General features: G+C 41.3%; 65 protein-coding genes, 1 tRNA gene, 1 pseudogene, 2 riboswitches and 1 other annotated feature (2 of these 70 cut by a window edge). Of the genes and pseudogenes, 18 read left to right on the top strand and 49 right to left on the bottom strand.

The window, feature by feature from the left end; all coding sequences use genetic code 11:
• The 3 genes from AKG37_RS15555 to AKG37_RS15545 form a co-directional block, all read right to left on the bottom strand.
• Positions 1-5 (bottom strand) — tRNA-Val (locus AKG37_RS15555) (it extends 68 nt beyond the left edge of the window).
• A gap of 129 nt (positions 6-134) precedes the next feature.
• Positions 135-1,313 carry a cystathionine beta-lyase gene (metC, locus tag AKG37_RS15550; RefSeq protein ID WP_060699631.1) on the bottom strand — a complete coding sequence of 393 codons (1,179 nt, stop codon included), beginning with the start codon at positions 1,311-1,313 and terminating at the stop codon, positions 135-137.
• Positions 1,310-2,428 carry a methionine biosynthesis PLP-dependent protein gene (locus AKG37_RS15545; RefSeq protein ID WP_060699630.1) on the bottom strand — a complete coding sequence of 373 codons (1,119 nt, stop codon included), beginning with the start codon at positions 2,426-2,428 and terminating at the stop codon, positions 1,310-1,312. The genes metC and AKG37_RS15545 overlap by 4 nt, the downstream gene beginning before the upstream one ends.
• Before the next feature lie 77 nt (positions 2,429-2,505).
• Positions 2,506-2,627: riboswitch (SAM riboswitch) on the bottom strand.
• A gap of 221 nt (positions 2,628-2,848) precedes the next feature.
• Here AKG37_RS15545 and AKG37_RS15540 point away from each other — a divergent pair.
• Genes AKG37_RS15540 through AKG37_RS15530 form a run of 3 tightly spaced genes read left to right on the top strand, consistent with a single transcriptional unit; the run spans position 2,849 to position 4,598 of the window.
• On the top strand, positions 2,849-3,589 hold the full coding sequence (locus AKG37_RS15540) for an alpha/beta hydrolase (RefSeq protein ID WP_060699629.1): 741 nt from the start codon (positions 2,849-2,851) through the stop codon (positions 3,587-3,589).
• A 52-nt stretch (positions 3,590-3,641) separates the two neighbouring features.
• Entirely contained in the window at positions 3,642-4,157 is a 516-nt protein-coding gene (locus tag AKG37_RS15535) for a YjcG family protein (RefSeq protein WP_060699628.1), read from the top strand.
• 6 nt (positions 4,158-4,163) lie between these two features.
• Positions 4,164-4,598, top strand: coding sequence for a GNAT family N-acetyltransferase (locus AKG37_RS15530; RefSeq protein ID WP_060699627.1), 435 nt, complete (start codon positions 4,164-4,166; stop codon positions 4,596-4,598).
• 82 nt (positions 4,599-4,680) lie between these two features.
• On the opposite strand, the gene AKG37_RS15525 is transcribed toward AKG37_RS15530, so the two are convergent.
• Positions 4,681-4,938 carry a hypothetical protein gene (locus AKG37_RS15525; protein ID WP_060699626.1) on the bottom strand — a complete coding sequence of 86 codons (258 nt, stop codon included), beginning with the start codon at positions 4,936-4,938 and terminating at the stop codon, positions 4,681-4,683.
• A 127-nt stretch (positions 4,939-5,065) separates the two neighbouring features.
• On the opposite strand from AKG37_RS15525, the gene AKG37_RS15520 reads away from it, so the two are divergent.
• A complete protein-coding gene (locus AKG37_RS15520; protein WP_060699625.1) occupies positions 5,066-7,378 on the top strand; it encodes a UvrD-helicase domain-containing protein in 2,313 nt (770 codons plus the stop codon).
• A gap of 16 nt (positions 7,379-7,394) precedes the next feature.
• On the opposite strand, the gene spoVIF is transcribed toward AKG37_RS15520, so the two are convergent.
• The 5 genes from spoVIF to AKG37_RS15505 form a co-directional block, all read right to left on the bottom strand.
• Complete coding sequence (gene spoVIF / locus AKG37_RS15515; protein WP_060699624.1) at positions 7,395-7,652, bottom strand: sporulation-specific transcription regulator SpoVIF; 258 nt, start codon at positions 7,650-7,652, stop codon at positions 7,395-7,397.
• Positions 7,653-7,790: 138 nt separating this feature from the next.
• Positions 7,791-7,928 (bottom strand): YjcZ family sporulation protein, encoded by a 138-nt coding sequence (locus AKG37_RS18645; RefSeq protein WP_077233732.1) that lies wholly within the window; start codon positions 7,926-7,928, stop codon positions 7,791-7,793.
• A gap of 84 nt (positions 7,929-8,012) precedes the next feature.
• Positions 8,013-8,234, bottom strand: a complete 222-nt coding sequence (locus AKG37_RS15510; protein ID WP_060699623.1) for a hypothetical protein — start codon at positions 8,232-8,234, stop codon at positions 8,013-8,015.
• A gap of 86 nt (positions 8,235-8,320) precedes the next feature.
• Positions 8,321-8,449: a hypothetical protein gene (locus tag AKG37_RS19330; protein WP_273700898.1), complete on the bottom strand. Its 129-nt coding sequence runs from the start codon at positions 8,447-8,449 to the stop codon at positions 8,321-8,323.
• 71 nt (positions 8,450-8,520) lie between these two features.
• The gene (locus AKG37_RS15505; protein ID WP_060699622.1) at positions 8,521-8,847 is read right to left on the bottom strand and encodes a DUF1360 domain-containing protein; all 327 of its coding nucleotides are present in this window, start codon (positions 8,845-8,847) and stop codon (positions 8,521-8,523) included.
• Positions 8,848-9,047: 200 nt separating this feature from the next.
• Between AKG37_RS15505 and AKG37_RS15500 the strand changes: the two genes are divergently transcribed.
• From AKG37_RS15500 to AKG37_RS15480, 5 genes are all read left to right on the top strand, one after another.
• Entirely contained in the window at positions 9,048-9,434 is a 387-nt protein-coding gene (locus tag AKG37_RS15500; RefSeq protein WP_060699621.1) for a spore coat protein, read from the top strand.
• 44 nt (positions 9,435-9,478) lie between these two features.
• Positions 9,479-9,814, top strand: coding sequence for a hypothetical protein (locus AKG37_RS15495; protein ID WP_060699676.1), 336 nt, complete (start codon positions 9,479-9,481; stop codon positions 9,812-9,814).
• Between the two features lie 88 nt (positions 9,815-9,902).
• Positions 9,903-10,400, top strand: coding sequence for a spore coat protein (locus AKG37_RS15490; RefSeq protein WP_060699620.1), 498 nt, complete (start codon positions 9,903-9,905; stop codon positions 10,398-10,400).
• Positions 10,401-10,546: 146 nt separating this feature from the next.
• The gene (locus tag AKG37_RS15485; RefSeq protein WP_060699619.1) at positions 10,547-11,038 is read left to right on the top strand and encodes a CotY/CotZ family spore coat protein; all 492 of its coding nucleotides are present in this window, start codon (positions 10,547-10,549) and stop codon (positions 11,036-11,038) included.
• A 212-nt stretch (positions 11,039-11,250) separates the two neighbouring features.
• On the top strand, positions 11,251-11,694 hold the full coding sequence (locus tag AKG37_RS15480; protein WP_060699618.1) for a CotY/CotZ family spore coat protein: 444 nt from the start codon (positions 11,251-11,253) through the stop codon (positions 11,692-11,694).
• Between the two features lie 35 nt (positions 11,695-11,729).
• On the opposite strand, the gene AKG37_RS15475 is transcribed toward AKG37_RS15480, so the two are convergent.
• The 10 genes from AKG37_RS15475 to AKG37_RS15430 form a co-directional block, all read right to left on the bottom strand.
• A complete protein-coding gene (locus AKG37_RS15475) occupies positions 11,730-12,380 on the bottom strand; it encodes a CotO family spore coat protein (RefSeq protein WP_060699617.1) in 651 nt (216 codons plus the stop codon).
• A gap of 113 nt (positions 12,381-12,493) precedes the next feature.
• The gene (gene fabI, locus AKG37_RS15470) at positions 12,494-13,270 is read right to left on the bottom strand and encodes an enoyl-ACP reductase FabI (protein WP_060699616.1); all 777 of its coding nucleotides are present in this window, start codon (positions 13,268-13,270) and stop codon (positions 12,494-12,496) included.
• A 151-nt stretch (positions 13,271-13,421) separates the two neighbouring features.
• On the bottom strand, positions 13,422-14,228 hold the full coding sequence (gene thiD, locus AKG37_RS15465) for a bifunctional hydroxymethylpyrimidine kinase/phosphomethylpyrimidine kinase (RefSeq protein ID WP_060699615.1): 807 nt from the start codon (positions 14,226-14,228) through the stop codon (positions 13,422-13,424).
• Between the two features lie 16 nt (positions 14,229-14,244).
• Entirely contained in the window at positions 14,245-15,255 is a 1,011-nt protein-coding gene (locus tag AKG37_RS15460; protein ID WP_060699614.1) for a thiazole biosynthesis adenylyltransferase ThiF, read from the bottom strand.
• Entirely contained in the window at positions 15,252-16,019 is a 768-nt protein-coding gene (locus AKG37_RS15455) for a thiazole synthase (protein ID WP_060699613.1), read from the bottom strand. The genes AKG37_RS15460 and AKG37_RS15455 overlap by 4 nt, the downstream gene beginning before the upstream one ends.
• A 4-nt stretch (positions 16,020-16,023) precedes the next feature.
• On the bottom strand, positions 16,024-16,227 hold the full coding sequence (gene thiS, locus AKG37_RS15450; RefSeq protein ID WP_060699612.1) for a sulfur carrier protein ThiS: 204 nt from the start codon (positions 16,225-16,227) through the stop codon (positions 16,024-16,026).
• Positions 16,224-17,336, bottom strand: coding sequence for a glycine oxidase ThiO (gene thiO / locus AKG37_RS15445; RefSeq protein ID WP_060699611.1), 1,113 nt, complete (start codon positions 17,334-17,336; stop codon positions 16,224-16,226). The genes thiS and thiO overlap by 4 nt, the downstream gene beginning before the upstream one ends.
• On the bottom strand, positions 17,320-17,937 hold the full coding sequence (tenI, locus tag AKG37_RS15440) for a thiazole tautomerase TenI (RefSeq protein ID WP_060699675.1): 618 nt from the start codon (positions 17,935-17,937) through the stop codon (positions 17,320-17,322). The genes thiO and tenI overlap by 17 nt, the downstream gene beginning before the upstream one ends.
• A complete protein-coding gene (gene tenA / locus AKG37_RS15435; RefSeq protein WP_060699610.1) occupies positions 17,912-18,622 on the bottom strand; it encodes a thiaminase II in 711 nt (236 codons plus the stop codon). The genes tenI and tenA overlap by 26 nt, the downstream gene beginning before the upstream one ends.
• A 78-nt stretch (positions 18,623-18,700) precedes the next feature.
• Positions 18,701-18,810: riboswitch (TPP riboswitch) on the bottom strand.
• A 59-nt stretch (positions 18,811-18,869) separates the two neighbouring features.
• Positions 18,870-20,711: a monovalent cation:proton antiporter family protein gene (locus AKG37_RS15430; RefSeq protein ID WP_060699609.1), complete on the bottom strand. Its 1,842-nt coding sequence runs from the start codon at positions 20,709-20,711 to the stop codon at positions 18,870-18,872.
• Positions 20,712-20,871: 160 nt separating this feature from the next.
• On the opposite strand from AKG37_RS15430, the gene prpE reads away from it, so the two are divergent.
• Positions 20,872-21,615: a bis(5'-nucleosyl)-tetraphosphatase PrpE gene (prpE, locus tag AKG37_RS15425; protein WP_060699608.1), complete on the top strand. Its 744-nt coding sequence runs from the start codon at positions 20,872-20,874 to the stop codon at positions 21,613-21,615.
• A 41-nt stretch (positions 21,616-21,656) separates the two neighbouring features.
• Here prpE and AKG37_RS15420 read toward each other — a convergent pair whose 3' ends face one another.
• The 4 genes from AKG37_RS15420 to AKG37_RS15405 form a co-directional block, all read right to left on the bottom strand.
• Entirely contained in the window at positions 21,657-22,550 is an 894-nt protein-coding gene (locus AKG37_RS15420; RefSeq protein WP_193391721.1) for an RluA family pseudouridine synthase, read from the bottom strand.
• 17 nt (positions 22,551-22,567) lie between these two features.
• On the bottom strand, positions 22,568-23,368 hold the full coding sequence (locus AKG37_RS15415; protein ID WP_060596013.1) for an NAD kinase: 801 nt from the start codon (positions 23,366-23,368) through the stop codon (positions 22,568-22,570).
• Positions 23,369-23,431: 63 nt separating this feature from the next.
• On the bottom strand, positions 23,432-24,061 hold the full coding sequence (yjbM, locus tag AKG37_RS15410; RefSeq protein WP_039177834.1) for a GTP diphosphokinase: 630 nt from the start codon (positions 24,059-24,061) through the stop codon (positions 23,432-23,434).
• 33 nt (positions 24,062-24,094) lie between these two features.
• Positions 24,095-24,460 (bottom strand): UPF0738 family protein, encoded by a 366-nt coding sequence (locus AKG37_RS15405; protein WP_060699607.1) that lies wholly within the window; start codon positions 24,458-24,460, stop codon positions 24,095-24,097.
• Between the two features lie 236 nt (positions 24,461-24,696).
• Between AKG37_RS15405 and AKG37_RS15400 the strand changes: the two genes are divergently transcribed.
• The 5 genes from AKG37_RS15400 (at position 24,697) to AKG37_RS19055 (ending at position 28,121) form a co-directional block, all read left to right on the top strand.
• On the top strand, positions 24,697-25,275 hold the full coding sequence (locus AKG37_RS15400; RefSeq protein ID WP_060699606.1) for a CYTH domain-containing protein: 579 nt from the start codon (positions 24,697-24,699) through the stop codon (positions 25,273-25,275).
• Positions 25,276-25,296: 21 nt separating this feature from the next.
• Positions 25,297-26,064, top strand: coding sequence for a lytic transglycosylase domain-containing protein (locus AKG37_RS15395; RefSeq protein WP_060699605.1), 768 nt, complete (start codon positions 25,297-25,299; stop codon positions 26,062-26,064).
• Between the two features lie 281 nt (positions 26,065-26,345).
• A complete protein-coding gene (locus tag AKG37_RS15390; RefSeq protein ID WP_060699604.1) occupies positions 26,346-26,744 on the top strand; it encodes a globin domain-containing protein in 399 nt (132 codons plus the stop codon).
• Positions 26,741-27,652: a ClpXP adapter SpxH family protein gene (locus AKG37_RS15385; protein WP_060699603.1), complete on the top strand. Its 912-nt coding sequence runs from the start codon at positions 26,741-26,743 to the stop codon at positions 27,650-27,652. The genes AKG37_RS15390 and AKG37_RS15385 overlap by 4 nt, the downstream gene beginning before the upstream one ends.
• A gap of 295 nt (positions 27,653-27,947) precedes the next feature.
• Positions 27,948-28,121, top strand: coding sequence for a hypothetical protein (locus AKG37_RS19055; RefSeq protein WP_162838487.1), 174 nt, complete (start codon positions 27,948-27,950; stop codon positions 28,119-28,121).
• A gap of 107 nt (positions 28,122-28,228) precedes the next feature.
• On the opposite strand, the gene pepF is transcribed toward AKG37_RS19055, so the two are convergent.
• The 5 genes and pseudogenes from pepF to AKG37_RS19420 form a co-directional block, all read right to left on the bottom strand.
• Positions 28,229-30,055: an oligoendopeptidase F gene (pepF, locus tag AKG37_RS15380; RefSeq protein WP_338021072.1), complete on the bottom strand. Its 1,827-nt coding sequence runs from the start codon at positions 30,053-30,055 to the stop codon at positions 28,229-28,231.
• 214 nt (positions 30,056-30,269) lie between these two features.
• Positions 30,270-31,430 (bottom strand): competence protein CoiA family protein, encoded by a 1,161-nt coding sequence (locus tag AKG37_RS15375; protein WP_060699601.1) that lies wholly within the window; start codon positions 31,428-31,430, stop codon positions 30,270-30,272.
• Between the two features lie 162 nt (positions 31,431-31,592).
• The gene (gene cls, locus AKG37_RS15370) at positions 31,593-33,113 is read right to left on the bottom strand and encodes a cardiolipin synthase (protein WP_060699600.1); all 1,521 of its coding nucleotides are present in this window, start codon (positions 33,111-33,113) and stop codon (positions 31,593-31,595) included.
• A gap of 86 nt (positions 33,114-33,199) precedes the next feature.
• A complete protein-coding gene (gene mecA / locus AKG37_RS15365; protein ID WP_060699599.1) occupies positions 33,200-33,865 on the bottom strand; it encodes an adaptor protein MecA in 666 nt (221 codons plus the stop codon).
• Positions 33,835-33,952: pseudogene (locus AKG37_RS19420) on the bottom strand (hypothetical protein); the annotation flags it as partial. The gene mecA and the pseudogene AKG37_RS19420, both read right to left, overlap by 31 nt.
• Positions 33,953-34,128: 176 nt before the next feature.
• On the opposite strand from AKG37_RS19420, the gene AKG37_RS15360 reads away from it, so the two are divergent.
• Positions 34,129-34,794, top strand: coding sequence for a TerC family protein (locus AKG37_RS15360; protein WP_060699598.1), 666 nt, complete (start codon positions 34,129-34,131; stop codon positions 34,792-34,794).
• Between the two features lie 39 nt (positions 34,795-34,833).
• Here AKG37_RS15360 and spxA read toward each other — a convergent pair whose 3' ends face one another.
• The 8 genes from spxA to AKG37_RS15320 all read right to left on the bottom strand — a co-directional run bounded on the left by spxA (position 34,834) and on the right by AKG37_RS15320 (position 42,162).
• Positions 34,834-35,229 (bottom strand): transcriptional regulator SpxA, encoded by a 396-nt coding sequence (spxA, locus tag AKG37_RS15355; RefSeq protein ID WP_003211421.1) that lies wholly within the window; start codon positions 35,227-35,229, stop codon positions 34,834-34,836.
• Positions 35,230-35,422: 193 nt separating this feature from the next.
• Positions 35,423-36,001, bottom strand: a complete 579-nt coding sequence (locus tag AKG37_RS15350) for a GNAT family N-acetyltransferase (RefSeq protein ID WP_060699597.1) — start codon at positions 35,999-36,001, stop codon at positions 35,423-35,425.
• Between the two features lie 136 nt (positions 36,002-36,137).
• Positions 36,138-36,425, bottom strand: coding sequence for a hypothetical protein (locus AKG37_RS15345; RefSeq protein ID WP_060699596.1), 288 nt, complete (start codon positions 36,423-36,425; stop codon positions 36,138-36,140).
• 103 nt (positions 36,426-36,528) lie between these two features.
• Positions 36,529-37,449: an ABC transporter ATP-binding protein gene (locus AKG37_RS15340; protein WP_060699595.1), complete on the bottom strand. Its 921-nt coding sequence runs from the start codon at positions 37,447-37,449 to the stop codon at positions 36,529-36,531.
• A gap of 1 nt (position 37,450) precedes the next feature.
• The gene (locus AKG37_RS15335) at positions 37,451-38,530 is read right to left on the bottom strand and encodes an ABC transporter ATP-binding protein (RefSeq protein WP_060699594.1); all 1,080 of its coding nucleotides are present in this window, start codon (positions 38,528-38,530) and stop codon (positions 37,451-37,453) included.
• 12 nt (positions 38,531-38,542) lie between these two features.
• On the bottom strand, positions 38,543-39,460 hold the full coding sequence (locus AKG37_RS15330; protein WP_060699593.1) for an ABC transporter permease: 918 nt from the start codon (positions 39,458-39,460) through the stop codon (positions 38,543-38,545).
• A gap of 3 nt (positions 39,461-39,463) precedes the next feature.
• Complete coding sequence (locus tag AKG37_RS15325; RefSeq protein ID WP_060699592.1) at positions 39,464-40,408, bottom strand: ABC transporter permease; 945 nt, start codon at positions 40,406-40,408, stop codon at positions 39,464-39,466.
• Positions 40,409-40,524: 116 nt separating this feature from the next.
• A complete protein-coding gene (locus tag AKG37_RS15320) occupies positions 40,525-42,162 on the bottom strand; it encodes a peptide ABC transporter substrate-binding protein (RefSeq protein ID WP_060699591.1) in 1,638 nt (545 codons plus the stop codon).
• A 482-nt stretch (positions 42,163-42,644) separates the two neighbouring features.
• Positions 42,645-42,864 (top strand) — a binding site (T-box leader).
• Positions 42,865-42,917: 53 nt separating this feature from the next.
• Between AKG37_RS15320 and trpS the strand changes: the two genes are divergently transcribed.
• Positions 42,918-43,913, top strand: coding sequence for a tryptophan--tRNA ligase (gene trpS, locus AKG37_RS15315; RefSeq protein ID WP_060699590.1), 996 nt, complete (start codon positions 42,918-42,920; stop codon positions 43,911-43,913).
• Between the two features lie 37 nt (positions 43,914-43,950).
• Here trpS and AKG37_RS15310 read toward each other — a convergent pair whose 3' ends face one another.
• The 9 genes from AKG37_RS15310 to AKG37_RS15270 all read right to left on the bottom strand — a co-directional run bounded on the left by AKG37_RS15310 (position 43,951) and on the right by AKG37_RS15270 (position 53,905).
• A complete protein-coding gene (locus tag AKG37_RS15310) occupies positions 43,951-44,703 on the bottom strand; it encodes a YjbA family protein (protein ID WP_060699589.1) in 753 nt (250 codons plus the stop codon).
• Between the two features lie 154 nt (positions 44,704-44,857).
• Entirely contained in the window at positions 44,858-45,757 is a 900-nt protein-coding gene (gene opp4C, locus AKG37_RS15305; RefSeq protein WP_078061033.1) for an oligopeptide ABC transporter permease, read from the bottom strand.
• 33 nt (positions 45,758-45,790) lie between these two features.
• The gene (locus tag AKG37_RS15300) at positions 45,791-46,744 is read right to left on the bottom strand and encodes an ABC transporter permease (protein WP_060699587.1); all 954 of its coding nucleotides are present in this window, start codon (positions 46,742-46,744) and stop codon (positions 45,791-45,793) included.
• Positions 46,745-46,955: 211 nt separating this feature from the next.
• Entirely contained in the window at positions 46,956-48,590 is a 1,635-nt protein-coding gene (locus tag AKG37_RS15295) for a peptide-binding protein (RefSeq protein ID WP_060699586.1), read from the bottom strand.
• 83 nt (positions 48,591-48,673) lie between these two features.
• The gene (locus AKG37_RS15290) at positions 48,674-49,696 is read right to left on the bottom strand and encodes an ABC transporter ATP-binding protein (RefSeq protein ID WP_060699585.1); all 1,023 of its coding nucleotides are present in this window, start codon (positions 49,694-49,696) and stop codon (positions 48,674-48,676) included.
• Positions 49,693-50,673 (bottom strand): ABC transporter ATP-binding protein, encoded by a 981-nt coding sequence (locus tag AKG37_RS15285; RefSeq protein ID WP_060699584.1) that lies wholly within the window; start codon positions 50,671-50,673, stop codon positions 49,693-49,695. Before AKG37_RS15285 ends, AKG37_RS15290 begins: the two co-directional genes overlap by 4 nt.
• Before the next feature lie 158 nt (positions 50,674-50,831).
• Positions 50,832-51,626, bottom strand: a complete 795-nt coding sequence (locus tag AKG37_RS15280) for a DUF2268 domain-containing putative Zn-dependent protease (RefSeq protein WP_060699583.1) — start codon at positions 51,624-51,626, stop codon at positions 50,832-50,834.
• A gap of 77 nt (positions 51,627-51,703) precedes the next feature.
• Positions 51,704-52,945, bottom strand: a complete 1,242-nt coding sequence (gene fabF / locus AKG37_RS15275) for a beta-ketoacyl-ACP synthase II (RefSeq protein ID WP_060699582.1) — start codon at positions 52,943-52,945, stop codon at positions 51,704-51,706.
• Positions 52,946-52,966: 21 nt separating this feature from the next.
• Positions 52,967-53,905, bottom strand: coding sequence for a beta-ketoacyl-ACP synthase III (locus AKG37_RS15270; RefSeq protein WP_060699581.1), 939 nt, complete (start codon positions 53,903-53,905; stop codon positions 52,967-52,969).
• A 169-nt stretch (positions 53,906-54,074) separates the two neighbouring features.
• Here AKG37_RS15270 and AKG37_RS15265 point away from each other — a divergent pair, with 169 nt between their 5' ends.
• Complete coding sequence (locus tag AKG37_RS15265; protein ID WP_047201785.1) at positions 54,075-54,308, top strand: hypothetical protein; 234 nt, start codon at positions 54,075-54,077, stop codon at positions 54,306-54,308.
• Between the two features lie 10 nt (positions 54,309-54,318).
• On the opposite strand, the gene AKG37_RS15260 is transcribed toward AKG37_RS15265, so the two are convergent.
• The 4 genes from AKG37_RS15260 to AKG37_RS15245 all read right to left on the bottom strand — a co-directional run.
• Positions 54,319-54,510 carry a ComZ family protein gene (locus AKG37_RS15260; RefSeq protein ID WP_060699580.1) on the bottom strand — a complete coding sequence of 64 codons (192 nt, stop codon included), beginning with the start codon at positions 54,508-54,510 and terminating at the stop codon, positions 54,319-54,321.
• Positions 54,511-54,520: 10 nt separating this feature from the next.
• On the bottom strand, positions 54,521-55,483 hold the full coding sequence (locus AKG37_RS15255; protein WP_060699579.1) for a BMP family ABC transporter substrate-binding protein: 963 nt from the start codon (positions 55,481-55,483) through the stop codon (positions 54,521-54,523).
• 91 nt (positions 55,484-55,574) lie between these two features.
• Complete coding sequence (locus tag AKG37_RS15250) at positions 55,575-56,150, bottom strand: hypothetical protein (protein WP_060699578.1); 576 nt, start codon at positions 56,148-56,150, stop codon at positions 55,575-55,577.
• Positions 56,151-56,223: 73 nt separating this feature from the next.
• Positions 56,224-56,305, bottom strand: the 3' end of a protein-coding gene (locus AKG37_RS15245; protein ID WP_060699577.1) for a hypothetical protein. It continues 659 nt past the right edge of the window; only the last 82 of its 741 coding nucleotides appear in the window; its start codon lies off the right edge, out of view; the stop codon is at positions 56,224-56,226.

Genomic DNA, 56,305 nt, shown 5'->3' with positions numbered 1-56,305 from the left:
GAATCGGGTTATGTATCAGTTCTGGGCTTTCTGTTACTGACAGTCTCTATTATATAACCATCATATTAATGCGTCAATGGTTTTGTTTAAAAAAGGTCAAAAAGCCGGCGGCGATGCCGGCTTTTTTCTCTCTTTTATGATTGGTTGACAAGGACGGGCTTTAGTTGATCGAGTGCTTGTTTGAAGTCGCGTTTAAGGTCTTCTCCGTTTTCGACTCCAACACTTAATCGAAGCAGCCCATCTGTAATTCCTCTTTTTTCTCTTTCTTCTTTCGGCATAGCGGCATGTGACATTTTGGCTGGATAGGACAAAATGGATTCGACGGCCCCGAGGCTGACGGCGAATACAGGTAATGTGACGGCATCCACCAATTCTTTGACAGCCGCTTGGTTTTCTAGTTCAAATGAAAGAACAGCCCCTGCTCCGCTTGCCTGCTTTCGCTGAATGTCTGCACCTGGATGGTCCTCTAAGCCTGGGTAGTATACTTTTTTCACCACAGGATGTTCTTTAAGAAATGAAGCCAGTTCGAATGCCGTTTGGCTTGCTTTTTCTAATCTGACTTGAAGGGTTTTTAACCCTCTTAACACAAGCCAGCAATCCTGCACGCCAAGGACTGCACCGAAGGAGTTTTGGAGCGAATAGAGTTCCTCTCCAAGCTTCTCATCTTTCACCACGGCTAAGCCTGACAGCACATCACTGTGGCCGCTTAAAAACTTCGTAGCACTGTGCAGGACAACGTCAACGCCAAGGTCCAGCGGACGCTGAAGCGCAGGTGTTAAGAACGTATTATCTAAGAAAGTCAGACAGTCATGCTCTTTCGCAAGCTGGACGACGCCCTCAATATCCGTAATACCTAGAGTAGGGTTTGACGGTGTTTCCATGTATATGACCTTCGTATTCGATTGAATGCCTTTTTTGACTTCACTTAAATCCGTCATATCCACAAAGGTATGCTCAATCCCAAATCTCGAAAGAACTTGAGTGATCATTCGAAATGTACCGCCGTACACATCTCTTGTCACAAGGACATGATCTCCCTTAGATAATAGAAGAAAAGCAGTCGAAATGGCTGCCATGCCTGATGCAAAGGCAAGCCCTCTCGTTCCTCCTTCCAGCGCCGCAATCGTATCCTCTAATGCTTGGCGTGTAGGAGTCCCTGATCTGGAGTAGTCATATTGACCAAACTCATCAAAGCTGCTTTGGTGAAACGTGGACGCATGCTGAATCGGTACACTGACTGCACCTGTGGAACGGTCTGTTTTAAACGCATTATGAACGAGTTGTGTTTCAAGGGTCCATTCGTGTGTGGTCATTTGGCGTGTACCTCCTCTTTCACTTGTGATAGTGCCTGTTTCAGATCTGCTTTCAGGTCATCGACATGCTCAATACCAACAGAGAAACGGAGCAGCTTGTTACACACGCCGTTTGCAATCCGAATCTCTTCTGGGATGTCCATGTGTGTTTGCGTCGCAGGATACGTAATAAAGCTTTCGACTCCGCCAAGGCTTTCAGCAAAACAAATTGTTTTCAGCTGCTTTAAAAATGGATTGACCCAATCCTCTTCGGCTACACGGAATGAGAGCATTCCTCCCTTTCCTGGGTAAAGCACATCTTGAATTTCTGGCTGCTCCTCTAAAAACTGTGCCAGTTCCTTCGCATTTGCCTCGTGCTGGCGCATTCTAAGAGCCAGCGTTTTCATTCCTCTCATTAAAAGCCATGAGTCAAATGGCGCTAAAACCGCTCCTATTGCGTTTTGATGCTGGAACATGTCTTCAGACAGCTGCTCTCCCTTTGTCACGACAAGCCCGGCAAGGACATCATTGTGTCCGCCCAAATATTTGGTTGCGCTATGAATGACAATGTCCGCACCAAGTGTAATCGGCTTTTGCAAAACTGGTGTGTAGAAGGTGTTATCAACAATGACCAAAGCGCCATATTCTTTTGCAATCTTCGCTATTTTTTGAATATCTGCTTCCTGCATCAGTGGATTTGTTGGCGTTTCAATAAAGACCGCTTTTGTGTTTGGCGTGATTTTAGAGCGTAAACAGTCTTCATCTGAGAAATCATCATAAAGAAAACGTAAGCCGTACTTTTTCCATTCGTTTTCAAACAAACGGTATGTACCGCCATATAGGTCTGATGAGACGATGAGTTCATCTCCACTTTCAAATAGAGCCATAATCGTTTGGATTGCAGCCATTCCCGAACTGAAGGCAAAACCGGCCGTCCCTTCTTCGAGTGAAGCAATTGCATCCTCTACAAGCTGTCTAGTTGGATTTTTCGTTCGAATGTAATCAAATCCTGTTGATTCTCCTATGCCCCTATGTCTATATGCTGTCGAAAGATAAATGGGCGGACTGACAGTGCCAGTCACCTCTTCACTACGGTTTCCAATTTGCGCTAATTTCGTTTCCACATGTTCTGTCATTTGACACCATCCTAATTAAAATCTGATTTCAAAACAGAAAACCCCTTCTTCATAAGAAGAAGGGGTTTAATCGCTTCCTCTTATCTTCCAAGCAAAAAAGCTGCTTGCTGGATTTAGCACCTTGGTACATCACATGAAGTGATGCATACCGGTTGCTGAGGTTTCAAAGGGCCAGTCCCTCCACCTCTCACGATAAGAATGTGTTGTCTGTCTGTTCTAATTCTTAATACTGTAACCCATTAAATCTCATTTTTCAAGGGGCAATGTCATGATTAATTAAAAATTTCTGTATTTTATACCAGATTCGATGTCAGACAGTGTGATTGCATGTTAGCATATAGGAACAACGCTGTTTTTCATGTTACAATGAATGGAAACGTTTCACTTTGTGATGAATTCGGTTAGCTGGAGGAATGGATTATGGTGAAGAAAACAGGAATCATTCAAGAAGAAACCATACAGTCAAAAGAACTTGGGGCGGACATGAACATTTTGATCTATTTGCCAGTCAATTACTCCCCCCTTTATACATATCATGTCATCATTGCCCAAGATGGTCATGATTATTTCCGCCTAGGCAGAATCGGCAGACAGGCAGAAGAATTGATGCAAAACAAAGAAATGGAACGCACGATTATCATTGGTGTCCCTTATGAAAATGTCACGGAAAGGCGGAACACGTATCATCCAGACGGCACAAAGTTTGAAGCGTATAAACGCTTTTTAGCAAATGAACTTGTCCCTTATATTGATGAACACTACCCAACCTATCAAATAGGATCAGGACGTACGTTTATTGGTGATTCGCTGGGTGCGACGATTTCCCTGATGACAGCCATTGACTATCCTTCTTTATTTGGCGGGCTGATTTTGCAGTCTCCTTACGTTGACGAGTCGGTCCTTGAAGCCGTCAAACAGTCGACAGCCCTTTCTCATTATGCCATTATCCATCAAATTGGGCTGGAAGAAACAGCTGTAAAAACAACAGATGGCCAAGTGCTTGATTTTGTTCAGCCGAACGAAGATTTAAAGGTCCTTCTTGAACAATCTGGGGCTGATTATTTATTTGAAACATTCGAAGGGGATCATAAATGGACGTTTTGGCAGCCGCTCATTGCGCCTTCGTTAAAAAGAATGCTCCCATATTCGTTAATCAACTGAATTTTGTTATAATAAACAATAATAAATACTTTCTTATTCAGGAGGGAACATGATGAAATACGGAGTTGTTTTATTTCCATCAAAAAAATTGCAAGATATTGCGAACTCTTATCGGAAGCGTTATGATCCGAACTATGCACTCATACCGCCGCATTTAACATTAAGAACACCTTTTGAATTAACGGATCTAGAAGCGGCTGAGGTCGTCTCAACATTAAGAGAGTATGCAAAAAATGCTTCTCCTATTACGTTACGTATTAAAAAATTCAGTTCATTCGCTCCTGTAAACAACGTCATTTATATGAAAGTAGAACCGAACAAGGACATCATGGCGCTCAATGAAAGATTGTACGCAGATCCACTTGCTGGTACCCCTGAATATGCCTTTGTTCCACATGTGACAGTGGCCCAAAAACTATCAGATGATGAGCATTCAGACGTACTTGGCACATTAAAGCTGAGAAAGATTGACCATGAAGAAACAGTGGATCGCTTCCACCTTTTATATCAATTAGAGAACGGATCTTGGACCGTCTATGAAACATTTATTTTAGGAGAAGAGGGTTAAAGACATTTGAAAACAGTCATCGTAACAGAACAAACACAACGAGAAGATGCATATTACGTTCGAAAAGAAGTATTTGTCAAAGAACAAGAAGTTCCAATGGAGATCGAAATAGATGAACTAGAAGACAAAGCCATCCACTTTGTTATCTATAATGATGACAAGAAACCTCAGGCAGCCGCTCGACTTCGGATCATTGAGGATTCAAAGGCAAAGCTGGAAAGAATTTGCGTGTTAAAAGAGGCGCGCTCTTTCGGCCTTGGCCACAAACTATTAGAAGCGCTAGAAAAAGAAGCGATAGTGAATGGAGCAAAAGAAGCGGTGATGCATGCACAAGTTCAGGCGCTTCCTTTCTACGAAAAGAAAGGCTACAAAGCCGTGTCTGAACCGTTTGAAGAAGCAGGAATCACACATGTCAAAATGACAAAAATGCTGTCTGTTTAACCAAAAGAAAAGCCAGAGCATTCAAGATGCCCTGGCTTTTTCTTTTTCATTATCGTTCGCCAATGGAAGAAAGCGCAATCATTTATACATACGTATTGATATGAACACCCTTTCCTTCCTCCATAAACATATCTCGTACAAAGCGTTCCCGCTTTTTTTGCTGTACTTTCGTTTCCGCTTCTGTCACTAAGTCCTCTTTTTTCTCCAGCTCTCTGTAAATCTTGTCATGAAAGGTGCGGGTAACCTTAGTTACTTTCGCATAGTCTTCTTTATCCTGAGGAGCTGGACGATTGATATACTGAAAATACAGATCCGGCTGAATCGGGGCTATATATCCCATCAAGAACGCCTCCTTTTGCTTCTCTCTTACTCTACTATTCCCTAATTATGACTGTTTGAAACACGCCTCATTTGATATGATTAGATGTGTTTCGATTTAAGATTGATTGACTATTGGAGGACTAGCTTTGAAATGCGCACGACGACATGATCGAACGATCTCATTACATACGTATTCGAGAGAACATTATCAATTCCTCCATGATGAGGGAAAAAAAGGACAACTAATCTGCCCATATTGCGGACAACCAGTCTTTTTTAGATTAAATATACATGAAGAACCTGCCTTTATCCATAAGGATATATCTCAGCAAATGCTCTGTGAAAAAGCTGAAGAACAAGCAGATCACAATAAAACGGCAGAACAAGAGGAAAGGGCTTCCTACAAAGAACTTGGCGGCTTCCGTTTTCCAACTGGGAAACAAATCATCTCGCAGACAAATGAATCGTACGACTGGCAGGAACCGAGATCCATTGAATTCAGTGATGCCTTACATTTAGAAGAGAACGAACAAGTACATACGATCGACCTCTTCCCGCATATCACCTTTAGCACACCGCAGCTTCAAGCTGTCACACATCAAGATGGTCCGATGCTTGTGCTGGCTGGTGCCGGGAGCGGGAAAACAAGAGTCCTAACGGCTAGAGCAGCTTATCTTATGTCACAACATCACATTCCTGCCCATCATATTTTACTTGTGACCTTCACGACCAAAGCGAGCAGTGAGATGAAAGAAAGACTCAGGAAGCAATACCAGCTTCATCCTTCACAAGCCAGCCAAGTGGTGACGGGCACCTTCCATAGTCTTTTTTATAAAATGCTGCTTCATGATGACGCGAGCAAATGGAACGGCCAGCATCTAATCAAGTTTGATTGGCAAAAGGAGCAATACATTCGGAAAGCCATTATAAATGAAGGACTTGATGAGAAAGACTACCCTACCGATCAAGTGCTGCAGTCGATCGGGTATTGGAAAAATGCCTTTTTACCAGGCGAACTACCTGAGCTGAAGGATGAAAAGGAAAAACACATATGGACGATCTATCAATCATATGAGCAGCAAAAACAAGATAATCAGCAATTTGACTTTGATGACATGGCGATTGCCTGCTTACATATGCTGACGGAACAGCCTGAACTGCTGAAACGATATCAAGAACGATTCCAGTATATTTTGGTGGATGAATTTCAGGATATTAATCCAGTTCAATATCAATTGATTCAGCTTTTAGCCGGAGAGTCCGAGCAACTATTTTGTGTAGGTGATGATGATCAAGCCATTTATGCCTTCAGAGGGAGCAATCCTGCTTTCATTCTTGAATTCAAACGAGATTATCCTTCGGCTCAAATCGTTCATTTACATGCAAATTACCGCTCTCACCATACGATTGTCGCAAGTGCAGATGCCATTATTAAGAAGAATCAGCATCGTTATGAGAAAACATTAAAAGCAGTTCGTGCGGAAAAAATTCCTCCAACGCTCTTTTATCCATATGACGAGGAAGAGGAAGCGACCATGATTGTCGCAGATATTCAAGAGAAAATTAAAAACGGCGCAAAACCGAATGACTTCTGCGTGCTGTTTCGAACCAATACAGGCGGCCGCGCAATTTATGAACGGCTTCACCAATCAGCAATTCCGTATGAGACAGATGCTGGTGTTAAAGCCTTCTACAGCAGACGAATTGTTCGGGTTCTCCTCGCCTTTCTTTCTCTCAGTCAAGATGCAGACGATGTGGCCGCCATGAAACAGCTGCTGCCCGTTTTCTTTTTAAAACAGCAAACCTTGAACACACTGAAGGCCCTGACCATCACAGAAGATTGTTCCATGATAGACGCGCTTGGAAAGCTAACAGATATTCAGCCGTTTCAGCGAAAAAAACTGCAATCGATCGTTCCTATGTTCCGAACGTTACGAACGTTAAAGCCATCTGACGCTGTGGCGTTTATTGAACAAAAGATGGGACTCGGTGATTACTTAAAAAAACGAGTGAACGATACGAATGTACTTGAAAAAGGGGCGGATGATGTACGTGATGTGAAAACCGCCGCAAAACGCTTTGAAACAATTGAAGCTTTTCTCGCACATGCAGAACATATGAAGTCTGCCGAAAAGGAAAAAACAGATGAACCAGGTGTTCAGCTCATGACGATCCACCGCGCAAAGGGACTTGAATTCCAAACCGTGTACATCACTTGTGTGGTTGACGGAGCACTGCCTCATGATTTTTCACTTGATGAACTCAGAAATGGTGATGAACAAGCCTTGGAAGAAGAGCGCCGTTTATTATACGTTGCCATGACTAGAGCTGAACAATCTCTTTATCTGTCTGTTCCATCATTTAGACGAGGAAAAACAGCTCATCGCTCTCGCTTTTTGTATCCTCTTCTCAAGAAAAATCGTGAATTATTCACGCAAAAACAACAGGCTCCCCTTTAAGCGGAGAGCCTGTTGTTTATTTTTTGTTGTTCATCATTTTAGCGATTGTATTGAAATCAAGCTTTTCTTTTCCACTTGTAATCGATTGAACGATTTTGTCTTCCATTTCTTTAGGTACGCGTTTGTTTGCAAGCTGCGCTACTTTTTTAATGACACCTCGAACGGTATCCTCATCTTTAAAGTTTGCATTTTGCAACGAACCAGCAAGCTTGAAGACATCATTCATATTCACACCGGTTTTGTTTTCTACACTTTTAAAGAATTTATTATCCATTCATTTGCCTCCTCTTTGTGGAGTAGTCACCTTACTATATGAAAATAGGCGGGATATGTGCCTATCCTAAAGCCTTCTTTGACCAAAGAGAAAGGAAAGCAAAAGGATCCCCCATTGCTTCCCTCACCTTCTTACTGTTTAGTAGTTAAAGAAAGAAGCACCAACGATGATTAGAAGGATGAACAACACGACAACAAGAACAAAAGTTGAACCATAACCGCCGCCGTAGCCGCCGCCATAACCTCCGCAATAACCGCCACCGTAACCGTAACTCATATTTAAGCACCTCCTCTTCTCCCTTACAAAGTATGAAAAACGAAAGAAATGGTTTGGACGATCACATAAAAAAGTGCGGAATTTTTATTTCTGCTGTTTAAAGACGTAATCTGCCTCTCCATGACGTATCATGAATGCTTCTGTTTCTTTCGCAAAAGCGTCCATCTTCACGCCAAAAGCTTTTAAGTGCTCCTCAAGATCATTCGCTTTATCCGCTAGATCCATTTCAGCCTTTTCGTGCGCTTGTTCTTTCCCATCATGGGGTTTTGTGAACAAGGAACCGATTAATTGTTCGAATGCATCCATTCTGGTCACCCCTTCTCTCTTACATATGCATCACTCAAAAAAAGGGCAACAAAAAAACCGGATAAATCCGGCTTTTGTTTTCTCTTCTATTGAGGTTTCTTTTTCTTTCCACATCCGCAGCCTGTTTTCTTGATTTTTTTCGTATAAACAGATTGTTGGTTTGACTGCGCTGGATAACCTTGAAGCGTATGTGCCGGCGTTTCATTTGGTTTCATCGCAACCCTTCCTTTCCTATTCCATGATAGTATATGCATTTTTTGAAAGCGTGTCTGATCAGAATGCCTGTTTATTTCACAAGCTTTGAGATGACCGCTTCAATAATGCCTGCTGCTGCGGCAATCGCTAAAAGTAAATTAAGCCACATACTGATAACAGGAAAAAGTATGTATATCAAAAGTAAAGCAGCAGTGCACCACATACCAGTACACCAATAACAGCTTAACAGCTCTCCAATCCAAGACCGCAGTCCTTTTCCTTTAATGATGATGTATGTTTCGACTTCACCTTGTTCGTTTACCTCTTCCTGTTCCTCATGAAATAAACGGCGGAAAGGGGCAGTAATCGTATCAAACACAATCAGCCTCGTCAGTCTAAAGGATGCGAGGGCAAACATGACAAATGACAAAGCACCGCTCAGAAGCCTCCACCTCCTTCTTTCTTCTTTTTCCGTCCTTTCTTTATATATGCAAGAAAAAAGACCGTCATGATGAATCGAGCGGAAATAAAATTGGGTTGTACTTTTTCACACTTTCCGATTCCAACTTGAGTCCTTGCTGCATTAAATAATGTATAGATAAGAAAGGAGTGAAAGTATTGTCTATTGAAGAAAGTGCTGAAATATTATATACACAACTGTTAAACGAATTAATCAGCAATTATGATGATTTCATTGAGATCAAAGATTCCGAAAATGTCACAATTCATAAAACAGATGTAACAGCTGCACTCTCCCTTCAAGCGACCGTAACGACAATCATTACTCTTTTAATCCAACTTCTTGTACCAGACGATGAATTAGCTGCTGACATCACAGATCAGCTTTTAGCTACACAACAAGTGACAGTTCAAAAGAAAACTGTGATTCAAATCATCAACTGCTATAACATTACGATTACATTATCAGATGCATCCATTATGAACTCCGTCCAAATTCTCACTCAAACATTGAATGTGCTCTTAGTTGAAGCCGGCATTCTTTGACCCTTTCTTTTTCTAACATGACGTATGAAAGAGGTGAAATCATCGTGGCTGAAGAGAACGAAAAAAAGGAGTTTCAAATCAATACTGATATTGATCCATTAACAAGTCTTCTTGTCAGTGATGTGTTAAACAAAAACAATATCACTGATGATCAGAAAGCAAATATCTCAGATGATCAAAGAAGAATGATCTTGAAATTAGTGGAGGACTTACAAAAGAAAGCAAATGATTTCGTAGAACAGCAGCAGGAGAAAAAAAGGCAGGCTGAGGCAGCAAAACATCAGGAACAAGTAGAACCTGAACCACAAGTACGTCCAAAACGAAATTCACTTCGAAATCGTATTCAGCAGCGCCGTGATGCGCAGCGTAATAACGATTAAATAAAAATGGGTTGCCTGCTAGGGTAAATGCCCGAGACAAAACCACGCATTCCAGCATTTAATAAAGTAAACGGAAGGAGGAATAGAAATGGATTCTAAACCATATTCTTGGGTCGCTCTAGATCGTAACTGTACACACCACGGACACCACAGACACCACGACGATTACAACTATGAAAGAAAAGCACTTTGTGACGATTATTATGATGATGATGTAAATGCCTTACAAGAATTAGATCAAGTAAGCTTCACAAAGCAGACATCTGAAGAAGTCATTATCGTAAGAGACTCTTGTGACATTAACGTATCTTCTGTTGATGCACAGGTCGCAGCATCTATCCAAGTAGCGATTCAAACAGCGATTATTACCATTACAAATATCTCGATCGCTGACGGTGATTTGGCAGACCGCGTCACGCAAGATCTCTTACAAGCCGCTACTCACAAACAAACAAACCGCCAAAAACTTGTTATCGAAAATTCAAGAAATGTTACAGTATCTACAATCGATGCGGACATCTCGATCGCCATCCAAACGCTTACACAAACACTTGTTGCGACAATCGTTGCAATCGGTATCCTCTAATGTACAAAAGCAGAGCGAAAAGCTCTGCTTTTCCTTTTATCAAAATACAACAAATATAAATGGTCATTTACCCACACCAACTAGAGGGCGCATACATATGTTGTTAAGGACTAAAGTCAAATACCTTGTTAAAGGAGCTGAAATCCATGAGCTGCGGAAAACACCATGGCCGACATGATGAAAACTGTGTATGCGATGCGGTTGATAAGATTTTAGCAGAGCAGGAAGCTGTAGAAGATAAATGTCCTACGAGCTGCTACAGTAATTTATTAAGCCCAACCGTTTCTGGAAAAGATACGATTCCGTTTTTACTTTTTGATAAAAAGGGCGGATTGTTCTCTACTTTCGGAAACATCGGAGGATTTGTTGACGATTGCCAATGCTTCGAATCCATTTTCTTCCGGGTTGAAAAATTACACGACTGCTGTGCTACGTTATCTGTATTAAGACCTGTTGATGTACACGGACATACGCTGAGCGTGTGTCACCCTTGTGATCCTGACTTCTTTGGTCTAGAAAAAACGGACTTTTGTATTGAGGTTGATCTAAACTGCTTCTGCGCAATCCAATGCTTAAACCCAGAGCTTGTCGACCGAGTCCTGCCATCAAAAGATAAAAAGCATCATCACCACGGCTAACTCAACAGGCCGCTCGTCTAACTTGTCATGAGTCAGAGCATCCCCTTCCTCACGAATGACAGTCAATCATGCGGAGCAGTCAGTGTAAAACAGCGGCTGCTTCCGCATTGATTGATAGTAGATGCATCAACCGGCTAAACGACAAAGACAGCTTGTAGATGATGACAGTGCTCAAACACTCAAACAAATTTCCTAGTATAGGAGGGTTGAATATGAGCCGCAAACATTCATGGAACTGTGTAGCAGAGGCTGTTGAAAACATTAACGACTTGCAAAATGCCGTCGAAGAAGATTGCCCGACCAGCTGTTACAGCAATCTCCTTTCTCCATCACATTCATTAGGTGACACTGTACCGTTTGTTCTCTTTACATCCAAATCAAAACCATTTGTCGCATTCGGTAACGTCGGAGAAGTAGATGCAGGCCCTTGCTTCAGCACTGCATTTTTCAGAGTCGAACACATCTCTGATCACTGCGCAACACTCAGCTTGCTTATCGCATTTGACAAAGACCGTCATCTTTTAGATTTTACAGATAAAGATTCCGTATGTGATGTGTTCCGATTAGAAAAATCGAAGTATTGCATTGAAGTAGACCTTGACTGCTTCTGCGCAATCGAGTGCCTAAATCCACGACTCATCAACCGTAACTGCTAACAAAAAAAGTCCCTATATGGGACTTTTTTCTTTTATTAAAAACCTAACGGGTGGATGGAAGTAATCTCAGCAATTGCTAACTCGACTGGATTTCCCCCACCTGCTGTACGAATGACCACTATATCATCTTTTCGATCCATGATGATTCCTCTATATGTTTTCCCATCAGCTTCAATCAGACAAAGAGCTCTTGGCATATTATGAGGCAGTCTTGTGAGAAAATCGACTTTTTCATCAATACTCATCTGACTTAAAGGCTTTTTCACTCGTTTTCTTTTAGGTTCTTCTTTTGTTTCATGAAAGACACCTTCTGGCTGGTTTCCCTCTTCTTGCTGAGGCTCTCGCTTTTGTATGAGCTCTGGTTCTTGTGTGATCTCTTGTTCCTGTGTACGCTCGGCTTCTTGCGTAATCTCTGGTTCTTTTATAAACTCAGCTTCTTGTGTGATATCTCTTTCTTGCTGAAGTGCAGGCGGCTCTGATTCTTTCTTCTGCTCTATTTCTTGAGCCGCAGGCTCATGCTGCGTACTTTCTTCGATCTCGTCTTTTGCATTGTGATCACTTTCTGGCTGTTTTTCTGATTTCTTTCGCTTTCTCACAATATGTTGCATAGCCGGCTTTGATTCGTGATAACTCGGCTGAACAATATACATCAGCGGCTTTTGATTCTCATCACCTTTATTTGACATACTAATCCCTCCCGAATGATTCATTCCTTATATATATGAACGGAAGCCTCAAATCAGAAGAAAAATAAAAAAACAGCATACCCTTCTCGGTATGCTGCAAGTCACGTATTCATTTAGCGGGCAATGATATGGAAGCCAGAATCAACGTGCAGAGTCTCACCTGTCATGCCGCGAGATAAATCACTGAATAAGAATAGAGCTGTATCGCCAACTTCTTCAGGAGTCGTTGTACGACGAAGCGGTGCACGCTCTTCAATATCCTTCAGAATTGTATTAAAGCCGCTGATGCCTTTTGCAGATAACGTACGAATTGGACCAGCAGAAATACTGTTCACACGGATGCCTTCTGCGCCTAAATCAGCTGCTAAATATTTCACACTTGCTTCAAGTGATGCTTTCGCTACACCCATTACGTTGTAGTTAGATACAACACGCTCTCCGCCTAGGTATGTAAGCGTCACAATGCTTCCACCCTCTGTCATCAATGGGCGTGCTGCTTTTGCTACGGCTGTTAAGGAGTATGCACTGATGTTGTGAGCCAACAGGAAACCTTCACGGTTCGTGTTCAAGTATTCACCGACAAGCTCTTCCTTGTTTGCAAATGCAATCGCATGCGCAACACCATGAATAACTTGTACTTCTTCTTTGATTGTAGCAAAACATTTTTCGATTTCTTCATCACTTGTCACATCACATGGAAGAATGATTGAATCATCACGTTCAAGTGTGCTTGCAAGCTCTTTTACAGATTCAGCAAGACGATCTCCAACATAAGTAAAAATCAAACGAGCTCCAGCTTCGTGAAGTGAGCGGGCAATTCCCCAAGCGATGCTTCGTTTATTGGCAACACCCATCACCACGATATTACGACCTTCTAAAGAAAAGTTCATATGTAATAAAGCCTCCTATTTTTTCAAGACATAGTATTAGTACCTGATCATAATATTATCACAGATCATAAGAGAATGACAATTTCCGCTTGAAAGAAAGTTTCTTTTTCATGAAAAAACCGCCCTCGCAAGTGAAGACGGTTCCATTTCCTTATCGTTTCATCCTGTTTTGCTGATAAGCAAAATGGTTAGTAGGCCCGTGGCCAGCTCCAATATGCAAAGGAAACTTAATGGCTTCATGGACAAAGGTTTCTGCTGTTTCAAAGGCTTCCTTCATGGAATATCCTTTCGCAATTTCGGCTGTTAATGCGGCTGCAAACGTGCAGCCTGTGCCATGTGTATGTGGTGTATCGATATGTTCATTTGTGACTTCAATAAAGCCTTTTCCATCATACAACAGGTCTGTAATCATACCATCAGATGGACCGTGACCGCCTTTAATTACGACATGTTTTGTGCCGAGCTCATAAAGACGTTCTGCGGCTAAGAAGCGGTCCTCTTTTGTCTGAATACGTATGCCTGTCAGTACTTCTGCCTCAGGAAGATTCGGTGTTACAGCATAGCTCACAGGCAGCAAATGTGTTTTCATCGCAGAGACCGCATCTTCATTTAATAAAGAAGCCCCTCCTTTTGCAATCATGACTGGATCTACAATCAACTTCATTTCATATTGCACCGTTTTTTCAGCTACTACCTTGATCATTTCTGCACTCCACAGCATCCCTGTTTTGACGGCATCTGGCCGTAAATCTTCTGCCACTGCATCTATTTGGCGCTCTAATGCCTCGATTGAAAGTGGATATATCCCGTGAACACCAAGTGTGTTTTGCGCTGTAATTGCTGTAATCGCAGACATTCCATATACACCGAGCTCCTGAAAAGTTTTCAAATCTGCCTGAATGCCAGCTCCGCCGCCTGAATCAGAACCCGCGATTGTGAATGCTTTTTTGATCGTCATTTCCTTTCACCTCTCATTAGCCAATCCATTGATGATAAATGGTTCTTGCTTTGGCAATATCATTTGTACCATGTACAAGCGCTCTGCCATCTTTAAATAAGACAAGCTTATACTCATTCTTTTGACAAGAAAGCAAATACGGATTTTCAAGTACATCCATCCCTGCTTTCTTTAACCGAAGAGCCACTTCATGTAAAGGCGGCGCCTCTGCTGCACTGCGGATTTGTACCGTATTACGGCCGCATAGTACATCTGCCTTCGCCCTCTTGTCATATGAGAGAAATGGATAAGTCTTCAGTCCACAGCTTGGACATTGCTTTTTCTGTAAAGACGCCACTGACCGAATGTCGGACCGTTCGTTTTTCCATAAATCGAACGATTTCAATATTGGTGTCACTTGATGTCCTGTTAAATATTTAAGTGCATCTGCCACTTGATATGCCGCCACCTGCTGTACAACCGGACTAATGATACCGGCTGTATCACAAGTCATGCCTTGTGCGGGTAAATGTTCAAGCAGACAGTGTAAACAAGGCGTTTCCCCAGGAATCACAGTAAATTGAATGCCATAGCTGGCGACACAGGCTCCATAAAGGAACGGAATTTGATGTTTGACAGCGGCATCATTTGCGATCATTCTCACCTCAAAATTATCCGCTGCATCCACAATGATCGAAGCCCCGCTGACAAGTTCATCAATATGTTGAGCCGTCACATCGATGACAATTCCCCTCACATTGACTTCACTGTTTACCTGTTTGAGTCTTTTTTCTGCAGCCACAGCCTTTGGCAGCCGCTCCTGCACGTCCTGCTCCGTGTAAAGCTGCTGCCGCTGAAGGTTGCTCCATTCAATATAGTCCCGATCTAAAATGGTGACAGATCCAACGCCGGCACGAACGAGCATTTCAGCACTAGCTGTTCCAAGTGCCCCCGCTCCAATAATGACAGCCTTTGCATTCTTTAGCCGCTTTTGCCCCTCTGTACCGATTGGCTGAAAAAGCTCTTGGCGTGAATAACGTGTGCTCAAAATGCTGGCATTCCTTCCTGCGGACTGCTCGCTGTCCCATAGTTTTTCAATGGAATACGTCCTGCCTCAAAGCCCAGCCTTCCTGATTCAATCGCCAGCTTCATTGCTCTTGCCATTTTCACAGGGTCCTTTGCACCAGACACAGCGGTGTTTAGTAATACAGCGTCAGCCCCTAGCTCCATCGCATAAGCTGCATCCTTTGGAGAGCCTACACCAGCATCAATGATCACCGGTACCTTCGCCTGCTCAATAATAAAGGAGAGATTCAGAGGATTTAGTAAGCCTTGGCCTGAACCAATGGGAGAAGCACCTGGCATGATGGCGTGGACACCGAGTTCTTCTAGTTTTCTTGCCAGCACCACATCATCAGATGTATATGGCAGCACAATGAAACCTTCTTCGAGTAGCATTTCAGATGCTTTTAACGTTTCGACTGGATCTGGCAGAAGAGATCTTGAACAGCCGATGACTTCTACTTTGATCATGTCACACAGTCCAGAGGCCTTTGCTAAACGGGCAATACGTACTGCCTCTTCCGCAGTGCTTGCACCAGCTGTATTCGGAAGCAATGTATATGCTGATAAATCAAGCTGCTCCAAAAAATTAGGCTGAGATGCTTCGAAAATGTTCATTCTTCTAACAGCAAAGGTTAAAATTTCTGCTTCTGAAACGTTCACCGCTTCTTTTTGAACCTCAAATGATGGATATTTCCCTGTTCCAAGTAATAGTCTTGATGTGAATGTTTTTCCGCCAATGTGCAACATTGGGTCATCCTCCTCCTACAAAATGAACGATTTCTATCGTGTCATTTGGTTGAATTTCTGTTTGTTGAAACGTTTCTTTATCAATGATTTCTTGGTTCTTTTCAACGATTACCACACGGTTTTCAAGCTGATAGGCTGATAGCAGGTCATAAATCGTTCCATTCTCTTGTTCGAAATCAACGATTCTGCCATTCAATTGAATTTTCATACAAATAGTGCCTCCTTTCGTCCAATACGAAATGCGTGAAGCCATTCCTCTTTGACTGGTTCGTCTAATATGAGGTCACGAATGATTTCTCCAGTAATCGGCGCAAGTAAAATACCATTCCTATAATGCCCTGCGGCAAAAAGAATACGCTTGTCTTCTGGATGTCTTCCGATATAGGGATGCCGGTCGCTTGTCGCCGGTCTGAGGCCTGCCCAGCACTCTTCAATCGGCATCTCCTTAATAGAAGGCATGAGCTGAGACGCCTTTTGAATCACAGCTTCCATACCGCCAAGCGTTGGAACAGCCTCCCACTCATTTGGTTTCATCGTTGCACCGATGACCAGCTTCCCGCTATCTCGTTGAACGATATAACAATGGTCATGGTAAATGGTGTGCGTAAGCGCTGGGCCGTTATTCCATACAGACACACATTCCCCTTTTACTGGATAAAGAGAATGAGATAATCCGAGCTCTTCAAAAAAGCGGCCAGACCATACACCACTCGCGACTGCCAGGTCATCACATGTGATTGTGCCCTTCGTTGTTCTCACAGTTAACGTTTCTTTATCCTGCTTCACTTCGATCACAGGTGTACACTCCTTCACATCGGCTCCGTACTGGACCGATGCCTGCCATAATGCCCTGCATACGGCATAAGGCTCTACATGAACATCCTCTTCAATCAAACCTGCTCCCAGCATGTGATCTGTGATTTGAGGCATGCATTTTTTTACGCTGCCAGCGTCAAGCCACTTAAATGTAGACAAATGCTGCATCCGGCAAAGGGCTTGTTTCTCTTCTGCTGTAAAGGCCACCTTCATGATACCGCCAGCTGATGTTCGAATATCAATGCCTGATTCATGCAAAAGATCGATTTTTAACTTCTTGTACAAAGCCTGGCTCGCTCTGCCTACTTGAAAGAAAATATCCTCATAACCCTCTCCTTCAGCATGAGCACCGAGCATCCCCGCAGCCGCACTTGTCGTTTGCTTCCCTATCTCATTCGCTTCAAATAAGACGACCTGCTTTCCTGCTTTTGCAAGATGATAGGCAATGGACATCCCTATGATTCCACCACCAATGATTGCAACGTCATAATGCTTCTTCATAAGGATTCTCCTTTACCTTTTTCGAAAATGCTTGTGCCATCATGCGCGGCTGATGATGAGTGAAAATACCAGACATGACAGCAATCCCTTTCACATTTGCGTGTTTCATTTCGGGAATTCGGTCAGGTGTCAATCCGCCAATGGCCACTACCGGAATGGACAATGCCGATGTCAGTTCTTTCAAAAGCTGTACACCTCTTGCCTTAAGTCCTGGTTTACATGAGGTGTCATATACGTGCCCAAACATGACATACTCTGCTCCATTTCTCTCTGCCGCTTTCGCTTCTTCTATCGAATGAACAGACACGCCCGCATGAAGGTGAGGGAATTTGTTCCGCAGCTCTTTTGGCGAAAAGCTGTGACCCGGAAGGTGTACCCGGTGAATATTGGTGAGCAGCGCAACGTCGACTCGATCATTGATCACGAGCTTTTCCTTCGGTACACCTTCTAAAAGAAGATTTTTCACGAGAGCAACAAGCTCACTTGCTGTTTTAGACCGTTCTCGGATATGAATAAATTCCACTTCAGATGCGATGGCTTTTATTTGTTGAATCAATTCATCTGCGGGAAGCGAATCATTTGTCACTGCGTGGAGTTCCATTTGCACCAACCCCATCTAAACATGCTGTTTGCCACATTTCTTTTTGATACGCCATCTCCCAAAAATGGTATTCGTAATAGCTTGAAATCACAAAATTTTCTTTCATATTCGCCCGTACATGGTCAGGTGCTTTTTCTGCGAGTTCATCAAAACGGTTGACTTGTTCAAAGACGAGTTCCTTAAACCAATCGCCTCCATATGTCAAAATCCATTCTTGATAAATCGGATGATCAGGTGTTGTTTGTTTCAGCTTTTCACCCACCTCATAATAGAGCCAGTAACACGGTAATAACGCAGCTAAAATCTCTTCGAACCGTCCGCTTTTTACAGATCGGTACATATGAGAGGTATACGCATAAGCAGTGGGAGAAGGCTTAAAGTTCTCAATGGCTTCATCAGAAATTTGCAGAAGCTCTGTAAATTTTCTATGCAATGACAGCTCTGCTTCATACGTGCCCTGGGCATGATATGCCATTCTGCCCGTCGTATGTAAGTCCTCACTAATCGCCGCTCCATATGATTGCACCTTTGCAAAATGAGTTAAATAATACGAATCCTGCATCACATAATAGGTGAAACGATCAAGTGAAAGTGTGCCATCTCCAATCCCTTTAACAAAAGGATGCGTAAAGCTTCCATTCCACCATGTTGCTGCTGCCTCTTTACATTCTATTGAAAACGTCATGTTCCTCTCCTCCTGTTTTTCCATATAAAAAAGCCACTTTCCGCATGGAAAGTGGCTTGGAATTTGTAAAAAGCATAGTCAAAAACCGCACCACTTCCCTACGCAGGTATGAACCTGTTCAGGTAATGAGGGTCTAAAAGTCAACACTTTTATCTCAGCCCTTTTAAAGGACTCCCCTAGTGGATCAAATATATGATGTTGTACCTCTATCTTAATCAGGAATTGTTCATTGGTCAAGGGTTCATTGTCACTCTAGTTGGGCTCTTAGTCCTGCCACATACTCCCGGGAGCCCGATACAAGCACACGGTCGCCGCTTCTAAGCGTCGTATCTCCATGCGGGACTAAACTGTCTATCCCTCTGAAAATACGGACAAATACCAAGTCACCCGTAAAAGGAAATTCTCGCAGCATGACATTATGATAACGATGATTATTCATTTGAATTTGATACAAAGAAGTATCCTCATTTGTTAACAAACGAATCGCATCAGGTGCTTCAATCAAAGCTCTTAGCACCGTTTTAGATGATAGGAAAGTAGAAAACGTATCAACGCCTGCTTCCTTCAATGTCAGCTCCGTTTCTGCTTTATTGACACTTGCAATGACTTGTTTCGCTCCTTCTTCTTTTGCAAATAAAGCAATTTCCTTATTTTTCGTCTCACTGCCTGTTGCTACAACGAGGACATCCTCTTGACCGATGCCTGCCTTCCTCAGCGTCTCATCATCGTATTGCTCAATTGATTCGACTTCAAAAATGGAATCTGCCAGCAGCGCTTCCTTATTTTCTTGAAAGACATGCAAAATTCGAATATCATATTCATCCTGATGCAAATCAAGTGTGACAGGTAAGGTCAGCTGATTTGCACCAATAAAAGTCACACGCTTCTTATGGCTTGCTGCTTGTTCTTTTTTAAACAGTGCTTTAAACCAAACAGGTGTTAAAATACTTGTTAACACAGCGACTAAAATGAGTGCTCCAGACATTTTGTGATCAATGACACCGAGCCGCTCACCAATTGTAGCAGCTGCAATAACGAGTGATAACGTTGAAGTTAATAAAAAGCCGGAGCCGATGACCTTTTTCATGTCATACCATTTTTTCAAATAAAGGATCGGAATGAGCTTACTAATAAGCAATGCAATAAACAAAAGCGGAATCATGATCATAATGGTTGGGTCTTTAAACAGTGCCCATATGTTCAGATCCACTCCGACCATCACGAAAAAGATCGGGATTAAAAATCCGTATCCAAAGGAGTCCAGCTGCTGGACAAGCTCTTTATTGGGCGAAAGAAGAGACACAAGGACGCCGGCTAAAAACGCCCCAAGAATATTTTCTGCCCCAAGTGATTCAGATAAGGCAACTAAGACTATAATGAGAGTAAAGATCGCCCTTGTCCCAATTTGCACGGTGCCTTTTGACATCGACTCAAAAATCGACTTTGTCTTAAATACGCGGCCAAATAAATAAAGAAGAATACCTGCAGCAAATAATAAGAGCAGGAGCCACATGTTTCCTGTCCCATCTCCATAAATAGAGGAAAATACAGCAAGTAAAATCATCGTGACCAAATCAGCAATGACCGCAACAAGCAGAATAATTTGACCGATATTCGTCTGCATCAACTTTTCCTCTTTTAAGGTGGGAACCACAACCCCTAATGAGATGGTAGATATAATGAGCGTCATTAAGAAGGCATTTTGGATAAACCCTGCGAGTACAAACGCATAGGACAAAATAAAAGAAATACAAAATACCCCAAGAAAAATAATGGTGGCTGCTTTAAACGTATTTGGTTCTTTTAAGCCATTTGGAAGTTCTCGTGCTTTCTTCTTTGATTCAAAAGAAGAAAAATCTATTTCAAGTCCACTTAAAAACATCAGAAAAATAAAACCGAGCATAGATAACGTATCTAACCACGCATCATGTTCGACAACCAGTTGAAGACCGCTTTTTCCAATGATGAGCCCCATGATGATTTCAGCTACAACGACCGGAATGGTCAGCTTAAATCGGTGCAATAAAATGGGGGTGAAAAAGGCGACAATAATTACGACAACGAGTGATGAAACAGATGTATGCTCCATTGGCAAAGCCTCCTAACATGTATGTTTAATATTTTAAGTCTTACGTTAAAGCATTGATTCTAACAATTGCCCAAGTGAAATGAAAGTCATTCGTTATATTTTCTAAAATTCAAACTTCTTTATATCCGATGAATGGATGAAAAAATCAGGAGGAAACCCTATGAAATTCGATATCATTGGCGATATCCACGGTTGCTACGAAGAGCTGCTTACCCTCATACACAAACTAGGATACGAACTCAAACATGGATTACCCGTCCATCCTGATAAGAGAACGCTTGCCCTTGTTGGTGATTTAACAGATCGAGGTCCTCAGTCAGTAGATGTCATGCGCTTTGTCATTCATGCCTATTCACACGGCGCAATCCGCTATGTACCCGGCAACCATTGCTTTAAGCTTTATCGCTATTTGAAAGGAAATCCCGTGAAATTGCTTCATGGCATTGAAACCACAGTGAACGAAATAAAAAAACTGCCCATTCATGAACAAAACAAATTGTCACATGAATTTAAGCAGTTATTTGAGAAGGCTCCGCTTTATGATGTACTGATTCCTGATGAGCTGATCATTGCACACGCAGCAATGAAGGAAAAGGATATTGGAAGAAAGCCGAATAAACAGATGCGGTCCTATCTATTATTTGGTGCCGTCACAGGAGAAACCTGGCCAGATGGACGGCCTGTTCGAAAAGACTGGGCAAAGGAGTATCATGGAAAACCGTGGATTGTGTACGGCCACACCCCAGTGAAAGAACCTCGATTCGTTGGCAGAACCGTTAATATTGATACAGGCTGCGTGTTTGGCAACCAGCTGTCTGCCCTCACATACCCAGAGCTTAAAACAGTCTCAGTTCCTTCCTCTATGCCTTATGACGAATCAAGGTTTCAGCATTTCACATCATAAAAAAACCCGGCTCTGCGCTGCAGCTGTCCGGGTTTCTCTATTTAAAGAAGCAATGATTTCATATCATCAGGGAGCGGAGCCGAAAATGTCATTTGCTCACCTGTCATCGGATGAGGAAACATAAGGGTCTCACTGTGCAGAGCCTGCCTGTCCATCCGCTCGGCCGTTCCTCCATACAACGTATCTCCGATGAGTGGATGGCCAAGATACTTCATATGAACACGAATTTGATGCGTTCTCCCGGTTTCAAGTGTAAGAGACACATCTGACATATTCAACTCAGCATCCACTGCTCGCACTGTATAATGCGTTACTGCCTCCTGCCCCGTATCATCAACCATCCGCTCGATGATACTATCCCCTTTTCGAGCAATTTTTGCAACGATGGTTCCATGCTTTTCTGTGATCACGCCATGTGTAAACGCTCTGTACGTTCGCTTGACCGCTCCACTTTTTTGCGCCTTTGATAAAAGGCTGTGGGCAAAGCGATGCTTCGCCACAAGCATGACGCCAGATGTATCACGATCAAGGCGGTTCACCAAATGAACCGTGAGGCGAACAGACTGCTTGGCATAATGGTGCAGTAATCCATTCGCAATACTGTGCTCAGGGTGCTCCCGAGAAGGAATCGATGGAATATATGGCTTTTTATTCAGCACAAGGACATGCTCGTCCTCAAATAAAATATCAAGCGGAATCGGTGCAGGCTTCAGCCCTTCACTGACCTTTTCCTCGGGAAATAAAATGGTGAGCCTGTCCCCCTCATGCAGCTCGCACTTCACAGTGACATGCTCTCCATTAATGAGAAGGTCACCGCCATCAAATTTAATATCCGTCAGCATTCTTTTCGAAATACCAAGATCAATTAAATACTCCTTTAAAAGCAGCCCTTCTTCTTTGGCTGTCATGGTTTTGTTTAACGTAAAGTATTCCAGCGAGAACAACCTCTTTCTTATTCGCCTTTTCCGATAAAGGAATCTTGTACCCTTTTCCAAAACGGAAATGGTCTAAACCTGGCAAAACGGACATTCTCGTCTGCCACCCGGCATTGAATAGACTTGACATCTTTATGAAGCAGCGTCAAATGATCAATGGTCACCTGAAAATCGACATCATTCATCGGTTTAATCACACAAGTATGGTGGTCTGGCAAAATAAGCGGCGAGCCGACCGTCCGAAACACTCTGTTGTTGATTGAAGCCATTTCTGCCAGCTGAATGGCTCTAATGGAAGGGTGAATAATGGCGCCACCAAGTGCCTTATTATAGGCCGTACTGCCAGATGGTGTAGACAGACAAAGGCCGTCTCCTCTAAATGTTTCAAAGAGCTGACCCCTAATTTCAACATCTGCCACAAGCGTTCCTTCCATACTTTTAATCGTACATTCATTCATCGCTAAATATTTCTCTTCTCTTCCGCCATCGTTGTATCTAACAATGACTTCTAAGATCGGATATTCCACTATATGATAAGGCGTTTTCGCAATGGCTAAAACGAGTTTTTCAATTTCACTCGGCACCCAGTCAGCATAAAAGCCAAGATGACCTGTGTGAACACCGACAAAAGCTGTCTCATTCAGGCGGTCGCTATAACGGTGAAAGGCATAGAGAAGGGTGCCGTCTCCACCGACTGTAATGACAAGGTCCGGTTCCTCTTCATTTAGTTCCATACCAAAATCCAATAAGTAGGTCTGAATTTTATTTTTGAGCGTGTCAGAAACAGAATTCCCTTTCGAAGAAACTGCAAATTTCATGAATTCTTCTCCTTTTCCAGCTTGCTGCTGTGGGAGGGCAGCATCATATTTGATCAAACAGGCTCAGCTGTCGTTTTTCTTTTTCCGGGAAAATGCGACTTGTGCTTCTTGAATTTCCCCTCTAATTTCGGACATTTCTTCATCGAGACGAGATGCTGCCTCAGATGCTCTTTGAAGGCGTAGCTTGACCTTCTCCGGGATATTTCCGCTATATTTATAATTCAGAGAATGCTCAATGGTCGCCCAAAAGTTCATCGCAAGCGTGCGAATTTGGATTTCGACAAGGAGCTGCTTCTCTCCGTTGATCGTTTGCAGCGGATATAACACAACAAGGTGGTACGAACGGTATCCGCTTTCTTTATGTTCTGCAATATAGTCGCGTTTATCTACAACCACAAAGTCTTTACGTGACTGGAGCATTTTCTTCACGACTTGTATATCTTCTACAAACTGGCACATAATGCGAAGCCCGGCAATATCCTGCATCGTTTCAATCTCATGCATCGGGATGTTTTTACGCTTTGCCTTTTCTAATATGCTGGCTACGGGTTTCACTCGGCCTGTGACAAACTCTACTGGTGAATGGTCATCCTCGAATTCATACAGCTTTCGAATGCCTTTTAGTTTCACTTTTAATTCTTCGACTGCTTGTTTATACGGTGCGAGGAATTGATCCCATTGTTTTTTGTCCATGAAACTTCCCCCAATTCCATATACCTAATTATTTCAGAGGAATGTGCTCTTCACTTTCTCTTCCATATCTCCGTAATTGGCATTGTCTTTAATATTGTCGATTAAATAATGTAATTCCTGTTGAAGCTGAATGAGTTCCAGCGAATGGTCATCCGATGCCAAATAGACAGGGATGTCACGATTCATTGCTTCTTTTAATGGAGCCCATGTATGTTCTCCTAGAATAAGATACGAAAAGGACTCCTCTGTTTCAAGTATGTAAACGAACGCAAAGTGATCAGAATCAACTAGCATTTGTCCTGATGCTTTTGCTTTTTGTATTTGCTCTTCTGACTGGATCGTCAAAATCAGCCTGTCTTCTTTTAAAGTTGCTTCTGTGATTTCAATTCTGTTTTGCATCATGATCTCCTTTACAACAAAGTACAGCTTTATTTTATCATATCAAGTTCAATATTGATAAACCGAACTTCTTGAGAAAATCCTGTTTTCCACTTTTATATGTTCCTTTCATATAATTCTCCATTCATTTTGGGACAAGTATAAAGAAAATATAGAGAATAAAACACTCTTTTACATGGTGAACATACTTCATGTACAATAATCATATTTCCTCTAAATGAAAGGTTGATATCAAAATGGCACAGGAAATTGAAATAGAACTAAAGCAATTATTAATGAAAGAAGAATTTGAACAGCTGAAGCAACATTTTGAATTGAACGATGCGGATTTCCACACGCAAACCAACTATTATTTTGATACACCTCAATTTGATATAAAATCTCAATTTGCTGCATTAAGAATGAGAGAAAAAGACGGTCATTGGGTTCTTACATTAAAGGAACCGCACGAAATAGGCTTGCTCGAAACCCATCAAACAATTGCTCCTCCTTCAAGATTTGACGATTTTGAGCTGCCAGAAGGTGAAGTAGCGGACAGGTTAGATCACCTGAACATTCAAAAGGATCAAATTGAGTACTTTGGTTCACTTGAAACGTCAAGAGCAGAAAAAATGATCCAAGAAGGCTTAATTGTTTTGGATCACAGCCGATATTTAACAGTAGAGGACTATGAACTTGAATTTGAAGTGAGCGACCTGGAAATCGGACAAGCCGCATTCTCCGCATTGCTCGACAAATTTCACATCCCTGTACGAAACACGAAAAACAAAGTGGTTCGTTTTTATGAAGAAAAAATGAAAACACAGAATAGATGAATTCCTTGAAGGAGGAACATGATGAACGTCAATCAACTTCAATCCTTTATGCAGCTTCAAGCGCTTAAAACGTTACAAACAGATCAAGCACAAACGCAAATGCCGGCAGGTCAAGAATCGAATGCACAAGCTTCCTTTCAGTCACTGCTGCAAGATTTTTTAGGCGGATCAGATTTATCACGTCTTCCGCTTTCCATCTCTGCTCTTATGGGCACGGACCCAGCAACAGATCCGAACACACAATATGCGCGTACAAACCCGTACTTAGCTGCCATGGCAGGCAGTGACCAGCTTCAGACTCAGCCATTATATTCAAATGACACTCAATTGAATACGGCAAATGGCATTGGAAATGTCTTAAACAACAGCTACACGCCGCCGCTTCAAAAGGCTGTCTCAAGCGGATCATCATCAAAAGAGATTAATCAAATCGTGTCACAAATGGCTCAAAAGCACGGTGTTCCAGAAAAGCTGATTCACGCAGTCATCAAGCAAGAATCAGGCTATCGCACGAATGCAGTCAGTCATGCAGGTGCACTTGGGCTCATGCAGCTCATGCCATCTACTGCTAAGTCACTTGGTGTGAATAATGCCTTTGATGCCGCCCAAAACATCGAAGGCGGAACGAAATATTTAAAACAAATGCTTCATAAATATAATGGAAATGTCTCACTCGCCTTAGCTGCCTATAATGCAGGTTCAGGAAATGTAGACAAATACGGAGGCATTCCTCCATTTAAAGAAACACAAAATTATGTAAAGAAAATCACAGCACAATATTTCGCTTAAACCGAAGAGAATAACCTCTTCGGTTTTTTGTATGTCGCTTTTCACCCTTTTTTGACTGAATGTGTTATGATATGGTCAATTGATCACGGAACCTGCCCCACTCTTTATTTCGAGCAGACCAAAGCGGTTTGTTTGTGGAATTGAGTTGAGGTTGTTAAAATAAGTTACAAGAATAGAAACAATAAAATAGAACAAACTGAATATCACTTTTTGAAATAAATGAAATTTGCAATAGGATGAGTCATTCATCCTATTAACTACAAGTAAAAGGAGTAGTCAACATGGTACAATCGTTTAACGCACCTTACGAAGCGGTTGGAGAGGAACTTCTATCGCAACTTGTTGATACTTTTTATGAAAATGTAAAGTGTCATCCTTTGCTTCATCCTATTTTCCCGGATGACTTAAAAGAAACAGCAAGAAAACAAAAACAGTTTTTAACGCAATATTTAGGCGGACCCCCGCTTTATACAGAGGAGCATGGCCACCCAATGCTGCGGGCGAGACATCTCCCTTTTCCGATTACTGAGGAGCGGGCTGACGCATGGCTTGAATGCATGGAGGATGCAATGGATCAAGTAGAACTAACCGGCGATATTCGTGACTTTTTATTTGAACGGCTTTCTCTGACGGCTCGTCATATGGTCAACCAAACACATGAAAAGGATGGACGATCTTGAGCTGCAATACGCACGATCAATATTTCGCACACTGTCACGGACATCCTCAAAAGCCGATTGAAATCTATGTATTCATTGATCCTCTAAGCCCGGACTGCTGGTTATTAGAGCCATCCATTAAAAAATTGAAAATGAAATTTGGCCGTTTTTTCACTTTACGAATGGTCACAAGTTCTAGTATTAATGCCTTGAACCGGAAAAGAAAAAAACATTTACTGACCGAAGCATGGGGGAAATTTGCCACCAAAACCCAGACCAAAAAAGAACAAATGCTGTCTGAACAAATTGTGACATCGCCCTATCTCGCTTCACTCGCACTAAAAGCGGCTGAGCTTCAAGGCAGAAAATGCGGAATGAAATTTCTGCGTCTCGTTCAGGAATCACTTTTTTGCCATCAGCAAGATGTCACGAGTGAACAGGTGCTCTTAGAAAATGCAAAAAATGCTGGACTGGACATCGAGGAATTCCAGCGCGATATTCATTCTCAAAGTGCTGTTAAAGCATTACAATGTGATATGAAAATTGCAGCTGAAATGGACGTATCTGAGCTTCCAACCTTCGCCTTTTTCAATACCGTAAACGGAGATGAAGGATTAAAAATATCAGGCGCGTACTCTTATGATGTATACGAGGAAATCCTTTTTGAAATGATTGGTGAAACCCCAACACCTTCAGAACGGCCTCCTATTGAATGGTTTATTGCTTACTTTCAATTTGCATCAGCAAAAGAGATTGCTGTTGTCTATGATCTGACGCTTGAAGAAGTTGAACGAGAAATGAAAAAGCTGGCCTTCGCTCAGAAGGTAGAACGTGTACAAGTGCATCAAGAAATGTTTTGGCGTCATAAAGAGAATGAGAGCCATACAGAGCTTGATGTCTATCGCTGTGAGAATGAACATGGGTGCTGACCCATGTTTTTTCTTTACCCCCAAACAGAACTAATGTTCTGTTTAAGAGCACGAAGAAACCGCGCCGGGATAAGCGCGGTTTCACTATGTCTTAACGACAACAAAGGGGATGGGAGAAATTTTTCACGGTCAAACAAAGGGGTAATGTTTGTATGTGATTAATTTCACATCTGTAGTATATCAAATTTTGTCGACTTATGACAACAGATATGCTAGATGTTCATATTTTTGTCACAAAACATAAGAGGGTTGTCACTTTCATATAGTGAAAGTAACAAAAAATGGGGGGATTTACATGCGCAGCACAACCATTGGACTTGTTGCCATTGGCTTATGTTTCTTTTTAAATATATTAGGCTTAATGAAAATGCTTCCTCTTTATGTGACGTCTCCGCTCTTATTTGCTTCGATTCTTTTTACTCTTTATCGAATGAATCACCGCAACACCTTTAGAGGATTTAAAGGTTAATGGTTGACAAGGAACGACCTCGACATGCGAAGAGGTCTTTTTTTATATGAAAAAAACTCCTGTCAAAAGATGAGCTGGCACTCACACGTCTGACAGAAGTCTTTTCATTACTCACCTGTTTTTGAGATGAGCTCTTCCATTTCTTTCAGTTTTTCTTCGAACAATTGACATGCTGCTTCGATTGGTTCTTTAGAAGCCATATCAACCCCTGCTTTTTTCAGCACATTGATTGGATAATCAGAGCTTCCTGCTTTAAGAAAATCTGTGTAGCGCTCTACCGCAGGTTTTCCTTCTTGTAATATTTGCTTGCTTAATGCTTGTGCGGCACTATAGCCTGTCGCGTATTGATACACATAATAGTTGTAATAGAAATGAGGGATTCTCGTCCATTCCAATCCGATTTCCTTATCAACCACCATACCATCACCAAAATACTTCTTATTCAGGTCGTAATAGAGGTTCGTCATAAATTCTGGCGTTAAAGCCTCTCCTTCTTGTGCTTTCACATGAATAAGATGCTCAAACTCAGCAAACATCGTTTGTCTGAATACCGTTCCTCTAAACCCTTCTAACAAGTGGTTTAACACATACAAGCGCTGCTTCTTATCATCTAAATGATTAAGCAGATATTCGCCTAGTAACGCTTCATTTGTAGTGGAAGCTACTTCAGCTACAAAAATACTATAGTTTCCATACGGATATGGCTGATGCTTTCTTGTATAGTAGCTGTGCACGGAGTGACCAAATTCATGAGCCAGTGTAAATAAATTATCGATATTATTTTGCCAGTTCATGAGGATATATGGATTTGTGCCATAGCTTCCAGATGAATAAGCACCGCTTCGTTTCCCTTTATTCTCATAAACGTCTACCCAGCGATTTTCTAGTCCTTCTTTTAACACGGACACATATTCGTCACCTAATGGCGCTAACCCTTTTAGCATATAATCTTTTGCTTCATCGTAGGTTAGCTTCATGCCAGCATCTTTCACAAGCGGTGTATACAAGTCATAATTGTGCACTTCATCAAGCTTTAATACCTTTTTACGTAGTTCAATATAGCGGTGTAGTAATGGTAAATATTGATGAACTGTATCAATTAGATTGTCATACACTTCTTCTGGAATACTGTTACGTGATAAGGCGGCTTCTCTTGCCGATTTGTAATTTCTCACTTTTGCATAAAAATTATCTTTCTTAATTGAACCGCTCAGTGTAGAAGCAAGTGTATTCTTATATTGATCATACGTTTTATACACAGCTTTAAAGGCATTCTTCCTCACTTCACGATCATCACTATTTAAAAATGTGATAAAGTTGCCGTGGGTAATTTTCTTTTCCTCCCCATTCTCATCCTTTACAGAAGGGAACGAAATATCGGCATTATTAAACATACTAAAAGTAGTGGATGAAGATGAGAGAGGTTCAGAGGCCTCAGCTAATAAAGCTTCTTGCTCCTCACTTAGAATATGTGGACGCTCTTTATTAATTTCTTCGAGAGCATGTGAGTACAGCTTTAATTCTTCCTTTTCCAGAATAAACTGCTGCAATTTATCTTCTTGAATTGATAGTATCTCTGGAACAATATAAGCAGATGTACTAGACAGCTGTGTAAATAAATTCGATGCCTTATCATTTAGCGCCTGAAATGATGAGTTCGTTGTATCTTCATCGTATTTCATGTGCGCATATGTATAAAGCTTGCCAAGCTTTTCAGAAAGGTGATCCTGAAAGGTTAGGGCTTCATACAGGACATCAGCAGAATGGGCCAGCTTGCCTTTAAATTGGGCCAGCTTCGGAATTTCTTTTTTGACCGCTTCGAATTCCTTGTTCCATGCCTCGACGCTTTCAAAAATATCTTCAAGACGCCATTTGTTTTCTTCTTTTACTTCGCTTCTGTCTGGTAAATGGTTGTTTTTGCTTTGTGAAGTCATATGAATCCCCCTTGCATGAGTTGTGTTGAACCAACCTTTCGGAAAGTGAAAGAAATTGGTGTTGTATTTATCTTCTTTGTTTTGAACTATATTTGTCAAATCATATGCAGAAATAAATACCAAACAGACTAAAAAAATGAGAAAAAAGCGTTTCTTTCGATTCAATAGCAGCACCACCTTTTTCTTATCATGATCAAAGTGGTCATGAAACATGCTAATGAAATAAGAAAGCATCACGTTTTAACACTTCATCTACTGTTCGGATCAGCATTTGATTCGATGCTATTTCATAATTACCCTCTTTCGTCATGTGTAAAAACCCTTGTCTCTCAAGCGCCTTTACATATGCGGTGACCACCTCTTTTATTTCTTCTCTTGAAACATCGCCATATCGGAGTTTCACTTCTTTCCTCTGTACACATCGATTGATTTCTTCCATCAACATTTGAATCGTCACTCGTCCGCTTCCTTTTTTTCTGATCATCCAATCATACAGATATCCCTGCCAAACATACACGGGACTAGTAAAGATATACGCTTCTTGCAGTGGAATAAACAATTCAGTTGGCAGAAAAGGGAAAGCTGTTTGATGATGCTCATAAAAAATGTCTCTCAAACGTTTACTTTCATTTGATAAAATGCGAGGAGGACGCATTCTAAAGTGCTGAATACATTTAAGCCATTGTTCGTTTACTTGACGCTTGCTAGGCGGCTGGGATAAAAGTGCCGGAAGTTCGCGGTATGCTGAAGGTGATCTGACAGTCATTTCGGCACATATTTTTGTTGGTTGGAACGCGAGGATTTGATCAAGATGAATGAATCTATTCTGAATTGGGCAGAAAAAAATCAGACGCCTTTTCTGAGATTCTCTTAATATTCCCCAATGAATGGAAGAGAAAGAAAAAAGCTGGGCAGATTTTCGTTTTAAACGATTTGCCCCTATCACCCATATTGGAAAGAGCTCTGCTTCACGGAGGCCTTCTGTTCTTTTGCGCAGCTCTTGCCGGGAAATATTTGCACATTGAAATTCGATGGCATATCTCACCTCTCCTGTAGAAACAGCCACATCAGGACGCTGATGAATCTTTGAGATATACTGTTCCAGCGCCGGTTTATATCCAAGCCGCTTCAGCCAATTCATCAAGGCTTCCTTCCCTGCCTGATGATAAACCGTTTCGCCTGCGGCTAACGGACATGCTGTCAGCTGTTTATGCGCAAAATGATAGACACGATGCTCCCCCAGCTTTAATTGCACCTCCTCCCTGCATTCTGGACAATAAAATTTGCACGTAGTTCTTACATGCTCCAACCGTCTTTTCGATAAATGATGTGTAATTCGGATAAGCTTACCGTTATCCATGATTGCTGCATTCATTCAGTTCGCCCCTCGCTCTTTGTTGACCGTATCATAGCTTGTTCGTCTATAAGGAGGCGAATAGGTAAAATGAACTTTTATCGTGTCAAAATATGATTTTACTGACCATTTCCATAGTAAAAATTAAAAATCCCCCTTATAAAAAGGGGGAAAATACAATCTTTATAAAAGCGGTGATAATAATCTTGCTGTTGATTCAAATAGTCTGACCCTCAAAGGTCTCTTTGCAAATTCTTCTGGAACAATTTCATGTGACCGCTCTAAATCACCTAAGAAGTCGTTGACGAGCTTCTCTGTGCTTTTCGTTTTATAGAGGAAGGCATTCACTTCAAAGTTCAAATGAAAGCTTCTCATATCCATATTTGCCGTTCCAATCGAAGCCAGCTCACTGTCCACTATAATAAATTTACTATGCATAAAGCCTTGATCATACTCGTACACCTTCGCCCCTGCTTCAAGAAGCTCCGGGAAGTATGAACGAGACGCATGGAAGACAATTCGCTTATCTGGATTCTTTGGAGCAATAATCCGTACATCTACTCCGCTCAATGCAGCAATTTTCAATGCGGACAAAATATCATCGTCCGGCACAAAATACGGTGAAGCGATCCAAATGGACTTTTTGGCGGAAATGATCATAGAGAAAAAGAGATTTTTAATGACCTCCCACTGTTTGTCAGGACCGCCAGCAATCATTTGTACACCTTCTGTTGTACTCTCCACATGGCTGAAATCTTTGAAATAGTCCACGCCTGAACATCTTTCATTCGTCATATAATACCAATCCTGCATGAAAATCTGCTGGAGGTCACGAACAGCTTCGCCCTTAATCATTAGATGCGTATCACGCCAGAATCCATATTGTCTGCTTCTGCCCATGTATTCGTCTCCAATGTTAAGTCCGCCGACAAATCCTACTTCTCCATCAATCACGACGATTTTCCGGTGATTTCGGAAGTTAATTTTATTATTTAACAAGGGTAGCCTTACTGGCAAAAACGGAACGATCTGAACGCCAGCCTTTTCTAGATCAGCAACATATTGACGAGAGAGCTTTAAGCTTCCTACATCGTCATATAAAAAACGGACAATCACGCCATTTTTCGCTTTTTCAATGAGAATATCCTTTAATTCTTGGCCAAGGTCATCGTGGCGGAGAATATAATATTCTAGGTGAATGTGATGTGTTGCTTTTTTAATCTCTTCAAAAATATGAGAGAAGGTTTCTTCACCATTGGTTAGGACTTTAGAGGACGTGCGATACGTAATAGGGGTATGTCCAAGTCTGTGGGCTAGCTTAAATAAAAGCTGCTGATGATCACCCATATGCGTCATTTTTTCAATCGTTTCTCTATGAACACGTTCATCTTCCTGGATTAACTGCTCGTCGAGTACCGCTTTCTTTTCGAACAGACGGCGCTTTTTAATATTGCGTCCAAAGAAAATATAGAACAAAAATCCGAATAACGGGAAGCTGCCAAGCAGGACAAGCCAAGTAATCGTTTGAGACGGATTTCGGTTCTCTAAGAAAATAACAAATCCGATGAAGATAATCGATAAAGTAAATAGAACACTGACAGAACTTAATACACTTACCGCTAAATCACCGGCAATTAATTGAATGATTAAATAAGCACCTATCGTAATGATAAGAAAAAATAGAACTTTGACTAAATTTCTCATTTCATTTTCTCCTTGCCGATCTCTTTATTTACCTATTCATTCAGATAAAAAAGCCGATTCCTCTTTAGAAATCGACTTTTTGCTAGTTACGAGAAGTGCTGTTGAATCGTTTCAAGGGCATTCCCTTCGATAATCAGCTGACCATATTCTTGCAGTCTGTAGATGCTGACCACAGATTCATGAGCATATTCAAGCAAAATGCTGAGCTTATTCTCCACCTGCTCATCTGACAAATCCTCGTGAAAGTCAACATATAGATAATAACGGTTTTCAAACGAATATAAACTTGTGGTAAAATCCTGCATATTTAATTGAGAAAGTGCAATCAAATCTTCAAAGTCATCCATTTTCAACACGAATTGGAGTTGAAGTTTTTTGTCCTTCTCATTATGGTCCTCTTGATCTTGCTCTTCTTTATGAAAATCATCAAGCAATGCGTCTAAGCTTTCTTCATCTGTTTGATCTTTTTTATCTTCTGGAATCGGCAATTCGAGCTTTTGTCCATCTTTAGAAAGTTGGGCTTTTGTCACGACAATTTCAAGACCTTTATCAAGTGCCTGTACTTGAATCCAAAGCGGTCCCTCTACTGCAAATTCTTCTTCTTCGTGCACTTCGTCCATTACTTCCCAAAACAGCTCTTCACTGCGCTCACGATTATACCAAATCTCTTCACGGTCAAATCCGCGATCTTCAATATCACCGTAGGAAATATAAAATTTGACTGTATGTTCATTAATTCTTTCAATTTCCATTTTGCCAACCTTCCCTTCTATATAAGATGTTGAAGGGACATACAAGCTCCCAATTAATAGTACTTTACTACACTTTACCCGTTCCGTCTACATGTTAACCGTTTAAAGAATTGAGGTATTGCTTCGTACTGTCTATTTTATGATAAAACATAAATAAAAGAAATAAAAACGCATTTTTTGCAGAGAAAACTTGCAGAAACATATATTTGAATTGTCCTCATATATTGGTTGTACGAGCTCTATTAGGACATGAGGTGAAATGGATGGAAACAGAGTGGATCGTATCCTTACTGATGATTATTGGCATAGACCTGATTTTAGGCGGAGATAATGCGTTAATCATTGCGATGGCCAGTCGAAGCTTATCTAATGAAAAACGCAATAAAGCCATTTGGATCGGCACACTTTTGGCCGTGCTGATGAGAATTACGATGACAGGTGCTGCAGTTTATTTATTGACCATTCCTTATTTGCAATTTATTGGCGGCCTTTTTCTCCTTTATATAGGATACAATTTGTTAATTGAACAAAAGAAAGAATCGATTCGGATTAAAAGCAGCGGCTCCCTTTGGCGTGCGGTACAAACCATTGTGATTGCAGACCTGTTTATGTCACTTGATAATGTGATCGCGGTTGCAGGTGCGGCAAAAGGCAATATGCTTCTGACCGCTTTTGGGCTCATGATTTCAGTACCGATTATTATTTGGGGAAGCAAACTGATTCATGCAGCTTTAACCAAATTTCCGTTTCTTTTATACGGCGGAAGTGCTCTTTTGGCTTATACTGGCGGTGAAATGATTGTCCGTGATGTGAAATTGAATGAATTTATGGCGCAGCATGCCACACTTGAATTAATGCTTCCATTTTTAACAGTCGCAACGGTCATATTAGCCAGCCTCTTTTACGAACAAACAGCTGAAAATAAATAAAAAAAGCTGCCAAATGATCGGCAGCTTTTTGTTTTTATATTAGTTAGCAAGTCGCTGAGCTTCTCTTAGTTGGAAAGTACGAACCGTTCTTGGAAGGAAACGTCTAATTTCATCTTCATTGTACCCAACTTGTAGTCTTTTTTCATCCAAGATAATTGGACGTCTTAAAAGACCTGGATGCTCATTGATTAGTTTATACAATTGTTGAAGCGGCATTGTCTCAACATTGACATTTAGTTTTTGGAATACTTTCGAACGTGTTGAGATAATTTCATCTGTACCGTCTTCTGTCATTCGAAGAATTTCTTTGATTTCATCGATTGAAAGAGGCTCAGAAAAAATGTTTCTCTCTTGATACGGAATATTGTGCTCTTCTAACCACGCTCTTGCTTTTCTACATGATGTACAGCTTGGTGATGTGTATAATGTTACCATAAATCTTCACTCCTCAATTTGTAGAATGAATATTGATCTGTATTCTCAAATTAAAATTGTTCTAAATAAGTAATCTTTATAGTGATTATACTATAAAAAAGTAAGTGTGAACAGTTTTTCTTGCAATTTTTGTGACAAAAACTAGACAATTTCATTCATTTTGTGGTGCTGTTTGATGTCTGAACATTCTCATTTAGTCGAGATGATCGAAAATATTTTTTTGTTTTCTATTTTCAATGACCTTCAATACATCATCAACATCCTCATACGATTGTCCATACCATTTTTCATCTTTATACGTATGGATTCGTTCGTAGGTCTCCCTCATGGCTTCCATGATCTCTTCCTCATGATTTGTAAGAGGCGACCAATAAAGAATTTCCATGCGGTTCACTTCATTTGTTGCAAGTGACCTTCGTTTATAACCGATTGATTCTGCATGCTTGAAGTGCTCTCTTTGGTAAAACTTTAGGCGTTTGGCAGTATCTGCATCATCTTCATCTACAGGCTCGACTTCAAGCAAGATCGGTTTCTTTTTTTCCTTCAGCTTATGGATCAGCTTTGATCCGAGGCCTTCACCTCTTGCATCTTTGGAAACAAATAAATAATCAATAAAGATGAAAGAATCAAATTCGGCGTACATCATCACATGATGAGGTCCTTCCTCCTTATGATAAACATCACTTCTTTCCTTTAATAAGGCTTCCATATGCTCTTTTGACTTCATTTCTTCTATCGGGAAGTATTCACTGAGCTTTTCATACCAATTCATGGATCTGCTCCTTATGCTATAGTTAAGAACCACTTCCTTAGATATTCCCGATTTCCTGCTATTTAAACGCCTGTACTAGTAAGACGCAGTAATGCCCTAGGTGGTTTCACTTTTTTTCAAGCGACGAAAAAAAGTTTTATAACGAACGGTTGATGACTAGTTGAAAAGTGACAAACAGGATGAGTGTCATCGCAATTTGAAACATGATGAAATAAAGATACCTCATGCGCCGTGCTTCTTGTTTCTGATGGCTTGTATGCCGGTTAAGCATATATTCCACCGAAAAAGACACAATGCCAATGAGCACCATAAATGCGAGCATCCACTGTCCTCCATTTGGTTTCCTCAAAAAAGACGTTGAAAAAAGCATCAATACGATGAAAAAATGAAGCAATGAATAACGAAAAGTTTTCCAATTCGGCATCTGACTTCCTCCGGTATCTGCTTGTACTCCACTAAAAATTACCACTCTTTTGCTTTTTTGTAAAATAAAAAAGAAGCACTGACTCAGCAGTGCTTCTTTCTATTTATGATTGTTTCGCCTGAAGCTCTTTGAATTCTTCCTCTGTGCAGCTCACAAAGTGACCTGGTTTCACTTCGCGGAACTCGGTGTTTGTTCCTTTGTGAACAGATGGATCATACTTGATACGTTTGCGGTTGCGCTCATAATCAGGATCTGGGAGCGGAATCGCAGATAGCAATGATTTTGTATAAGGATGAAGCGGGTTTTCGTATAATTCATTCGCTGGTGCCAGCTCAACCAATTTCCCGAAATACATCACGCCAATACGATCGCTGATGTATTTTACCATAGACAGGTCATGGGCAATGAATAAGTACGTTAAACCTTTTTCTTCTTGCAGTTCTTTCAATAAGTTGACGACCTGCGCTTGGATCGACACGTCTAATGCAGAGATTGGTTCATCAGCGATGATGAAATCTGGCTCTACTGCTAATGCACGGGCAATTCCGATACGCTGCCTTTGGCCACCTGAAAATTCATGCGGGTATCTGTTCGCATGCTCTTTGTTCAAGCCAACGGTTTCAAGCAATTGGAACACACGCTCTTTACGCGCTTGCTTTGTTTTCGCAAGGCCATGAATGTCAATACCCTCGGCAATGATGTCAAGCACTGTCATTCTTGGATTCAATGAAGCATATGGATCTTGAAAGATCATCTGCATTTGACGGTTGAACTCAAGCATTTTTTGTCTTGATTTCTTCCCGTGTACATTTTCTCCTTTATAAATAACCTCACCATCTGTTGCTTCATAAAGTCTAATGATGGAGCGCCCAGTAGTGGATTTACCACAACCAGACTCACCTACAAGACCAAGTGTTTCACCTTGATAAATATCAAATGAAACTCCGTCTACTGCTTTTACAGTTCCTCTTGCCGTATGGAAATGCTGCTTCAAATTTTTAATTTCTAACAGTTTTTCTGCCATGCTATTCACCCTCTTTTACTAATACAGGTTTTTCGTAGCTACCTTCTAGTTCACGCATTCTCGCCTTTACAGAAGCAGGCGGTTCAACTTTAGGTGCATTCGGATGAAGTAGCCATGATTTCACATAATGCGTATCTGATACTTTGAACATTGGTGGTTCTTGTTCGAAGTCAATTTTCATTGCATAATCGCTTCGGAGTGCAAATGCATCTCCTTTCGGCGGGTTTGTTAAATCTGGTGGTGTTCCTGGGATCGCAGTCAGCTTTCCTTCATCTCCGCCATCTGTGTCAAGGCTAGGCATTGATGCTAAAAGTCCCCATGTATACGGATGTTTCGGATTGTAGAAAATTTCATCAACCGTACCTGTCTCTACGATCTGGCCTGCATACATAACCGCTACACGATCAGCAACGTTGGCGACAACACCTAGATCATGTGTAATAAAGATAATTGACGTTTCTACCTTTTGCTGAATTTCTTTCATTAATTCTAAAATTTGTGCCTGAATCGTTACATCAAGAGCAGTTGTCGGCTCATCGGCAATCAATAGCTTTGGATCTGCTGCGAGTGCCATGGCGATAACAACCCTTTGTCTCATCCCGCCGCTGAATTCGTGCGGATATTGTTTGATTCTTTTTTCTGGCATTGGAATACCAACAAGCTCTAATAATTCAATGGCTCTTTTTTCAGCCGCTTCTTTTGAAATTTGTTCATGTTTGAACAGCACTTCTGTAATTTGTTTCCCGACTTTCATCGTTGGGTTCAAAGAAGTCATCGGATCTTGGAAGATCATTGAGATGTCTTTTCCTCGAATGGTTTGCATTTGTTTTTCGGTCTTCTTGACAATATCTTGTCCATCAAAGAGGATCTGTCCGCGCTTGAAATAACCCGGCGGCATCGGAATTAACCTCATGATGGCCTGTGATGTCACACTTTTACCAGAGCCAGATTCACCTACAATAGCAAGTGTCTCGCCTTTATTTAAGTGGAAGTTCACACCACGAATGGCTTGAACCTCTCCACCATATGTTTTAAATGAGATTGCAAGGTCTTTCACCTCTAGAATACGTTCACGTTCCATCCTAATCACTCCTTATTTACGCAACTTCGGATCTAAAGCGTCTCTTAGTCCGTCTCCAACCACGTTAAAACCAAACATTGTAATACAGATAAATGCGGCTGGGAACCATAATCTCCATGGGTAGTACGTCATCGCCGGAATTCCGTCAGACGCCATTGTTCCCCAACTTGCTAATGGAGCCGGTACACCAAGCCCTAGATAGCTTAGGAACGCCTCTGTGAAAATAGCAGAAGGAATTGTTAATGTCATTGTCACAAGAATCGGTCCCATTGAGTTTGGAATTAAGTGTTTAAATAAAAGTCTAGATGTTTTCGCACCTAATGTCTGTGCTGCAAGAACGTACTCTTGGCTCTTCAATTGTAAAACCTGTCCCCGAACAATACGTGCCATGTTAATCCAGCCTACGACTGTCATGGCGAGGATAATCGTTAATAATCCTTTAGGCAGAACAACCATCATTAAGATAACCATTAATAGTGTTGGAATTGCCCATAAAACGTCTGCAATACGCATCATCACTTCATCTGTACGTCCGCCTTTGAATGCAGCAATACTTCCCCAGATAATACCGATGATCACGTCAAGGAGCGCTGCAGCAAGACCGATGAAGATCGAAATTCTTGCCCCGACCCATGTACGTACAAACATGTCGCGTCCTAAGTCATCTGTACCAAACCAGTGATCTTTTGAAGGCGGCTGGTCAGCATTCAATAAATCAGTTGTAGAGTAATCGTATTTAGAAAAAATCGGAACAAAGATCGCCAGCATTACAATTATAAAAATGATTGTGAGTCCAACCATTGCAAGTTTATTTGCACGGAAGCGAAGCATAGCATCCTTCCATAAAGATAGACTAGGTTTAGAAATTTTTTCAGATTCTGCTGCGTCAGCTGTCGCAGGCACAAATAAATCTTTTCTCAACTCTTCCATGTGTTAGACCCCTTTCTTCGCCTTCGTCAGTTTAATTCTAGGATCGATAATACCGTAGAGAACGTCAACGACTAGAATACTGACTAATAGAATAATACTGTAGAAGACTGTAACACCCATGATGACGGTGTAATCACGGTTTGTAATGCTTGTGACAAAGTGAGAGCCTAATCCAGGAATACCAAAAATCTTCTCAACGACAAAACTACCTGTTAAAACAGAAGCAGCCATTGGTCCCATGTATGTGATAACAGGTAACAATGCGTTTCGAATCGCGTGTTTAATCGTCACAGCTGACTTTGTTAATCCTTTCGCTCTAGCCGTTCTAATGTAGTCACTGTTTAATACTTCAAGCATACTTGACCGTGCAAGTCTAGCGATAAATGCCATTGGCATGAAGGAAAGTGCAATAGAAGGTAGTACGGTGCTGGCCCAAGACTCCCATCCTGCAACTGGGAAGATCGCTATAGCGCTTGCCTCAGATGCAAATACATATTGCAATAGCGCTGCTAAAATGAAACTTGGAACTGAGATTCCAAAGATCGTTAAAATGGCAATCGTATAGTCTTGCCACTTGTTATGATAGAGCGCTGCAAGGACCCCAAACAATACACCAAATGCTAATGCGAGGAGAATTGCCTCAATTCCGAGGGTAAAGGAAACGGGGAATCCAGAACTAATTAAGTCATTTACGGTTTGTCCTTTATATTTAAAAGAGGGACCAAAATCTAATTTTGCAACTGAACCTAAGTAGCTTACATATTGAACAAATAAGGGCTTGTCCAACCCGTAATGCTCGTTTAGGTTTGCTTCAATTTCAGCAGGAAGTTTCTTCTCACCAGAGAATGGACCACCAGGTGCTGCCTGCATGAGAAAGAAAGTTGCAGTTACGATAACAAACAGTGTGATTAAAATATATATTAATCGCTTTCCGATATATTTAAGCAACGGAATTGCACCTCCATGATTTTACAACAATTTCTCTAATCAGCAAGAAAGGTATATGGAGAGACATCCTCCATATACCTTAAGATCCTTGCCGTAGATCTCTTACACTATAACTCTTACTTTTCGAAATGTGCCCATTTGTATTGAACATCACCTAGTCCAGATACAACTACACCTTTTAGTTTTGGATCTTGTACCCAAAGCTGAGTGTAGAAGTAAATTGGTGCTACAGGCATATCGTTGATGATGATTTCTTCTGCTTTTTTCAGCATTTCTTCACGCTTCGTTTTATCTGTTTCTTTAGCAGAATCATTCAACAATTGTTTGTACTCTTTATTTTCCCAGCCAGTGTCGTTGTTTCCACCGTCTTTATCTTTGTAAAGTTCAAGGAAGTTAACTGGATCGTTGAAGTCACCTAACCAGCCCATACGTCCGATTTGGTAGTCTCCACTGTGGATTTTGTCGATGTATACGTTCCACTCAGAGTTATCAAGTTCAACTTTCACACCTAAATCTTTTTTCCACATTTCTTGAATTGCTTGAGCAATCTTTTGGTGGCCTTCATCTGTGTTGTAAGAAAGTTTCAATGTTGGAAGATCAGAAACAGACTTATAACCTAATTCTTTCACACCTTTTTCAAGAAGCTCTTTAGCAGTTGCTACATCGTGGTCTTTGAAGTAGCCAGTTTTGTTATCAGTGAATCCTTGCATTGTTGGTGGAACGATTGCCATGGCTGGCACTTGCTCACCTTGCGTAATTTTGTCAACGATTGCTTGACGGTTGATTGAGTATGCAAGAGCCTTACGGATGTTTGCATTGTTTAAAGGTTTTACTTTTGTGTTGAATTTGTAGTTATAGATACCAGCGATCGTTTGGATTTTAAGACCGCCTTCTTTTTTCAATGTTTGTAAAGACTCAGTTGGTAGGCTTCCAGTTGGAGAACCAGCCCAGTCAAGCTCGCCTTTTTTGAACATGCTAAGCTCAGTGTTTGTATCTTTGATCATAGACATGTTGATCTTTTTCAATTTCACAGTATCTTTATCCCAGTATTCGTTGTTCTTTTCAAGCGTGATAGAGCCGCCGTGTTTCCATTGAGAAAGAACGAATGGTCCGTTAGATACGTAGTTTTCACCAGCGTTTGTATACCAGTTTTTATTCTTTTCAGCCACTTTTTGGTTGACTGGCATATACGTATAGAATGCAGTTAGTTCAGTAAAGAACGGTGTTGGGTTCTCTAGCTCAACTACAAGCGTTTTGTCGTCTTTAGCTTTAATGCCGACATCAGCAACTTTCGCTTTTCCTTTGTTTGCTGCTTCAGCACCTTTAATATAGTAAAGCTGGTAAGCATATTGAGATTCATTTTTAGGATCTAATGCCCATTTCCAAGCATATTCGAAATCTTTAGCTGTGACAGGGTCACCATTAGACCATTTTGCATCACGAAGTGTGAATGTGTAAGTTTTACCATCAGCACTTGTTTTGATATCAGAAGCCATTGCATTTTCTGGCTTTCCTTCAGCGTTAATTCGTGTTAATCCCTCAAAAGTCTGACGGATGACACTTCCTGAAGTTGAATCATTAGCCAATCCCGGATGTAGAGAAAAAGGCTCAGTGGAGATATTCACATTTAAAGTTGTTTTAGCCTCTCCAGAACTGCTCTTGCTGTCGCCTGATTTGTTTCCGCTGAAACCACAAGCGCTTAATACAAGTGTGAAAATAAGCATTAAAGTAACAACAGACCAACGCTTTTTCAACTGTATTCCCCCTTATAATATGTTTTTAGTTCAAAGGTCTCGATAGAAGATAAGATTCAGAGATGAGAAATAGAGTAAAAAAGTCCCTAAACAGGTTACTTTCTATTTCTTTTGTTTTTTCTGAATTTTCACTATGTAAAGAGCCTAGCACAAACGTGTGAACAAATTCATTATAATGAATAGAATAATTTATTGCAATATCAATTTCATATATTTTTTAAAAACGTAAATGGGGATAAAGAGGGATTTTTATAAACTAAAGTCTCAATCACTTCAACAAATTAAAGCGTAAATTGATTAAAACAATTTAACAAATTCAGCAGGAATAATGTTTTATACATATAATTAATCCTCCTATTTTAAAAAATTTTGACAGATATTTGTTATTTTATCTAAAATTTTAAGTGTCAAACGACATGCTAAGAAGGTCACATAAGGACCTCGTGACTTTTTTATGGTCATCCTATATAATAGACAGACATACTGTTGCGATGAAAAAGAAGAGTACATATATTCACCATTTACAGAGAGTCTGCGGCTGGTGTGAGCAGATAATGGCATGTATGGAATGGGCTTTGGAGCAGCTAACCGAACACTTTTGAAAAGTGAGTAGGCTTAGACGGAGCAGTCTCCGATATCAACGTCTTGAGTGATTTCTATTTGAAATAACAAGGGTGGTACCACGGTTCATTCGTCCCTTTTCTGTTGAAAAGTGACGAGTGGGCCTTTTTATATTGAAGAAAAGAGGTTTTAGTATGACAAAGAAGACAATTTTTTCAGGCATTCAGCCGAGCGGTTCTGTCACATTAGGCAACTATATTGGAGCAATGAAGCAATTTGTCGATTTGCAGCATGATTATCATGGCTATTTTTGTGTGGTGGATCAGCATGCCATTACAGTAAGCCAGGACCGCTTAGCCCTTCGCCAAAATATAAGAAGCTTGGCCGCTCTTTATTTGGCAGTTGGACTTGATCCAGAGAAGGCGACATTGTTTATCCAATCAGAGGTACCTGCACACGCCCAAGCAGGATGGATGCTGCAATGTGTTGCTTATATTGGGGAATTAGAAAGAATGACCCAATTTAAGGACAAATCCGCTGGTAAGGAAGCAGTTGTTTCTGGACTATTAACGTATCCCCCTTTAATGGCTGGCGACATCCTATTATACGGTACTGATCTAGTCCCTGTCGGAGAAGACCAAAAGCAGCACCTTGAATTGACTAGAACGCTTGCTGAACGTTTTAACCGAAAATACAATGACATCTTCACTGTACCAGAAGTGAAAATTCCAAAAGAAGGCGCTCGGATTATGTCTTTAACAGATCCAACGAAAAAGATGAGCAAATCCGATCCAAACCAAAAATCCTTCATTACCTTATTAGATGAACCAAAGCAGCTTGAAAAGAAAATTAAAAGTGCTGTGACGGATTCAGAAGGCATCGTCAAGTATGACAAAGAGAACAAGCCTGGAATTGCCAACTTGCTGACGATTTACTCTGTATTAGGTAACGTATCCATTTCTGAGCTTGAACAAAAATATGAAGGTAAAGGATATGGTGAGTTTAAAGGAGATCTTGCGAATGTCGTCGTTAATGCTTTAAAACCAATACAAGATCGATACTATGAACTCATTGAGTCAGACGAGCTTGACCGCATTTTAGACGAAGGTGCTGAAAAAGCAAACCGCACAGCAAACAAAATGCTCAAAAAAATGGAGAATGCAATGGGCCTTGGCAGAAAACGCAAATAAAAAAAGCTTGCAGCACTACTCGCTGCAAGCTTTTTTTCTAATTTACTTTTGATTCGTTTTCCATTTCCCATAGCTTTTCGAAAAATGGCTGTCCTTTAATCATTTTTTCACAGAAGGCTAGATGATTTTCTGACCACCCGTCAATGGTTTCATTGTAAAGCATGTTCCAAATCTCTTCGAATGACATTCGTTTGATTTGGTTGTACATGCGCGGATTCCATTCCGTATACCAATAGGCAATTTCCGCCCTGTTTTGGAGCCCTTTTAATTGATCAAGCGCCATAAACATCAGCTGCTTCAGCTGTCTTTCTTTTCTCGTTAATCCGCTGATATGCTGGGGTGGCAGTGATAAAATGTGATACTCCTTCGTCGATTCAAGGCTGCCCTTAGAGAATTCATATTCCTCCGCCTTCACATCTTTCACCATTTCGTACACCAATTGCTCCTGCCTTGGGATCAAGCGGCTTTTTCTCACAGGAATGGAGTACCCAATCGTATCCACAGCAATGATGCGAATGCCGTCCGTGACCACAAAGCAGTACTCTAATTTACGGCGTTCGTGATTTTTCCGAATATATGATTTCTCAAATACAGACTCTAGCAGTGCCTTCGGCAGCTCTGAAAGATCATTCTCTATGTAATCAAACAAAGGACTCTGCACCTTGAGTAAAGGCACCTGATCTAACAGCTCAACACTGTCCTCCTTGCGCCACTCATGAAAATGACACACATTGTAGCCATTTTCTTCCCCTTCAAACCAATTTACCCATACGTCATGAAGAAATAACATAACCAATCCCTCACTTTATAAAAACTGTTGTCCACAGTATGGGCAAGGGATAGAGAAATTATTCCAACTTTATTAAACTTCAAGCTGGGCGAATGATGGCAGGAAACGAAGAGTGTCTCGCAGAGTCCCTTTCATCTTGTTATAAAGGACAAACTTACTTTAGCTTCTTAGGATCAAGTGCATCTCTCAGCCCATCTCCTAAGAAATTAAAGCATAAGACCGTCAGCAAAATCAGCAAACCTGGGAAAAGCGGATACCACCATGCTTGCACCATAATCGAGAAATTTTGTGCATCTTGCAGCATGTTGCCCCAGCTTGCCGTTGGCGGCTGAATACCAAATCCAAGATAGCTGAGTGTTGATTCAGCTAAAATGACGGAGCCTACTTTTAATGTAGCTGACACGATAATAGGACCGATACAGTTCGGTAAAATATGCGAAAAGATGATGACATGGTTTTTCGTTCCAATGGTTCTCGCCGCGAGTACGAACTCTCTTGTTCGAAGTGATAAAAATTCACTGCGGATCAGTCTGGCGGTTGTTGTCCAGCCGGTCAGCGCAAAAATTAAAATCAATTTATCAATGCCGGGCTTGAAAATGGTGACAAGTGTAATTAATAGAAAAATGTCTGGAATCGACAACACGACATCCACAAACCTCATTAAAATGGAATCGACAAATCCTTTGAAGTATCCTGCTACCGCTCCAATCACGGTGCCAATGGTAATTGCACCAACAACCGAGACGAAACCGACTAACAAAGAGACCCGCGCGCCATAAAGCACCCTTGAGAAAATATCGCGACCAAACTTGTCAGTTCCCATAAAATGCTCGGCACTTGGTGGCTGAAGCCGCTTCAATAAATCTTGCTGCTCAGGTGCGTAAGGAGCGATCACAGGAGCGAAAATAGCTGAAAAGATAATGACCAATAAGATCACGGAACCGGCAACCGCTAATTTATTTTTAAAAAACTTCTCACAAAATAAACGCAGCATCGTCTCTGGCTTTGGCGGAAGGCCCTCTTTTAATTTGATGTCAACAGGAGGTGTTCCCATATTAGGCTGTGCCAATTGTGCTTCAGCTCCCTTCTAATATTCAATACGCGGATCAACGATCGCATATAGAATATCCGCTATTAAATTTCCAACCACCACGAGCACTGCAGAAATAACGGTCATTGCCATAATAACCGGATAATCTCGCGAAAAGGCAGAATCGATGAACAGCTTTCCAAGACCAGGCCATGTGAAGATTTGTTCCACCACGACTGCGCCGCCAATAAAGGATGGAATCATCAGTCCGAAAATCGTAATGACAGGCATAAGACCGTTTCTTAAACCATGCTTGAAAATGACTTTGTTTTCTCTAAAGCCTTTCGCTCTTGCGGTACGGATGTAATCCTGCCTCATGACATCAAGCATGCTCGACCTTGTGTACCGGGTAAGTCCTGCCATATCAGCAGTTGCTAAAACAAAGGCTGGTAAAATAATGTGATGGAGCCGGTCAAACACATTAAAATCGGCATTCAAGGTAGAGACTCCACCAGTTGGGAACCATCCTAAATTCACAGATAAAACCATAATAAGGATGAGACCAAACCAAAAGTTTGGAATAGCCAGTCCGATAAAAGATGTAACCGTAATGCCATAGTCTAGCTTTGTATACGGACGTTTTGCTGAAAGAACACCAAATGGGATGGCGATGATCAGGGCAACTAATGTAGAAAAGATCATGAGGATGAGGGTATTTGGCAGCCGAGCAAAAATCAAATCAGCCACGGGCGTTCCCTTTTTGACAATGGATGTGCCAAAGTCACCTTGAAGCATATTGCCAAGCCATTTCATATATTGCACATATTCAGGATCGTTCAAGCCGTACTTATCAATAAAGGCTTCCCGGTCTGCAGCACTAATAGTAGGGTCCATCATAAGTGACATCGGATCGCCTGGTGCTGCTTTCATAATGGCAAAGGACAAAATGGTAATCCCAAATAAGATGGGAATGGAGAGCAATGTCCTTCTAATAATATATGTAGTAACCATATGCACAACTCCTTTTTCATCGGATCGCCATTCTGTGAAAAAAAGGCTAAAATGATGTGATTTTAGCCTTTTGTCTTCTTTTCAGCGTGATATGAAAACCCTTAAAGTCTCATAGTGATGCAGAGCAATTGATCACCAGCGCAGAAAACTTGCAGCAAGGGTTTGTCTTCACACTGAAAGGGGAGACATCTCCCCCTTCTTCACTAACAGCCTACTGTTCAATCCACCATTTTTCGATTTTGTAATACTCATCTTTCGGGTGGTAAGAGTAGCCTTGGAGATTAGATGGCATAGCGCGATGTGAGTTGGCATAATAAAGGAACGTATATGGCTGATCTTCTGCGATCAGTTTATAAATTTTTTCATACGCCTTTGAATATTCTTTTCGATCACTTAATTTTTTAGCATCAACTAACAGCTTATCGACCTCTTCATTTTTATACCAAATGTTATTCAAGCCTTTTTCAGACTGACTTGAGTGGAAGATGCTGTATTGATCAGGGAAAGTGGCAAGGCTCCAGCCGAGCAGCAGTGCATCATAATCCCATTTAGGCGGTGTCGTCTGCTCAATGAGGGCACTGAACTCCACAATTTGCGGCTTCGCTTCTACACCAATTTCCTTAAGCTGCTGCTGAACAACGACAGCGATATCTTCACGAACTTTATTTCCTTGGTTGGTCTTGATGACAAAGGAGAATTTCTTGCCATCCTTATCAAGGTAGCCATCTCCATCTGTATCTTCCCAGCCCTCTTCTTTCAGCATCTTTTTCGCTTTTTCTTGATCAAATTCAAACACTGGAACATCTTCATTTTTAGGGTAATTCCATGACAGCGGACTTTCTGGGATGTTGGCTACTTTTCCGTCTCCATCTAACACTTGATCAACAATCGTTTGACGATCTATCGCATGTGTAAGCGCTTGGCGGACCTTTTTGCTTTTAAAGAGATCATTTTTTTGGTTCCAGCCAATGTATGAATAATTCAAGCCTAGATCAGATTCAATTTTAATGTTGCTCACTTTTTCAGCCGTTTGTAGCTCTGCTCCCGGTACAGCAAAGAAATCAATATCTCCTGCTGACAACTGGGCAATCGCTGCATTTTGATCAGGAATGGTTTTAATCGTGACGGTATCAAGGTATGGACGTCCATCCCAATAATCGTCAAAGGCTTCTAGTTTGACGTAGTCTCCTTCTTTCCACTCTGCAAATTTAAATGGACCTGAACCAATTGGTTTTTTCCGGTTAAATTCATTTTCACCAAGATCCTTTATAGGCACATCCCCTAAAATATGCTTAGGCAAAATGCCGTAGCTTCCTAGCGTGACATTGTAAAAATATGGGTCTTTTTTATTGAGCTTGAATTCGATTGAGTAATCCCCTGTCTTTTTAACAGAGTCTAATACTTCAAAGCCTGATCCACGCTCTCCATTGTAGTCCTTATGAATTGGAATGCTGTATGTAAACACAACATCATCAGCAGTCAGCTCTTTACCATCATGAAACTTTACGCCCTTTTTAATGGTGACATCAAACTGCTTGCCATCATCAGACTCTTTAATATCCTCTGCGAGCGATAGCTGAGGGTTCAGCTTTCCATCTGTTTGAAGTAAAAAGCTGTAGATTCTTTCCTCGATATCAGAGCTTGCAACATCAGTTGAATACAGCGAATTGAATAATGTTGGTTCTGCAATTGAACCGATGACAAGATCTCCGCCTTGTACCGGTTTTCCAGTCGATTTCTTTTCACTGTCACCAGAGGTTTTATTTCCACTAGAGCAAGCCGCCAGTACCAGTGTAAAAATCAGCATGAAACTGACTAAAATGGTTTGTTTGTTTTTCATTTTCATAAACGATTCCCCCTATTCTTTTTTAGAAATGACAACAGATGCAGCTTCATCCCCCCTCTCAAAGATGAGATCATACAAGCTGATTAAGCGTTGTAGAGATGGCAGGCAACAAAATGGTTTGTTTCTAATTCCTGAAATGCTGGTACTTTTTCTTTACAGATTTCTTTCGCATGCGGGCACCTTGTGTGAAATACGCAGCCCTTTGGCGGATTCGCAGGACTCGGCAGGTCGCCTTGCAGCATAATGCGTTCTCTTTTCACCTGCCCTTTTTTACGAGTGACGGGTACGGAAGAAAGCAGAGCCTGTGTATACGGATGGAGCGGTTCATCGTACAAACTGTGCTTATCGGCAAGCTCCATCATTTTTCCAAGATACATGACGCCGACTCTATCGCTAATATGCCTGACCACACTTAAATCGTGAGAGATAAATAGATAGGTAAGATCAAATTCCTCCTGAAGCTCCTCCATCAAATTAATGACCTGCGCCTGAATGGATACATCAAGTGCTGATACAGGCTCATCTGCGATGATCATTTCAGGGTTCATAGCAAGCGCCCGAGCAATGCCGATTCGCTGCCTCTGTCCGCCTGAAAATTCATGGGGGTAGCGATTCGCAAAGCTTGGATGAAGACCCACCTTTGATAAAAGCTGTTCTACTTTTTCATTTCTTTCTTTTAAGGAATATAAATGATGTGTTTTGTAGGGTTCTTTGATGATGCTGCGAAGTGTTTTTCTAGGGTTGAGTGATGCAAAGGGATCTTGAAAAACCATTTGGATGTTTTTTCGTGTAGATTGTCTTAGTTTTGATTCTGATACGCGCGTGATGTCTTGCCCTTTAAAAAAAATTTGACCGTCAGTTGGTTCGTATAAGCGGATCATGGTCCGTCCTAATGTGGATTTACCGCATCCTGACTCTCCAACTATGCCTAATGTTTCACCTTTATAAATCTTTAAGTCTATGCCGTCAACAGCTTTCACTGCTCCGACCTTCTTCTGAAAGACGCCCGCTTTAATTGGAAAATGTTTTCGAATCTGTTTCAGTTCAAGAATGGTTTCTTTCTCTGCAACATTCGTTATCTGTGGTTGATTTTGAGCAAGGGTCATATATGGTCTGCCTCCTCATATAAGAAGCATCTGACGCTTCTGCCATTTTCAAATGTTCTCAGCTCAGGCAGCTCTCCTAAACAGCGCTTCTTCACTTGCGGACACCTTGGAGCAAAACGGCAGCCCGCTGGGAGCTGATCCGGCGCAGGAACGTTTCCTTTTATCGCCGTTAATGGCTGAATTTCTCCGTCAATGACAGGAATCGATTCAAGCAGTCCTTCTGTGTAAGGATGCAGCGGCTGATCAAATAATTCTTCGACAGTTCCATTTTCTACAACCTGTCCGCAGTACATCACAATCACCCGGTCTGCCACCTCAGAGACGACACCTAAATCATGCGTGATGAGGAGAATTGATGTACCGAACGTCGAGCATAAATCCTTCATTAAGGTAAGCACCTGGGCCTGAATGGTTACATCTAGAGCGGTTGTCGGTTCATCTGCAATAAGAAGCTTCGGATCACAGCTTAGCGCAATGGCAATCATCACTCTTTGCCGCATGCCGCCTGATAAGCGGTGCGGATAATCTTTGATGATTTGTTCTGGACGGGAAAAACCAACAAGCTTCAGAAGATCAACCGCTTTTTTGGTCGCTTCTTTTTTTGAAAGTTTTTTGTGGTAGATGAGGATTTCTGTTATTTGTTCTCCGATGGTTAAGACGGGATTAAGTGAGGTCATCGGTTCCTGAAAGATCATTGATACATCATTACCGCGGATGCTGCATAATTCCTTTTCACTATATGTAACAAGGTCCTTTCCATCAAGCTTGATGGAACCGTTCATAATTTTCCCGCCAGTTCCATGAATCAGCCCCATAATGGATAAGGACGTAATGCTTTTGCCCGACCCAGACTCACCGACTAATGCGACCGTTTCTCCTCTATTGATGCTGAAATCAACGCCATCAACAGCAGGTATTGGTTCCTTTTTTCGAAAAAAATATGTTTTTAAGTTCTGCACTTCAAGCAGCGCGCTCATTCATTCGCCCCTTTCTCCATAGATCAATAGAATTCAACTTGAATATTCAGTCTTTTTAAAATAAAAAGAATTATTTGTATATTATTACATCGCTATGACGAAATCAAGAAGTATTTAGTAAATTTGTAATACATACCTTTTTATGTGAATGATTCACTTTATGATTCTAACACCTTTAGAAAGGTTTCTGATGGCTCTGCAATCATAGACTCCTCGCTGACTCGGTGCTCACTGAAATACTTTTTCACGATATAAAACCCAGTGGCGTAACCGAGCATTTTGGGGTAGTTTCCTTTTCCATAAAGGAGATTCTGTATCAGCCTTTCGTCTTCCTGAACTTTCTGATCAAGATGACTGGATACCCATTTCTTATACATGCGCTGAAGCTGAGCTTCGTCATATAAGCTGGTCCATTTTGCTGTATAGCTTTCTCCATATCTATGATACACAGCATATTCAGCGAGCCCCTCCATCATGATTGTATCAAGGAATGTAAAATCTTTTTCTTCTTTTGTGAGAAAATGTAATCTGCATACATGGTGATATTCATGTGTCAGCAATGTGCCGATACGCTCTTTCGGGGTATTTGGAGACAAAAAGAGAAAGACCTTGTCATCAAATGCCATGCCGGATTGATAATAAAATTGCTCTCTGATTTCTCTGCTGCTCTCATTGACAGGTAAAATCAACACAGGGATGTCAGGGCCTTTCCACTGCTTTTGAAGCGTTTGATATTCTTTCATGACAAGCTTGAAGTACCCTTTTTCCTTGAGCTTATCGATCATGTCTTTGCACGAGCTCCAAGACCGCACCATGCCGTGATGCTGCAGGTGGGAGAGAATAGGCGACCATTCTTTTTCCTCCGCTCCTTTAAAATAAGGAACAAAACGCGCCGTGAGCTCCTGAAATGATGATGATTGATGAATGAGATATTGTGTATTAACCAGACCCATACCGCTGAACACCTCCATTCCCATCATATGCAAAAAAGCGGCGATCTGTTTATGGATCGCCGCTTTCTCAGGAAGTATTACGCTTCGTATTTTTTGAAGATAATTGTCGCATTATGTCCGCCAAAACCAAGTGAGTTACTTAGAGCAATATTCACTTCTTTTGATCGTGCTTCATTTGCTACATAATCAAGATCACATTCTTCATCCGGTGTTTCAAGGTTAATCGTTGGAGGAATGACGCTATCTTTAATCGCAAGAACAGAGAAAATAGCTTCTACTCCGCCTGCTGCGCCAAGTAAGTGACCTGTCATTGATTTTGTCGAACTGATCGCAAGCTGATTCGCATGCTCTCCGAACACTTCTTTAATCGCCATTGTTTCAAATTTATCATTGTAAGGTGTGCTTGTTCCGTGGGCATTGATATAATCAATTTCTTCCACAGACAAACCTGCATCTCGAATCGCTTCTTTCATAGCGCGGACGCCGCCTTCTCCGTTTGGAGCTGGTGCTGTGATATGATATGCATCTCCAGTTGAACCATAACCAACGATTTCTGCATAAATAGTCGCACCACGTTTTAATGCATGCTCAAGTTCTTCAAGAACAATAATCCCTGCACCCTCACCCATCACAAATCCGTCACGATTTTTGTCAAATGGACGGCTCGCTGTATCTGGATCAGGATTTGTCGAAAGGGCTTTGTTCGCACAGAAACCTGCAAACGACATTTTTGTTAACGGCGCTTCCGTACCGCCTGTGATCATTGCATCTGCATCTCCGCGCTGAATGACTTTAAATGCATCACCAATTGAGTTTGTACCTGTTGCACATGCTGTCACTGTACAAGAGTTAACCCCTTTTGCGCCAAGTGCAATCGAAATTTGGCCTGTCGCCATATCTGGAATCATCATTGGAACAAAGAACGGACTTACGCGTCTTGCCCCTTTATTTGAATACACTTCGAATTGCTCTTCAAATGTTTCAAGTCCGCCAATACCAGATCCAACCCATACACCAACACGAGGTGCGATTTCATCTGTGATTTCAAGACGTGAATCTTCTAGCGCCTTTTGAGCTGCAACGACTGCATATTGCGTGAAGCGTGCCATTTTTCGCGCTTCTTTTTTCTCCATGTAATCTTCAATGTTAAAATCCTTTAGTTCTGCAGCTACTTTTGCGGTATATTCACTTGAATCGACACGTGTGATCGGTCCAACCCCAGATACACCCGCCAAAGCATTTTTCCATGTTGATTCTACATCGTTGCCAAGTGGTGTCAAAGCACCTAATCCTGTAACAACTACTCGTTTCTTATCCATTAATTTGTGCACCCCACTCTTTTATCGGCCCCATCGCATAGCGATTGCGCCCCACGTTAATCCGCCACCAAAACCAACCATTACAATCACATCGCCGTCATGAATTTTTCCGGCTTCGATTTCTTCACATAGTGAAATTGGAATGGATGCTGCTGACGTGTTTCCATATTTATGGACTGTTTTCGACATTTTTTCAACTGGCAGCTCTAAGCGTTCGCGTGCTGCTTCCATAATGCGAATGTTTGCTTGATGCGGAATCAAGAAGTCAACGTCTTCTTTTGATAGTCCAGCTTTTTCAATGACGTTTACGCTTGACTCGCCCATTTGTCTTACAGCAAATTTAAATACTTCTCTTCCATTCATGATTGTATGATCTTTTTCATCTAAGTACAAGTGCTTCCCGCCTCTTCCATCGGCTCCAAGCTCAAATGAAAGAATTCCTTTGCCTTCGCTGACAGATCCTAACACAGCAGCACCTGCTCCATCTCCAAACAGAACAGCTGTATTGCGGTCATCCCAGTCGGTAATGCGAGAAAGCTTTTCAACGCCAACGACAAGCACATGTTTGAACGTTCCTGATTCGATAAATTGTTTTCCAGTAACAAGCCCATACATAAAGCCAGCACACGCAGCGCTAATATCCATTGCACAAGCTTTATGTGCACCGAGCTGCTCTTGAATCATACAAGCAACTGTCGGAAATGCTTGATCTGGCGTGACTGTCGCCACAAGAATCATATCGATATCTTCTGCAGCCACATCTGCGTCAGCTAATGCTTTTTTTGCAGCAGCAAGCGCCATATGAGATGTATTGACATCATCAGATGCAATTCTTCTTTCTTCTATACCTGTTCTAGTACGAATCCACTCGTCAGAAGTTTCAACCATTTTTTCTAAATCATGATTTGTTAATACTTTTTCAGGTATATAGCGGCCAAGGCCAATAATTCCAGCATTCATTGAATAAGACTCCTTTTACTCATACGAGCATGTGATATTGTGATCTTATATTAGTATCTGGTACTAATTTTACCTTATTTTTTTCTCCTTGGCAATACAAACGTCTAACCTTTCCTCTCACTTTTTTCATAGATTAATGATATACCAATAATAGAAAGGAACATGTGATATGGCGCAAAAAGATATTTTCTCAACGATGATGTTTGGGCAGCCGCTTGAAAAGGAGAAAAAAAAGACAGAAGCCAAGGAGGAACGTGCGGAGACATCTTCAAGTGATGACTCAATTGACTACATGCATGTCATGAATCAAATTGGGAACATTATGAACTCCATTGATGAGTTGAAGCCTGTGTTTAAAGATGTTGGTCCTATGATCAGTGCCTTCAAGAAAAAATTATCATAAAAAAAAGCCACTATTCTGTGGCTTTTTCTGCATCTGCTTTTCCAAGCTCGTATGCTTCGTGCATAACAGATGTAAACAATGATAGAAGCGGCTGAAGAGCTTCAGGCTCAAGCTGAATGCCTGCTTTATCTAATTCTTCCTTCGCCTGCGGAAAATACTTCATAGCAATCTGTAAAAACTCCATCGATTTTTCGTGCTGCATGGTCGTCTCCTCACTTTTCATTCGGCAGTTTGCCTGTTTTTTTGTAAGACGCAATATCACTTTCAAGTTCTTTCACAAAAGTGCTGTCTATGGTGGAGCTAAATTTACCCATCTCGATCACTCCTTCTTTAAAGTCAAAGGAGTACTCACTTTGTTCATTTAGCTTACCTTCATTAAACTTTTTTGCAATGAGACTGTACGCTTTATCAACATGCTGTACAGTGCTTGTTAAGACCGTATGGCTGCCGAGGTTCGATTGATCGGTGACATACCCAATCGCTGATAAATTATCGGCTTTGATTTGTTCAATAACAGGGATATTATAACCATCACCTGCTGGATACACAACATCTACGCCCTGCTTTTTTAATTTTTGATAGAGCTCCACAGCTTTGTCAGCATCATCCCAGTTTTCAACAAATTCTGCTAACACTTGTACATGTTCGTCTTGATATTTTGCTCCTTTGATAAAGCCGTCTACTTCACTTTGCCAATCATATGTAGCAAGAATACCAATCTTTTTTGTTTTAGACATATGGGCAGCTGTCATGCCTCCGAAAAAGCCCATCGCTTCACCTTTAAACGTCACGTTTGTGACATTGTCTGCTTGAGGCTTGTTTCCATTGACCGTAATAAATTGTATATTTGGATAATCTTCACTGATCAAGTTAAAAATCTCGCTGTATTCATTGCCATGGCCAATAATTAAATTGACTCCTTTTTTATGGAATTCTTCAATGGCATCAACGATTTTCTCCTTGTCGACCATTCCTTCCTTATAATAAACATCTACACCGAATGTTGATTGGATACTTAATAAGCCTTTATAACCTTTCGTTCCCCAAACTTGATCATTAATCGTGTCGGGGACGAGTAAACCCACCTTCTCAATTTTTCCCTTTAAAGGCGCCTGCGAGCAGGCAGACAATAGAAGAAGGAACGAAAAGATCATGACAAGCCGTTGGTACTTCATGCCATGTTCAACTCCCTTTGACAACATGCAGGCATGAACCTGTATGTTAAATATAGGTTTATTTTATACTGAAAAAAGATAAGATGGAAGATCATTCTTGCTTTTTGTCGAAAATTGTTGAGTTTTGTCTTTTCCATTCTGCAATCAATTCTTCCACTTGTTTGTCATCTGTTTGGCTTTTCACCTTCAATTCATGCGTCATTTCCTTACTTTGATCGGTGTCCGAAGCCCATTTTAACAAGTCCTTTGCCACATCTTCTACAAAAAATGAATCATCATGCTTTGTTCTCTCTTCATTGAGTGTCCACGGTCCGAACATGCGAGGAAGAATAACAGACGGCACATTCTGTTCGGCTGATTCGCGCTCTGGTTTTTCGTAAAGAATGCGGTACATGCCATGCATTGCTTTGATGTCTTCCTGCCTTTTATGCCGTTCCTCTGATTGAATAAAAATGAGATCATACGTGTCTTTGCTATTCTGAAAGTCAATGACACGGATGAGATCATTTCTGCCAAGCCACATCATTCGCTCTTCTAACAGTAGCTTTTGTTCTTCTGTATGATCATGAGGGCGCGTGATATCCACTTGAATACCCTCTTTCATCATATATTCACAAAGTGTCAGGCCAAAAAACGCGTCAGCCCCTATGATCAGTCCTGTTTCCATGTTCATGTCCCCTTTTTTAATATCGAATAAAAAGAAGAGCCCTTTCCGTGAAGGGCTGTTATCATCCTATTCATTACAATTCTCTTTCATGCGATTTATAAAACTTGTGAATGGATTGAAAGATTCTTCTCGGATGATCAAACATATGCAGCGTA

This window comes from Bacillus australimaris (genome assembly GCF_001307105.1).
GTDB classification, from domain to species: Bacteria; Bacillota; Bacilli; order Bacillales; family Bacillaceae; genus Bacillus; species Bacillus australimaris.
This window is presented reverse-complemented; position numbering and strand designations above follow the sequence as displayed.

Bases quoted from the DNA above. Each gene is read 5' to 3' on its own strand.
- metC (WP_060699631.1), bottom strand. From the start codon at position 1,313: ATGACCACACACGAATGGACCCTTGAAACACAACTCGTTCATAATGCG.
- AKG37_RS15545 (WP_060699630.1), bottom strand. From the start codon at position 2,428: ATGACAGAACATGTGGAAACGAAATTAGCGCAAATTGGAAACCGTAGT.
- AKG37_RS15540 (WP_060699629.1), top strand. From the start codon at position 2,849: ATGGTGAAGAAAACAGGAATCATTCAAGAAGAAACCATACAGTCAAAA.
- AKG37_RS15535 (WP_060699628.1), top strand. From the start codon at position 3,642: ATGAAATACGGAGTTGTTTTATTTCCATCAAAAAAATTGCAAGATATT.
- AKG37_RS15525 (WP_060699626.1), bottom strand. From the start codon at position 4,938: ATGGGATATATAGCCCCGATTCAGCCGGATCTGTATTTTCAGTATATC.
- spoVIF (WP_060699624.1), bottom strand. From the start codon at position 7,652: ATGGATAATAAATTCTTTAAAAGTGTAGAAAACAAAACCGGTGTGAAT.
- AKG37_RS18645 (WP_077233732.1), bottom strand. From the start codon at position 7,928: ATGAGTTACGGTTACGGTGGCGGTTATTGCGGAGGTTATGGCGGCGGC.
- AKG37_RS15510 (WP_060699623.1), bottom strand. From the start codon at position 8,234: ATGGATGCATTCGAACAATTAATCGGTTCCTTGTTCACAAAACCCCAT.
- AKG37_RS19330 (WP_273700898.1), bottom strand. From the start codon at position 8,449: ATGAAACCAAATGAAACGCCGGCACATACGCTTCAAGGTTATCCAGCG.
- AKG37_RS15505 (WP_060699622.1), bottom strand. From the start codon at position 8,847: ATGTTTGCCCTCGCATCCTTTAGACTGACGAGGCTGATTGTGTTTGAT.
- AKG37_RS15490 (WP_060699620.1), top strand. From the start codon at position 9,903: ATGGATTCTAAACCATATTCTTGGGTCGCTCTAGATCGTAACTGTACA.
- AKG37_RS15485 (WP_060699619.1), top strand. From the start codon at position 10,547: ATGAGCTGCGGAAAACACCATGGCCGACATGATGAAAACTGTGTATGC.
- AKG37_RS15480 (WP_060699618.1), top strand. From the start codon at position 11,251: ATGAGCCGCAAACATTCATGGAACTGTGTAGCAGAGGCTGTTGAAAAC.
- AKG37_RS15475 (WP_060699617.1), bottom strand. From the start codon at position 12,380: ATGTCAAATAAAGGTGATGAGAATCAAAAGCCGCTGATGTATATTGTT.
- fabI (WP_060699616.1), bottom strand. From the start codon at position 13,270: ATGAACTTTTCTTTAGAAGGTCGTAATATCGTGGTGATGGGTGTTGCC.
- thiD (WP_060699615.1), bottom strand. From the start codon at position 14,228: ATGACGATCAAAAAAGCATTCACAATCGCGGGTTCTGATTCAGGCGGC.
- AKG37_RS15455 (WP_060699613.1), bottom strand. From the start codon at position 16,019: ATGTTGCACATTGGCGGAAAAACATTCACATCAAGACTATTACTTGGA.
- thiS (WP_060699612.1), bottom strand. From the start codon at position 16,227: ATGAAAATTCAATTGAATGGCAGAATCGTTGATTTCGAACAAGAGAAT.
- thiO (WP_060699611.1), bottom strand. From the start codon at position 17,336: ATGAAGAAGCATTATGACGTTGCAATCATTGGTGGTGGAATCATAGGG.
- tenI (WP_060699675.1), bottom strand. From the start codon at position 17,937: ATGGAACTCCACGCAGTGACAAATGATTCGCTTCCCGCAGATGAATTG.
- tenA (WP_060699610.1), bottom strand. From the start codon at position 18,622: ATGACGTTTTCAATAGAATGTAAAGAGGCAGCAGCAACATGGTGGAAT.
- AKG37_RS15430 (WP_060699609.1), bottom strand. From the start codon at position 20,711: ATGGAGCATACATCTGTTTCATCACTCGTTGTCGTAATTATTGTCGCC.
- prpE (WP_060699608.1), top strand. From the start codon at position 20,872: ATGAAATTCGATATCATTGGCGATATCCACGGTTGCTACGAAGAGCTG.
- AKG37_RS15415 (WP_060596013.1), bottom strand. From the start codon at position 23,368: ATGAAATTTGCAGTTTCTTCGAAAGGGAATTCTGTTTCTGACACGCTC.
- yjbM (WP_039177834.1), bottom strand. From the start codon at position 24,061: ATGGACAAAAAACAATGGGATCAATTCCTCGCACCGTATAAACAAGCA.
- AKG37_RS15405 (WP_060699607.1), bottom strand. From the start codon at position 24,460: ATGCAAAACAGAATTGAAATCACAGAAGCAACTTTAAAAGAAGACAGG.
- AKG37_RS15400 (WP_060699606.1), top strand. From the start codon at position 24,697: ATGGCACAGGAAATTGAAATAGAACTAAAGCAATTATTAATGAAAGAA.
- AKG37_RS15395 (WP_060699605.1), top strand. From the start codon at position 25,297: ATGAACGTCAATCAACTTCAATCCTTTATGCAGCTTCAAGCGCTTAAA.
- AKG37_RS15390 (WP_060699604.1), top strand. From the start codon at position 26,346: ATGGTACAATCGTTTAACGCACCTTACGAAGCGGTTGGAGAGGAACTT.
- AKG37_RS19055 (WP_162838487.1), top strand. From the start codon at position 27,948: ATGCGCAGCACAACCATTGGACTTGTTGCCATTGGCTTATGTTTCTTT.
- pepF (WP_338021072.1), bottom strand. From the start codon at position 30,055: ATGACTTCACAAAGCAAAAACAACCATTTACCAGACAGAAGCGAAGTA.
- AKG37_RS15375 (WP_060699601.1), bottom strand. From the start codon at position 31,430: ATGAATGCAGCAATCATGGATAACGGTAAGCTTATCCGAATTACACAT.
- cls (WP_060699600.1), bottom strand. From the start codon at position 33,113: ATGAGAAATTTAGTCAAAGTTCTATTTTTTCTTATCATTACGATAGGT.
- mecA (WP_060699599.1), bottom strand. From the start codon at position 33,865: ATGGAAATTGAAAGAATTAATGAACATACAGTCAAATTTTATATTTCC.
- AKG37_RS15360 (WP_060699598.1), top strand. From the start codon at position 34,129: ATGGAAACAGAGTGGATCGTATCCTTACTGATGATTATTGGCATAGAC.
- spxA (WP_003211421.1), bottom strand. From the start codon at position 35,229: ATGGTAACATTATACACATCACCAAGCTGTACATCATGTAGAAAAGCA.
- AKG37_RS15350 (WP_060699597.1), bottom strand. From the start codon at position 36,001: ATGAATTGGTATGAAAAGCTCAGTGAATACTTCCCGATAGAAGAAATG.
- AKG37_RS15345 (WP_060699596.1), bottom strand. From the start codon at position 36,425: ATGCCGAATTGGAAAACTTTTCGTTATTCATTGCTTCATTTTTTCATC.
- AKG37_RS15340 (WP_060699595.1), bottom strand. From the start codon at position 37,449: ATGGCAGAAAAACTGTTAGAAATTAAAAATTTGAAGCAGCATTTCCAT.
- AKG37_RS15335 (WP_060699594.1), bottom strand. From the start codon at position 38,530: ATGGAACGTGAACGTATTCTAGAGGTGAAAGACCTTGCAATCTCATTT.
- AKG37_RS15330 (WP_060699593.1), bottom strand. From the start codon at position 39,460: ATGGAAGAGTTGAGAAAAGATTTATTTGTGCCTGCGACAGCTGACGCA.
- trpS (WP_060699590.1), top strand. From the start codon at position 42,918: ATGACAAAGAAGACAATTTTTTCAGGCATTCAGCCGAGCGGTTCTGTC.
- AKG37_RS15310 (WP_060699589.1), bottom strand. From the start codon at position 44,703: ATGTTATTTCTTCATGACGTATGGGTAAATTGGTTTGAAGGGGAAGAA.
- opp4C (WP_078061033.1), bottom strand. From the start codon at position 45,757: ATGGGAACACCTCCTGTTGACATCAAATTAAAAGAGGGCCTTCCGCCA.
- AKG37_RS15300 (WP_060699587.1), bottom strand. From the start codon at position 46,744: ATGGTTACTACATATATTATTAGAAGGACATTGCTCTCCATTCCCATC.
- AKG37_RS15295 (WP_060699586.1), bottom strand. From the start codon at position 48,590: ATGAAAATGAAAAACAAACAAACCATTTTAGTCAGTTTCATGCTGATT.
- AKG37_RS15290 (WP_060699585.1), bottom strand. From the start codon at position 49,696: ATGACCCTTGCTCAAAATCAACCACAGATAACGAATGTTGCAGAGAAA.
- AKG37_RS15285 (WP_060699584.1), bottom strand. From the start codon at position 50,673: ATGAGCGCGCTGCTTGAAGTGCAGAACTTAAAAACATATTTTTTTCGA.
- AKG37_RS15280 (WP_060699583.1), bottom strand. From the start codon at position 51,626: ATGGGTCTGGTTAATACACAATATCTCATTCATCAATCATCATCATTT.
- fabF (WP_060699582.1), bottom strand. From the start codon at position 52,945: ATGGATAAGAAACGAGTAGTTGTTACAGGATTAGGTGCTTTGACACCA.
- AKG37_RS15270 (WP_060699581.1), bottom strand. From the start codon at position 53,905: ATGAATGCTGGAATTATTGGCCTTGGCCGCTATATACCTGAAAAAGTA.
- AKG37_RS15265 (WP_047201785.1), top strand. From the start codon at position 54,075: ATGGCGCAAAAAGATATTTTCTCAACGATGATGTTTGGGCAGCCGCTT.
- AKG37_RS15260 (WP_060699580.1), bottom strand. From the start codon at position 54,510: ATGCAGCACGAAAAATCGATGGAGTTTTTACAGATTGCTATGAAGTAT.
- AKG37_RS15255 (WP_060699579.1), bottom strand. From the start codon at position 55,483: ATGAAGTACCAACGGCTTGTCATGATCTTTTCGTTCCTTCTTCTATTG.
- AKG37_RS15250 (WP_060699578.1), bottom strand. From the start codon at position 56,150: ATGGAAACAGGACTGATCATAGGGGCTGACGCGTTTTTTGGCCTGACA.